Origin of the sequence: Pedobacter agri (genome assembly GCF_032678665.1) — a bacterium.
Lineage (GTDB): Bacteria > Bacteroidota > Bacteroidia > Sphingobacteriales > Sphingobacteriaceae > Pedobacter > Pedobacter agri_A.
In genome coordinates this window covers 171,851-229,521 of the sequence record NZ_JAVTSH010000007.1, presented here as the reverse complement: position 1 = coordinate 229,521, position 57,671 = coordinate 171,851, and the positions used below count along the sequence as shown (strand labels likewise).

52 protein-coding genes (1 of these 52 cut by a window edge) are annotated in these 57,671 nt (G+C 37.8%); 31 read left to right on the top strand and 21 right to left on the bottom strand.

Going from position 1 to position 57,671, the window contains the following annotated elements; translation table 11 throughout:
* Positions 1 to 29: 29 nt before the first annotated feature.
* The 9 genes from accB (at position 30) to ade (ending at position 11,626) form a co-directional block, all read left to right on the top strand.
* Positions 30 to 506, top strand: coding sequence for an acetyl-CoA carboxylase biotin carboxyl carrier protein (gene accB / locus R2Q70_RS15830; protein WP_010600127.1), 477 nt, complete (start codon positions 30 to 32; stop codon positions 504 to 506).
* Between the two features lie 42 nt (positions 507 to 548).
* Positions 549 to 1,895: an acetyl-CoA carboxylase biotin carboxylase subunit gene (gene accC / locus R2Q70_RS15825; RefSeq protein WP_116170439.1), complete on the top strand. Its 1,347-nt coding sequence runs from the start codon at positions 549 to 551 to the stop codon at positions 1,893 to 1,895.
* 150 nt (positions 1,896 to 2,045) lie between these two features.
* Complete coding sequence (locus R2Q70_RS15820; protein WP_316808523.1) at positions 2,046 to 3,248, top strand: hypothetical protein; 1,203 nt, start codon at positions 2,046 to 2,048, stop codon at positions 3,246 to 3,248.
* 120 nt (positions 3,249 to 3,368) lie between these two features.
* Complete coding sequence (tatC, locus tag R2Q70_RS15815; RefSeq protein WP_116170437.1) at positions 3,369 to 4,250, top strand: twin-arginine translocase subunit TatC; 882 nt, start codon at positions 3,369 to 3,371, stop codon at positions 4,248 to 4,250.
* 45 nt (positions 4,251 to 4,295) lie between these two features.
* Positions 4,296 to 4,733: a ribose 5-phosphate isomerase B gene (gene rpiB / locus R2Q70_RS15810; protein WP_316808522.1), complete on the top strand. Its 438-nt coding sequence runs from the start codon at positions 4,296 to 4,298 to the stop codon at positions 4,731 to 4,733.
* A gap of 30 nt (positions 4,734 to 4,763) precedes the next feature.
* Positions 4,764 to 6,422: a M28 family peptidase gene (locus R2Q70_RS15805; protein ID WP_316808521.1), complete on the top strand. Its 1,659-nt coding sequence runs from the start codon at positions 4,764 to 4,766 to the stop codon at positions 6,420 to 6,422.
* A gap of 81 nt (positions 6,423 to 6,503) precedes the next feature.
* Positions 6,504 to 7,892 carry a LutB/LldF family L-lactate oxidation iron-sulfur protein gene (locus R2Q70_RS15800; RefSeq protein ID WP_316808520.1) on the top strand — a complete coding sequence of 463 codons (1,389 nt, stop codon included), beginning with the start codon at positions 6,504 to 6,506 and terminating at the stop codon, positions 7,890 to 7,892.
* Positions 7,893 to 7,910: 18 nt separating this feature from the next.
* Complete coding sequence (locus R2Q70_RS15795) at positions 7,911 to 9,887, top strand: thiamine pyrophosphate-dependent enzyme (protein ID WP_316808519.1); 1,977 nt, start codon at positions 7,911 to 7,913, stop codon at positions 9,885 to 9,887.
* Between the two features lie 101 nt (positions 9,888 to 9,988).
* Positions 9,989 to 11,626 carry an adenine deaminase gene (gene ade / locus R2Q70_RS15790; protein ID WP_316808518.1) on the top strand — a complete coding sequence of 546 codons (1,638 nt, stop codon included), beginning with the start codon at positions 9,989 to 9,991 and terminating at the stop codon, positions 11,624 to 11,626.
* Positions 11,627 to 11,658: 32 nt separating this feature from the next.
* Here the strand turns inward: ade and uvrC are convergent, their stop codons facing one another.
* From uvrC to R2Q70_RS15775, 3 genes are all read right to left on the bottom strand, one after another.
* Positions 11,659 to 13,461 carry an excinuclease ABC subunit UvrC gene (gene uvrC, locus R2Q70_RS15785; RefSeq protein ID WP_316808517.1) on the bottom strand — a complete coding sequence of 601 codons (1,803 nt, stop codon included), beginning with the start codon at positions 13,459 to 13,461 and terminating at the stop codon, positions 11,659 to 11,661.
* Positions 13,462 to 13,658: 197 nt separating this feature from the next.
* Positions 13,659 to 15,878: a transglycosylase domain-containing protein gene (locus tag R2Q70_RS15780; RefSeq protein ID WP_316808516.1), complete on the bottom strand. Its 2,220-nt coding sequence runs from the start codon at positions 15,876 to 15,878 to the stop codon at positions 13,659 to 13,661.
* A gap of 107 nt (positions 15,879 to 15,985) precedes the next feature.
* Positions 15,986 to 18,763 carry a gliding motility protein gene (locus R2Q70_RS15775; RefSeq protein ID WP_316808515.1) on the bottom strand — a complete coding sequence of 926 codons (2,778 nt, stop codon included), beginning with the start codon at positions 18,761 to 18,763 and terminating at the stop codon, positions 15,986 to 15,988.
* A 110-nt stretch (positions 18,764 to 18,873) separates the two neighbouring features.
* Here R2Q70_RS15775 and R2Q70_RS15770 point away from each other — a divergent pair, with 110 nt between their 5' ends.
* From R2Q70_RS15770 to atpG, 8 genes are all read left to right on the top strand, one after another.
* The gene (locus tag R2Q70_RS15770; protein ID WP_316808514.1) at positions 18,874 to 19,095 is read left to right on the top strand and encodes an AtpZ/AtpI family protein; all 222 of its coding nucleotides are present in this window, start codon (positions 18,874 to 18,876) and stop codon (positions 19,093 to 19,095) included.
* A gap of 188 nt (positions 19,096 to 19,283) precedes the next feature.
* Positions 19,284 to 19,625 carry a hypothetical protein gene (locus R2Q70_RS15765; protein ID WP_316808513.1) on the top strand — a complete coding sequence of 114 codons (342 nt, stop codon included), beginning with the start codon at positions 19,284 to 19,286 and terminating at the stop codon, positions 19,623 to 19,625.
* 14 nt (positions 19,626 to 19,639) lie between these two features.
* Positions 19,640 to 20,842 carry a F0F1 ATP synthase subunit A gene (gene atpB, locus R2Q70_RS15760; RefSeq protein WP_316808512.1) on the top strand — a complete coding sequence of 401 codons (1,203 nt, stop codon included), beginning with the start codon at positions 19,640 to 19,642 and terminating at the stop codon, positions 20,840 to 20,842.
* 37 nt (positions 20,843 to 20,879) lie between these two features.
* Complete coding sequence (gene atpE, locus R2Q70_RS15755; protein WP_010601523.1) at positions 20,880 to 21,086, top strand: ATP synthase F0 subunit C; 207 nt, start codon at positions 20,880 to 20,882, stop codon at positions 21,084 to 21,086.
* A 94-nt stretch (positions 21,087 to 21,180) separates the two neighbouring features.
* Positions 21,181 to 21,675, top strand: a complete 495-nt coding sequence (locus R2Q70_RS15750) for a F0F1 ATP synthase subunit B (protein ID WP_010601524.1) — start codon at positions 21,181 to 21,183, stop codon at positions 21,673 to 21,675.
* A 135-nt stretch (positions 21,676 to 21,810) separates the two neighbouring features.
* The gene (atpH, locus tag R2Q70_RS15745) at positions 21,811 to 22,350 is read left to right on the top strand and encodes an ATP synthase F1 subunit delta (RefSeq protein ID WP_316808511.1); all 540 of its coding nucleotides are present in this window, start codon (positions 21,811 to 21,813) and stop codon (positions 22,348 to 22,350) included.
* 142 nt (positions 22,351 to 22,492) lie between these two features.
* Positions 22,493 to 24,067 (top strand): F0F1 ATP synthase subunit alpha, encoded by a 1,575-nt coding sequence (atpA, locus tag R2Q70_RS15740; protein WP_010601526.1) that lies wholly within the window; start codon positions 22,493 to 22,495, stop codon positions 24,065 to 24,067.
* A 79-nt stretch (positions 24,068 to 24,146) separates the two neighbouring features.
* Positions 24,147 to 25,040: an ATP synthase F1 subunit gamma gene (gene atpG / locus R2Q70_RS15735; RefSeq protein WP_316808510.1), complete on the top strand. Its 894-nt coding sequence runs from the start codon at positions 24,147 to 24,149 to the stop codon at positions 25,038 to 25,040.
* Positions 25,041 to 25,128: 88 nt separating this feature from the next.
* Here atpG and R2Q70_RS15730 read toward each other — a convergent pair whose 3' ends face one another.
* The gene (locus R2Q70_RS15730; protein ID WP_316808509.1) at positions 25,129 to 25,866 is read right to left on the bottom strand and encodes a hypothetical protein; all 738 of its coding nucleotides are present in this window, start codon (positions 25,864 to 25,866) and stop codon (positions 25,129 to 25,131) included.
* Between the two features lie 185 nt (positions 25,867 to 26,051).
* Between R2Q70_RS15730 and R2Q70_RS15725 the strand changes: the two genes are divergently transcribed.
* From R2Q70_RS15725 to R2Q70_RS15715, 3 genes are all read left to right on the top strand, one after another.
* Positions 26,052 to 26,816: a 5'-nucleotidase, lipoprotein e(P4) family gene (locus R2Q70_RS15725; protein WP_316808508.1), complete on the top strand. Its 765-nt coding sequence runs from the start codon at positions 26,052 to 26,054 to the stop codon at positions 26,814 to 26,816.
* A gap of 58 nt (positions 26,817 to 26,874) precedes the next feature.
* Positions 26,875 to 27,093 carry a hypothetical protein gene (locus R2Q70_RS15720; RefSeq protein ID WP_056850995.1) on the top strand — a complete coding sequence of 73 codons (219 nt, stop codon included), beginning with the start codon at positions 26,875 to 26,877 and terminating at the stop codon, positions 27,091 to 27,093.
* 570 nt (positions 27,094 to 27,663) lie between these two features.
* On the top strand, positions 27,664 to 28,548 hold the full coding sequence (locus R2Q70_RS15715; RefSeq protein WP_316808507.1) for a DUF4349 domain-containing protein: 885 nt from the start codon (positions 27,664 to 27,666) through the stop codon (positions 28,546 to 28,548).
* A gap of 342 nt (positions 28,549 to 28,890) precedes the next feature.
* Here the strand turns inward: R2Q70_RS15715 and ruvC are convergent, their stop codons facing one another.
* On the bottom strand, positions 28,891 to 29,478 hold the full coding sequence (gene ruvC / locus R2Q70_RS15710; protein ID WP_316808630.1) for a crossover junction endodeoxyribonuclease RuvC: 588 nt from the start codon (positions 29,476 to 29,478) through the stop codon (positions 28,891 to 28,893).
* A 41-nt stretch (positions 29,479 to 29,519) separates the two neighbouring features.
* Here ruvC and R2Q70_RS15705 point away from each other — a divergent pair, with 41 nt between their 5' ends.
* The 3 genes from R2Q70_RS15705 to R2Q70_RS15695 are packed head-to-tail and all read left to right on the top strand — an operon-like array spanning position 29,520 to position 32,753.
* Entirely contained in the window at positions 29,520 to 30,497 is a 978-nt protein-coding gene (locus R2Q70_RS15705) for a lysylphosphatidylglycerol synthase domain-containing protein (RefSeq protein ID WP_316808506.1), read from the top strand.
* Complete coding sequence (locus tag R2Q70_RS15700) at positions 30,475 to 31,611, top strand: glycosyltransferase family 2 protein (RefSeq protein WP_316808505.1); 1,137 nt, start codon at positions 30,475 to 30,477, stop codon at positions 31,609 to 31,611. Before R2Q70_RS15705 ends, R2Q70_RS15700 begins: the two co-directional genes overlap by 23 nt.
* Positions 31,611 to 32,753: an ABC transporter permease gene (locus R2Q70_RS15695; RefSeq protein ID WP_316808504.1), complete on the top strand. Its 1,143-nt coding sequence runs from the start codon at positions 31,611 to 31,613 to the stop codon at positions 32,751 to 32,753. Before R2Q70_RS15700 ends, R2Q70_RS15695 begins: the two co-directional genes overlap by 1 nt.
* A gap of 76 nt (positions 32,754 to 32,829) precedes the next feature.
* Here the strand turns inward: R2Q70_RS15695 and R2Q70_RS15690 are convergent, their stop codons facing one another.
* The 4 genes from R2Q70_RS15690 to R2Q70_RS15675 all read right to left on the bottom strand — a co-directional run bounded on the left by R2Q70_RS15690 (position 32,830) and on the right by R2Q70_RS15675 (position 38,800).
* Complete coding sequence (locus tag R2Q70_RS15690) at positions 32,830 to 34,575, bottom strand: hypothetical protein (RefSeq protein ID WP_316808503.1); 1,746 nt, start codon at positions 34,573 to 34,575, stop codon at positions 32,830 to 32,832.
* A 292-nt stretch (positions 34,576 to 34,867) separates the two neighbouring features.
* Positions 34,868 to 35,488: a response regulator transcription factor gene (locus tag R2Q70_RS15685; RefSeq protein WP_316808502.1), complete on the bottom strand. Its 621-nt coding sequence runs from the start codon at positions 35,486 to 35,488 to the stop codon at positions 34,868 to 34,870.
* Between the two features lie 44 nt (positions 35,489 to 35,532).
* Complete coding sequence (locus R2Q70_RS15680) at positions 35,533 to 38,373, bottom strand: two-component regulator propeller domain-containing protein (protein WP_316808501.1); 2,841 nt, start codon at positions 38,371 to 38,373, stop codon at positions 35,533 to 35,535.
* An 82-nt stretch (positions 38,374 to 38,455) separates the two neighbouring features.
* Positions 38,456 to 38,800, bottom strand: a complete 345-nt coding sequence (locus tag R2Q70_RS15675; RefSeq protein WP_316808500.1) for a TfoX/Sxy family protein — start codon at positions 38,798 to 38,800, stop codon at positions 38,456 to 38,458.
* 78 nt (positions 38,801 to 38,878) lie between these two features.
* Here R2Q70_RS15675 and R2Q70_RS15670 point away from each other — a divergent pair, with 78 nt between their 5' ends.
* Both R2Q70_RS15670 and R2Q70_RS15665 read left to right on the top strand, forming a co-directional pair.
* Positions 38,879 to 39,487 (top strand): ribonuclease HII, encoded by a 609-nt coding sequence (locus R2Q70_RS15670; RefSeq protein ID WP_316808629.1) that lies wholly within the window; start codon positions 38,879 to 38,881, stop codon positions 39,485 to 39,487.
* 21 nt (positions 39,488 to 39,508) lie between these two features.
* Positions 39,509 to 40,711 (top strand): glycosyltransferase family 4 protein, encoded by a 1,203-nt coding sequence (locus R2Q70_RS15665; protein ID WP_316808499.1) that lies wholly within the window; start codon positions 39,509 to 39,511, stop codon positions 40,709 to 40,711.
* Between the two features lie 53 nt (positions 40,712 to 40,764).
* Here the strand turns inward: R2Q70_RS15665 and R2Q70_RS15660 are convergent, their stop codons facing one another.
* Entirely contained in the window at positions 40,765 to 41,229 is a 465-nt protein-coding gene (locus R2Q70_RS15660) for an SRPBCC family protein (RefSeq protein ID WP_316808498.1), read from the bottom strand.
* 306 nt (positions 41,230 to 41,535) lie between these two features.
* Between R2Q70_RS15660 and gcvT the strand changes: the two genes are divergently transcribed.
* Both gcvT and R2Q70_RS15650 read left to right on the top strand, forming a co-directional pair.
* Entirely contained in the window at positions 41,536 to 42,615 is a 1,080-nt protein-coding gene (gcvT, locus tag R2Q70_RS15655; RefSeq protein ID WP_316808497.1) for a glycine cleavage system aminomethyltransferase GcvT, read from the top strand.
* An 80-nt stretch (positions 42,616 to 42,695) separates the two neighbouring features.
* The gene (locus R2Q70_RS15650) at positions 42,696 to 43,409 is read left to right on the top strand and encodes a 2-phosphosulfolactate phosphatase (protein ID WP_316808496.1); all 714 of its coding nucleotides are present in this window, start codon (positions 42,696 to 42,698) and stop codon (positions 43,407 to 43,409) included.
* A gap of 2 nt (positions 43,410 to 43,411) precedes the next feature.
* Here the strand turns inward: R2Q70_RS15650 and R2Q70_RS15645 are convergent, their stop codons facing one another.
* From R2Q70_RS15645 to gldB, 3 genes are all read right to left on the bottom strand, one after another.
* Positions 43,412 to 44,695 (bottom strand): hypothetical protein, encoded by a 1,284-nt coding sequence (locus tag R2Q70_RS15645; RefSeq protein ID WP_316808495.1) that lies wholly within the window; start codon positions 44,693 to 44,695, stop codon positions 43,412 to 43,414.
* Positions 44,696 to 44,725: 30 nt separating this feature from the next.
* Positions 44,726 to 45,496 (bottom strand): patatin-like phospholipase family protein, encoded by a 771-nt coding sequence (locus tag R2Q70_RS15640; protein WP_316808494.1) that lies wholly within the window; start codon positions 45,494 to 45,496, stop codon positions 44,726 to 44,728.
* Positions 45,497 to 45,589: 93 nt separating this feature from the next.
* Entirely contained in the window at positions 45,590 to 46,624 is a 1,035-nt protein-coding gene (gldB, locus tag R2Q70_RS15635; RefSeq protein WP_316808493.1) for a gliding motility lipoprotein GldB, read from the bottom strand.
* Between the two features lie 26 nt (positions 46,625 to 46,650).
* Here gldB and R2Q70_RS15630 point away from each other — a divergent pair, with 26 nt between their 5' ends.
* From R2Q70_RS15630 to R2Q70_RS15620, 3 genes are all read left to right on the top strand, one after another.
* On the top strand, positions 46,651 to 47,316 hold the full coding sequence (locus R2Q70_RS15630) for a porin family protein (RefSeq protein WP_316808492.1): 666 nt from the start codon (positions 46,651 to 46,653) through the stop codon (positions 47,314 to 47,316).
* Positions 47,317 to 47,367: 51 nt separating this feature from the next.
* Positions 47,368 to 49,008 carry an NAD+ synthase gene (locus tag R2Q70_RS15625; protein ID WP_316808491.1) on the top strand — a complete coding sequence of 547 codons (1,641 nt, stop codon included), beginning with the start codon at positions 47,368 to 47,370 and terminating at the stop codon, positions 49,006 to 49,008.
* Positions 49,009 to 49,088: 80 nt separating this feature from the next.
* Positions 49,089 to 49,778 (top strand): helix-turn-helix transcriptional regulator, encoded by a 690-nt coding sequence (locus tag R2Q70_RS15620; protein WP_316808490.1) that lies wholly within the window; start codon positions 49,089 to 49,091, stop codon positions 49,776 to 49,778.
* Positions 49,779 to 49,820: 42 nt separating this feature from the next.
* On the opposite strand, the gene R2Q70_RS15615 is transcribed toward R2Q70_RS15620, so the two are convergent.
* The 5 genes from R2Q70_RS15615 to rsmI form a co-directional block, all read right to left on the bottom strand.
* Positions 49,821 to 50,237 (bottom strand): OsmC family protein, encoded by a 417-nt coding sequence (locus R2Q70_RS15615; RefSeq protein WP_316808489.1) that lies wholly within the window; start codon positions 50,235 to 50,237, stop codon positions 49,821 to 49,823.
* Between the two features lie 87 nt (positions 50,238 to 50,324).
* On the bottom strand, positions 50,325 to 50,873 hold the full coding sequence (gene lspA, locus R2Q70_RS15610) for a signal peptidase II (protein WP_316808488.1): 549 nt from the start codon (positions 50,871 to 50,873) through the stop codon (positions 50,325 to 50,327).
* The gene (lnt, locus tag R2Q70_RS15605; protein WP_316808487.1) at positions 50,858 to 52,474 is read right to left on the bottom strand and encodes an apolipoprotein N-acyltransferase; all 1,617 of its coding nucleotides are present in this window, start codon (positions 52,472 to 52,474) and stop codon (positions 50,858 to 50,860) included. The genes lspA and lnt overlap by 16 nt, the downstream gene beginning before the upstream one ends.
* 215 nt (positions 52,475 to 52,689) lie before the next feature.
* Complete coding sequence (locus tag R2Q70_RS15600) at positions 52,690 to 53,343, bottom strand: PH domain-containing protein (protein ID WP_316808486.1); 654 nt, start codon at positions 53,341 to 53,343, stop codon at positions 52,690 to 52,692.
* Between the two features lie 38 nt (positions 53,344 to 53,381).
* On the bottom strand, positions 53,382 to 54,107 hold the full coding sequence (gene rsmI, locus R2Q70_RS15595) for a 16S rRNA (cytidine(1402)-2'-O)-methyltransferase (protein WP_316808485.1): 726 nt from the start codon (positions 54,105 to 54,107) through the stop codon (positions 53,382 to 53,384).
* A 154-nt stretch (positions 54,108 to 54,261) separates the two neighbouring features.
* Between rsmI and serS the strand changes: the two genes are divergently transcribed.
* Positions 54,262 to 55,533, top strand: a complete 1,272-nt coding sequence (gene serS, locus R2Q70_RS15590; RefSeq protein WP_316808484.1) for a serine--tRNA ligase — start codon at positions 54,262 to 54,264, stop codon at positions 55,531 to 55,533.
* Between the two features lie 182 nt (positions 55,534 to 55,715).
* Here the strand turns inward: serS and R2Q70_RS15585 are convergent, their stop codons facing one another.
* From R2Q70_RS15585 to R2Q70_RS15575, 3 genes are all read right to left on the bottom strand, one after another.
* Entirely contained in the window at positions 55,716 to 56,030 is a 315-nt protein-coding gene (locus R2Q70_RS15585; RefSeq protein ID WP_010601331.1) for a hypothetical protein, read from the bottom strand.
* A gap of 98 nt (positions 56,031 to 56,128) precedes the next feature.
* The gene (locus tag R2Q70_RS15580) at positions 56,129 to 56,818 is read right to left on the bottom strand and encodes an SIMPL domain-containing protein (RefSeq protein ID WP_316808483.1); all 690 of its coding nucleotides are present in this window, start codon (positions 56,816 to 56,818) and stop codon (positions 56,129 to 56,131) included.
* 499 nt (positions 56,819 to 57,317) lie between these two features.
* Positions 57,318 to 57,671 carry the 3' portion of a cold-shock protein gene (locus R2Q70_RS15575; RefSeq protein ID WP_010601333.1) on the bottom strand. Its footprint extends 99 nt past the window's final position, so the window shows 354 of its 453 coding nt (coding positions 100-453); its start codon lies beyond the right edge, outside the window; it ends in the stop codon at positions 57,318 to 57,320.

Genomic DNA, 57,671 nt, shown 5'->3' with positions numbered 1-57,671 from the left:
ACTATTTTTTACATAACAAGGATTAAAAAATGGATATCAAACAAATACAGGAACTGATTAAATTTGTTTCTCGTTCTGGAGTAAACGAAGTTGCTATTGAGCAGGAAAACTTCAAGATTACGATTAAAACAAACCAGGCACCAACAGTTGTGCATGCTACCGTGCCTCAGGCACCGCTTGTACAGGCTGCTGCGCCAGTTGCAACAGCTCCTACTGCTCCGGTTGCAGCAACGCCTGCAGTACCAGTTGCAGAAGACACTTCAAAATACATTACGGTTAAATCACCGATGATTGGTACTTTCTACCGCTCATCGAGCCCTGATAAACCAGTTTTCGTTAATGTAGGCGATGAAATCAGTACTGGTAAAGTAGTATGTATTATTGAGGCAATGAAACTTTTCAATGAAATTGAAAGTGAAGTTTCAGGTCGTATCGTTAAAATTTTGGTTGATAATGCGTCACCAGTTGAATACGATCAACCGTTGTTTTTAGTAGAACCTATCTAATTAGCTAATTAACTAATTAGCCAATTAGCTAATTTAAAATATATGTTTAAAAAAATACTAATTGCCAACAGGGGAGAAATCGCTTTGCGTATTATCCGTACCTGTAAGGAAATGGGCATCAAAACGGTTGCTGTGTACTCTACCGCCGATCGCGAAAGTTTGCACGTACGTTTTGCTGATGAGGCTGTTTGTATTGGTCCTCCTCCAAGTAAAGATTCTTATTTAAATATCCCAAATATTATTTCAGCAGCAGAATTAACTAATGCTGATGCCATACACCCAGGTTACGGGTTTTTATCAGAAAACGCTAAGTTTTCAAACATTTGTCGCGAGTACGGTATCAAATTTATTGGTGCAACTCCTGAACAAATCAATGGCATGGGCGATAAAGCTTCTGCTAAAGAAACGATGAAAATTGCTGGTGTGCCAACCATTCCAGGTTCTGAAGGATTGTTAACCAGCGTTAAAGAAGGTATCGCGATTGCAAACGAAATGGGTTATCCGGTTATTCTTAAAGCTACTGCCGGTGGTGGTGGCCGTGGAATGCGTGTGGTTTGGAAAGATGAAGAATTCGAGAACGCATGGGATAGTGCCCGTCAGGAATCTGGTGCTGCTTTTGGTAATGATGGTTTATATTTAGAGAAATACATCGAAGATCCTCGCCACATTGAAATCCAGATTATTGGTGATCAATTTGGTAAAGCTTGTCACTTATCTGAACGTGATTGTTCTATTCAACGTCGTCACCAGAAATTGGTGGAGGAGTCTCCATCACCATTCATGACGGAAGAACTTCGTGTAAGGATGGGAGAGGCTGCTATTAAAGGAGCACAAGCCGTAAATTATGAAGGTGCTGGTACAATCGAATTTTTGGTTGATAAACACCGCAATTTCTACTTTATGGAAATGAATACACGTATTCAGGTAGAGCATCCGGTTACCGAAGAAGTAATCAACTTCGATTTAATCAAAGAACAAATTAAAGTTGCTGCTGGAATCCCAATTTCTGGTAAAAACTATTTCCCTGATATGCATGCGATTGAATGTCGTATCAATGCAGAAGATCCAGCAAATAACTTCCGCCCTTCACCAGGAAAAATCACTAATTTTCATTCTCCGGGTGGTCATGGTGTTCGTGTAGATACACATGTGTATGCCGGATATTCTATTCCATCAAATTATGATTCGATGATTGCAAAGTTAATTTGCGTGGCGCAAACCCGCGAAGAAGCCATTTGCACCATGGAACGTGCTTTGGGTGAGTTTGTAATTGAAGGAGTAAAAACAACTATTCCTTTCCATTTACAGTTGATGAAAGATCCGAATTTCAGAGCCGGTAATTTCACCACTAAATTTATGGAAACATTTGAATTTGTAGATTCAGAGTAATTAAAATCAATATTTCAAAAAAGCCAGGTTTGCAAAATCCTGGCTTTTTTGTTTTTAGCGAATAGAGTAATCTAAAATTTTATCGAAAATAATTCATAACCTTGTAGCGTTTAGGAGATTACACCCGTTTCTAAGTTAAAACCCTCAAATATGAAAAAATATCTATTTAACGTTTTGCTGCTTCTGCTTGTTGCAGTATTTACTCAATGTAAGAAGGATGAATATGAAGTCATCAAAATTACAAAAATGATTACAGTAGAGCAGATGCGAGCCCTGCCGGTAGGTTTAACCAAAGCAATAGAAGCAAAAAAAACAGGCAAAATTTATATTTACAATGATTATCTCTTCATCAACGAACCTAATGAAGGAATTCATATTTATAACAATGTAAATCCAAGTGCGCCGGTAAATATAGCTTTTGTACAGATTCCGGGCAACGTAGATCTTGCTATTCAAAATAATATTCTTTACGCTGATAGCTTTATTGACTTGCTTGCTTTTGATATTTCAAATATGAACAGTATTAAACAAGTTAAAAGGGTAAATGATGTTTTTAAGCAGGTTTATTCTGCTGGTGTTCAAAAATATCTTTTCTATACTAAAGATACAGTGGTAAAGAAACAGGTTTATAAGGGAGGCGTCATTAATGATATTGCAGCCTATTCCAGTTCATCTTCTCAAAGCGGTTCTTCTGGTCAGGGTGGCTCGATGGCACGATTTACGTTAATGAACGATCACCTTTATACGGTTGGTATGTATGAGTTAGGCTTGTTTGATGTGAAAAATGCTTCAAATCCGTCATTTGTAAAAGCAATAAATTTAGGTTTTGGAGTGGAAACAATTTTTCCTTACGACAACAAGTTGTTTATTGGCACCAATACCGGGATGCACATTTTTAATGCAGCTGATGCTGCTAATCCAGTTAAACTTTCTACTTATAGCCATGTTTTTGCCTGCGACCCGGTAGTGGTACAGGGAAAATTCGCTTATGTTACTTTGCGAACAGGCAATAATTGCAGGCAAGCGAGTAATCAGCTTGAAGTTGTTGATATTGAAGATCCGACAAAACCCAAACAGATTGCTGTTTTTCCAATGCAGAACCCTCACGGCTTAAGCGTAAATGGAAATAACCTATTTTTATGTGAAGGTAACTTTGGTATTAAGAGCTTCAATATCACTGATAATAAAGCGATTGGCAATAATATGCTTCAGCATTTGCAAAATATAAAAAGTTTCGATGTGATTGCAGGGCCAAAATCATTAATTGTAACAGGTGATGATGGTATTTATCAGTTCAACTATAGCAATGCATCCAATTTAAAACAGTTAAGCCTGATCAAAGTACAGAAATAGATTATTACCAATTTTGAAAATGATATTTATATATGCTTTTTGCTAAATAATATAAACTATTTCTATATTTAACACGTAGATACCATTCTATTCAATTAGAATGGTATTTTTGTTTTCAACATGAGCGACACTAAAAAAACTTCCCTTACAAAAGCTATAGGACAAAAGAGTACAACTTTAGAGGCAGAAATGTCTTTTTTTGATCATCTTGATGTTCTGCGTAAACATTTGATCCGAGCCGTAATTGCCATTGCCGTATTCACTGGTATCGCTTTTTACTTCAACGAATTTATCCTGGATAGAATTATTTTCGGGCCAAAAAAGCCTGATTTCTGGACTTATCGCATGATGTGTAAATTGGTGGAGAAATTTCCTTCGCTGGGTGCAGATATGTGTATCACCAAAATTAATGGAGAAATCATTAATACTGAGATGGCTGGGCAGTTTAATCTTCAGTTAAATGTTTGCGTAATGTGTGGTATTGTGGTGGGTTTTCCTTATTTACTTTGGGAAATCTGGCGTTTCATCAAACCAGCTCTACACGAAAATGAACGTAAATCTGCAAGTGGTTTTGTATTTTTTGCTTCGGTACTTTTTGTATGCGGTATTTTATTCGGGTATTTCATTGTTTGCCCGCTTTCTGTTAACTTTTTAACGGGTTACACGGTAAGTGAGGAAATTAAAAACACTTTCACTGTCGATTCATACTTATCATCAGTTGCCACATTAACGCTAGGAACTGGTATTATTTTCGAGCTTCCGGTGATCATTTTCATCCTTTCGAAACTTGGATTAATGACGCCAAAACTGATGCGATCGAGCAGAAGGTATGCAGCCGTAATCATCTTAATCATATCGGCAATTGTAACACCAACACCAGATATTATGACGATGCTAATTGTTGCCACGCCGCTATTCTTGCTATATGAATTGAGTATTTTCGTCTCTGCTTTTATCGAGAGAAAAAAGAAAAAAGCGGAGGCAGCATTTTACGCTAACTAACAAAAACATTACGAATACATTTTATAATTCTCTATAAATTTGGACATGTCTGAAACTAGAATTAAAATAGCGATTGGTGGAGATCACGCTGGTTTTGAATATAAAGAAGTGCTTAAAGAATTCCTTAAGAATTACGAGGTTAAGGATTTTGGTACCCATTCACTGGATTCTGTAGATTACCCGGATTTTGCACACCCTTTAGCCGCTGCAGTTGAAAACGGTGAATTTACCTACGGCATCCTGCTATGTGGTTCTGCAAATGGTGTAGCCATTACTGCCAATAAACATGCAGGTATTCGTGCGGGCTTATGCTGGGAGAATGAGGTTGCATCTCTGGTAAGAAAACACAATAATGCAAATGTATTATGCATTCCGGCTCGCTTTGTTTCAGAAGAATTGGCAAAAGAAATTACCACCACATTTTTAAATACTGAATTTGAAGGTGGCCGTCACCAGACAAGAGTGGATAAAATTTCGTGCTAACCTTATTAACTAAACTAACTATTACCCATAATGAATAAAAGATTTTTAACCCTAGGCCTGGCGTCGATACTAAGTGTTGGCTGCTTTGCTCAAGTTAAACCGCTTGCACCTAATAAAGATGCAATTAGGTTTAGCAAAGCCATAAATCCTGAAAACGCTTTCAAACATCTTTCTGTTTTAGCTTCTGATGAATACGAAGGTCGTGAAACTGGTAAAAAAGGTGCATGGATGGCTGCCGATTATATTCGTGACTATTTCAAATCACTTGGATTAAAAGGCCCTGTGGATGGAGGATACTTCCAAAAAATTGATCTTGCTACTTATGCCATTAGTGAGAGCATGTTAACCATTAACGGGCAGCCAAAGCAAGCTTACAAAGATTATTTAATCACCAGTAACGCGGTAGGTTTAAACGGCTTCACTTTCAGTGCTGATGATATTGTTTTTGCTGGTTACGGCATCTCCAAAGATGGATTTAATGAGTACGATGGCATTAACGTAGAAGGAAAAGTTGTTTTAATTTTTGCTGCCGGAGATCCAACTGCAAAAGCTACAGACAAGGCTGATCGTCGTGCTGCGATGATGGCGAGGCAGAAAAAATTAGGTTACCTGGCTCAAAATAAAGCGAAAGCTGTTATTCTGATCGATCCTTCTGTTGATAATATTTCTGCAGAGCGTAAAGCCTCTTTAGAAGCTGGCCAGGTAGTGATGAGAACAGAAGAAGTGGTTGAGCGTATGAAAAAGCAAAACCCGTTCACAATTATCAGCATTTCTACCGCAACAGCGAATGAAATTTTAAAAGCTGCAAACACTTCGGTTGATGCTTTTCAGAAAAAAGTTACTGAAAGTGCAAAACCAGCATCACAAACAATCAACGTTGCCATTTCTGCAAGTGCGATGAAAAAGGGCACTGAAGTTCGTGGAGAAAATGTTTTAGGTTTCCTGGAAGGAACTGACCCGAAATTGAAAAAAGAAGTTTTGGTATTAACTGGCCATTATGACCATATTGGCATCACTCCAGAAGTGGAAGGACCAGATAAAATCAACAATGGAGCAGATGATGATGGTTCTGGTACAACAGGTGTGCTGTTAATGGCAAAAGCATTTACCGATGCTAAAAAAGCAGGTAACGGCTCAAAACGCAGCATTCTTTTCATGACTGTTGTAGGTGAAGAAAAAGGTTTGTGGGGTTCAGATTGGTACTCACAACATCCAATTTTTCCGGTAGAGAATACGATTGCCAACTTAAACACAGATATGATTGGCCGTATTGGCGAAGAATATTTAGGTAAACCTGATTCTGCTAACTACATTTATTCTGTAGGTTCAAACATGTTAAGCAGTGAGCTGGGTAATTTAAGTGAGCAGGTGAATGCTACGTATACCAAAATGAAATTAGATTATAAATATGATGATCCTCAGGATACACAACGTATTTATTATCGTTCAGATCACTATAACTTTGCCAAATTGGGCATTCCTATTATCTTTTATTATGATGGAATGTTGGAGCAAGACTATCACAGACCAGGCGATGAGGTTAGTAAAATTAATTTCCCATTGTTAACCAAAAGAGCAAAACTTACCTACTTTACAGCATGGGAACTGGCTAACAGAGCTAAGCGCCCTGCGGTAGATAAAGATGGAAAAGGGAATCCAAAAAAAGGTAGTACAATACCTCAACCATAAAAATTCAGCCCCGACTAAAGCAGTCGGGGCTTTTTTATGCACATTACTTTAGGCCGTAATAGAAATTCCTATCTTTGAATTATGATGAAAACTGCCGAGGAATTTTTAGAGAAATCTGATGAGAAAGCTTTTGATTTACCGCATCGTAAAACCATCAACTATAACATTGGAAAATACAATACGGCAGTAGAACGCGGGCTATCAAAATTCGAAAACCTTGAGGCTTCAAAAAAGAAAGCACACGTGATTAAATGGCGTGTGATGGAAAATCTTGATAAGTTTTTGCCTGAGTTTGAGTCTAACTTTCAGCGTAGAGGAGGAAAGGTGATTTGGGCCAATGATGCCGCAGAAGCGCAGCAGGAAATTTTAAACATCATTAAGCGGAATAACGGCAAAACGGTGATCAAATCTAAATCAATGACCACCGAAGAAATTCATTTAAATGATTTCCTCGAAAGCAATCAAATCGAATCTTTGGAAAGTGATTTAGGCGAATACATTGTTCAGTTACTGGGGCAGGCACCTTACCACATCGTTACGCCTGCAATGCACTTAAGTGCTTCAGATATTGCTAAATTGTTTCATGATAAATTCGGAACACCGATTGATGCCACTCCACCACAGCTCGTTCAAAAAGCACGGGAATTACTTCGTGATAAATACCTGAATGCTGATATAGGCATTAGTGGAGGAAACTTTTTAATTGCCGATACCGGAAGTATAGCCATTACAGAAAATGAAGGTAATGCCCGTTTGAGTACCACATTTCCAAAAATACATATTGCCATTGTGGGTATCGAAAAGATTATTCCTTCAATGGCCGATTTGGATCTGTTCTGGCCTTTGCTGGCTTCGCATGGAACGGGACAAAATTTAACGGTTTACAATACCATTTTAAGCGGCCCTCGCCAACCTAACGAAACCGATGGCCCCGAGGAAATGTATGTGATCCTTTTAGATAACGGGCGGACGAATTTATTGGCGCAAAAAGACCAGCGACAAGGTTTGTACTGCATTCGTTGTGGTGCATGTTTAAATGCTTGCCCGGTTTATAAAAATATTGGCGGCCACACTTACAATACCACTTACAGTGGGCCAATCGGCTCGGTGATTACGCCACATTTAAAAGGCATGGAAGAGTTTAAACACTTAAGTTATGCCTCCAGTTTATGCGGAAAATGCTCTGAAGTATGTCCTGTAAAAATCGATATCCATAAAATGTTATTGCTTAACCGCAGAGATGCGGCAGCTGCGCATGAAAACGGTAAGGTAGAAGAAATGGGTTGGGGAATGTTTAACCGGATGATGCAAAAACGGAAATGGATGGACTTCTTCGGTGGAAAATTCAAAAATTTCTTGCTCAAAAGCTTCTTCAAAAAAAGCTGGGGTAAATATCGGGAAATGCCGAAGGTGGCAGATAAATCTTTCTCCAAACAATTTGAAGAAATGAAGAAGAATAAAGAGTCTTAACAAAATACCTAACCAAATATGCAATTTAACCGCGGCAATAAAGACGACTCATTCCTGTTAAATTTATATAAAAGATTGCTTTATCCTCGAATGGTTGAGGAGAAAATGCTTAAGCTTTTGCGCCAGGGAAGGATTGGGAAATGGTTTTCAGGCATCGGTCAGGAAGCCATCGCCGTTGGTTCTACCTTGGCGATGCAAAGTGATGAATACATTTTGCCTATGCATCGCAATCTGGGCGTTTTTACTTCCAGAGATATTTCCCTGAAAAAATTGATGGCGCAATGGCAGGGAAAAGCTACAGGTTTTACCAAAGGCCGCGACCGCTCTTTTCATTTTGGTACACAAGACTATAAAATTATCGGGATGATTTCTCATCTCGGTCCGCAAATGGCATTAGCCGATGGAATAGCATTAGCCGATGTTTTAGCTGGTAAACAAAAAGCAACCTTGGTTTATACCGGCGAAGGTGCCACCAGCGAAGGCGATTTTCATGAGGCGGTTAATGTGGCAGCAGTTTGGAATTTGCCCGTAATTTTTTTGATCGAAAATAATGGTTACGGCTTATCCACCCCGAAATCAGAACAATTCAGATGCAAAAATCTGGTTGATAAAGCCATTGGTTATGGGATAGAAGGTAGGCAAATTGACGGGAATAACATTCTCGAAGTTTACGATACCATCCATCAACTGGCTAATGAAATTCGTAAAGATCCACGCCCGATTTTACTGGAATGTTTAACTTTTAGAATGCGTGGGCATGAGGAAGCATCGGGAACAAAGTATGTTCCGCAGGAGTTATTTGATGAGTGGGAAAAGAAAGACCCGCTGAGTAACTATGAGAATTACCTTATTGAACAAGGAGTTTTAACAGCCGATTCCATCATTGAGATCAGGGCAAAAATCAAAAAAGATATTGAATTAGAAGTTGAAGAGGCATTTGATGAAGCCGAACCTAAAGTGGATGCTAATCAGGAAGAATACGATATGTATTTTCCTCACGAACAGCAGGTAGTGGAACCCGCTCAGGCTTCAACAGAAAAAAGATATTTAGACGCCATTACTGATGGCTTAGATTTGGCGATGCAAAAGTATCCCAACCTTGTTTTGATGGGACAAGATATTGCCGATTACGGCGGTGCTTTTAAAATTACCGATGGTTTTACTTCCAAGTACGGAAAAAACAGGGTGCGCAATACGCCAATTTGCGAATCTGCTATTGTTGGTGCAGGTTTAGGTTTATCTATTAATGGATATAAAGCTGTTGTAGAAATGCAGTTTGCCGATTTTGTTACCGTTGGTTTTAACCAGATTGTAAACAATTTAGCCAAAACGCACTATCGTTGGGGTGAAAAAGCCGATGTGGTAGTGCGTATGCCTACAGGCGCTGGAACTGGTGCAGGGCCATTTCACTCACAAAGCAATGAGGCGTGGTTTACCAAAACGCCGGGCTTAAAAGTTGTTTATCCGGCTTTTCCTGAAGATGCCAAAGGTTTGTTGCTGGCCGCAATTGAAGATCCGAATCCGGTTATTTATTTCGAACATAAATATTTATACAGAAGTTTAACCGCTGCCGTTCCAGATGGATATTACACCACTGAAATTGGAAAGGCCGTTAAACTTGCCGACGGAAATAAATTTTCCATCATCACTTACGGATTAGGTGTTCATTGGGCGTTGGATTGCCTGAAAAATAATCCGGAAAGCAACGCAACACTAATTGATTTACGTACGTTGCAACCTTGGGATAAAGAGGCTGTTCGTGATGCGGTAAAATCAACTGGCAGAGTGTTAATCTTACATGAAGACACACTGACCAATGGTTTTGGTGCGGAAATTTCGGCATGGATTGGGGAACATTGCTTCCAATATCTGGATGCACCGGTTATGCGTTGTGCCAGTTTAGATACCGCAATTCCGATGAATAAAGCTTTAGAAGATGAGTTTTTGGCAAAAGCCAGATTAGCAACAACGATTGAAAAATTATTGAAATATTAACCGCGGTTTCCAGCCGTATTGTCATGCTGAATTTATTTCAGCATCTTATTGCTTTAAGACCCTGAATTAAATTCAGGGTGACGACAAAGTAAAAAATCACAATGAGCAATTTTAAAATCCAGGGAAACATAGTTGAAATTACCGATCGAAATATTTTCTTTGGTGAAGTAGAAGTAGAAGATGGAAAAATTAAATCCATCAATAAAATAGCTGAAGCAAGAGATGAAACGCATTTTATCCTTCCAGGTTTTATTGATAGCCATGTTCATATTGAAAGCAGCATGCTCATACCAAGTGAATTTGCGAGGCTGGCGGTCGTTCACGGAACGGTTGCTACGATTAGCGATCCGCATGAAATTGCCAATGTTTGCGGCATGGAAGGCGTGGAGTTTATGATTGAAAATGGCAATACTGTTCCCTTCAAATTTAACTTTGGTGCACCCAGCTGTGTTCCGGCCACTATTTTCGAAACCGCTGGCGCTGAATTAAATCACGATGATGTGAAGTCGCTTTTAGAACGGCCGGAAATTAAATACCTCAGCGAAATGATGAATTTTCCTGGAGTGCTTCATGAGGATGAGGAGGTTTTAAAAAAAATTGCAGCAGCGCATGATTTAGGTAAACCTGTTGATGGACACGCACCTGGTTTGCGTGGCGATGCTGTTCAACAATATATTGATGCAGGAATTTCTACAGACCACGAATGTTTTACCGCAGAAGAAGCATTAGATAAGCTACAGCGTGGAATGAAAATTCTCATTCGCGAAGGAAGTGCCGCCAAAAATTTTGAGGCGCTAATCGATTTGCTTAACGATTGGCCAGATATGATGATGTTTTGCAGTGACGATAAACACCCTGACAGCTTGGTGGAAAGCCATATCAACGAAATTTGCGCCAGAGCAGTGGCGAAAGGAATTGATATTTTTAACGTTTTACAAGCGGCTTGCATCAATCCGATTCTTCATTATAAGTTAGATGTTGGCGCATTAAAAACTGGCGATTTTGCCGATTTCATTGTTGCCGAAGATTTAGTAAACTTCAACATAAAGCAAACTTACATTAATGGTATTTTGCTTGCTGAAAATGGTGAAATGGTTGGCGATTGGGTGGAGCATTCAAGAGAAAAAGAATCAGTAAATCATTTCGACTGCAGTTTTAAAAAAGAGGAAGATTTTGCCTACGCTTTTACAGGGCAGGAAACAATACCGGTGATCGAGGCATTAGATGGCCAGTTGATCACGAATAAGCTCGCAGTGGTGCCTAAAGTTTCGAATGGAAACATCATCAGCGATTTAGAAAATGATGTACTTAAAATGGTTGTGGTAAACCGCTATCATGATGCGCCAATTGCTGTTTCATTTGTAAAAAACTTTGGTTTAAAGCAAGGTGCAATAGCATCAAGTGTTGCTCATGATAGCCATAATATCATTGCAGTTGGCGTTGATGATAGCAGCATTTGCAAGGCAGTTAACCTGGTAATTAAAGAAACAGGCGGTGTAGTGGCTTTAGGAAATGGAAAAGAAGAAGTGCTGCCTTTACCGGTTGCAGGTTTAATGAGTAATCATAACGGTTACGAAGTCGCTGCGCTTTACACTTCAATCGATCAGTTTTCAAAAGAATTGGGCGCTACGCTGGTGGCACCTTTTATGACACTTTCTTTTATGGCACTACTGGTTATTCCACATTTAAAGTTAAGCGATAAAGGATTGTTTGATGGAGATAAATTCGAATTTGTGTAGGCTTTTGTTAGAAATTTTAACAAGTGGTAGGTTTATTCCTGCTTAAAATATTCCTGCAGGGTTAACATTTGCTTCCTGTTTAAAACTTCTCCAAGTTCTTTTTCGGTTGCTTCTTTTATTTTTTTAACAGATTTAAAATGCTTTAACAGCTTATCGGCAGTAGTTTTGCCGATGCCCTCAATCTGCTCCAGTTCAGTTTTAAGTGTCCCTTGGTCGCGTTTTTTACGGTGGAAAGTAATTCCGAATCGGTGGGCTTCATCACGCAGCTGCTGAATCACCTTCAGTGTTTCCGATTTTTTATCTAAATACAATGGAAATGAATCTCCGGGATAAAACAACTCCTCCAGTCTTTTGGCAATACCAATCACCGTTACCCGATTTTCAATGCCTAACAATTTCAAACTCTTCATCGCTGAGGAAAGCTGGCCCTTACCACCATCAATGATAATGAGTTGCGGCAAAGGTTGGTCTTCTTCCAGCATACGCCTGTAACGACGGAAAACGGCTTCTTCCATCGTAGCAAAATCGTTCGGACCTTCAACGGTTTTCACATTGAAATGGCGGTAATCTTTTTTCGATGGCTTTGCATCTTTAAACACCACAATCGCCGAAACCGGATATTTTCCCTGAAAGTTGGAGTTATCAAAACATTCAATGTGTTTGGGTAGTTGCGTTAACCGCAAATCCTTTTGCATCGTTGTTAATATGCGGTCGGTTCTTAAATCCGGATTGAGTTTTTCATACTGATTGAGTTTCTCCTTTTTAAAGAACAGCACATTTTTTTGCGATAGTTCCAGCAGCTTTTTCTTCTCTCCAAGTTTAGGAACCGTAAATTTAAGTTGTTCATCTTCCAAAGAAAGTTCAAAAGGCACAATGATTTCTTTCGAAGTGCTGTTAAATTTTGTCCTGAACTCCAGCATAGCGGTAATCAAAAGCTCATCATCACTCTCATCCAGTTGCTTTTTAATTTCAATGGTTTGAGTTTGAATAATGGTACCATTCATCACCTTAAGGTAATTTACAAAAGCGTAACGCTCATCAGATGCAATGCTTACCACATCTACATTGGTAATGGCACTGTTTACCACGGTCGATTTGCTTTGATATTTCTCCAGCACCTGAAGCTTGCGGGAGTATTGATGTGCCAGTTCGAAATTTAATTCCTCAGAAGCGGTTTTAATAATCCCTTTCACATCACGAATGACGTTGCCGATTTTACCGTTTAAGATCTCTTTAATTTCAACGATATTTTGATTGTAATCACTTTCGCTTTGGTAAGCCTGACAAGGGCCTTTACAATTCCCAATCTGGTATTCTAAACAAACTTTAAACTTACCTTCGGCAATATTTTTATCATTAAGCGGCAGGCTGCAGGTTCTTAACGGATAGGTTTCTTTAATTAAATCCAGAATGGTGTGCATCATACCAATCGATCCATAAGGACCAAAATAAGTTGAGCCATCTTTAATCACTTTCCGTGTCCAGTAAATCCGTGGATATGGTTCATTCTTTACAATAATCCAGGGATAGGTTTTATCATCCTTTAAATTAATATTAAATTTAGGCTGGTGCTTTTTAATTAAGCTATTTTCAAGCAGCCAGGCATCAATTTCAGTATCAACAATGGTAAAAGTTATTTTCCTGATTTTTGAAACCAGTACCCTCGTTTTACCATTAAATTGTTGTCTGTCGCTATTAAAATAAGAGCCAACCCGGTTTCGCAGATCTTTCGCCTTACCAATATACATCAACTTTCCATCGGCATCCCAGTATTGGTACACACCGGGTTTGTGCGGAATTGCGGTTAATGCGGTTTTATGGTCAAAAGTGCTCATCAATTACAAAAATAGAATTCAAATGCGAAATCCTGATCTAAAAGCGGATAAGGATTAATGTTGTTTAAGAGAATTTTGGCGTGTCCCTAAGCTGCGCAAAGGGTCAGGCTATCTGTTACAATCTTTTGTGTTGCTTTCGGCTGCGCTCAAGGCAACACAAAAGGATTTCCACTTCTATCCTTCACGCGGCAGGCGTACTAAAAACCCAGTTTCTCGTCGAGTTCGGTGGTGCCTTCTTCCTGCTGTTGGTATTGGTTACAGTCATAAGTGATAGATACACCAGATTTAGGCGCTTCAAAATCGGCATGACTAATCTTCAACGCCGGATTGGCATAAACCTTTTTAATGAAGCCGGCAAAAATTGGAAGCGCTGTATTTGCACCCTCACCTTGGTTAGTGCTTATGAAGTGGAAAGCCCTGTCTTCGCATCCGGTCCAGATTCCAGTTACCAGTTGTGGGGTAATCGCCATAAACCAACCGTCAGAGTTATTTTGAGTAGTGCCGGTTTTTGCACCGATTGGTGCATTCACTTTATACTTATAATTTAACCTCGAGCCTGTACCGTTTGAAACCACACCCTTCAGCATCCGGGTCATCACATAAGCAACTTCCTCGCTCATAATAGGTTTAGGTATTTCTTTTTGCGAGAACAGTACCACACCATTTTTGTCTTCAATCCTTAATAAATAAATTGGTTTGGTATAGGTTCCTTTATTTGCAAAAGCCCCGTATGCACCAACCATGTTAAATATCGATGAATCGAAAGTTCCTAAACAGATGGATGGGTAAGCCGGAACATTTGGGATACCCATTTTGGTAGCCAGATTAGAAACTGCAACCGGGCCAACTTGCTTCATTAAATATGCAGTAACAAAGTTTTGTGAGTAAGCTAATGCTTTTTGTAAAGTGATGCTTCCCGGTAAAGGCTTACCAGAGTTTCTTGGTGTCCAGTTTTCGCCATAACCTTCGATGGTTACAGGTGTGTTTGATACCGTATAACATGGAGAATAACCATTTTCAATCGCTACGGCATAAGTAAATGGTTTCGCTGTTGAGCCCACTTGTCGCGTTCCCATCTTTACTTGGTCATATTTGAAATGCTCGTAGTTAATTCCACCCACCCAGGCTTTCACATGTCCGTTGGTCGGATCCATCGTCATCATGGCATTACGCAATAACATTTTGTAATAACGTACCGAATCAATAGGTTTCATCACCGTATCAATGTTTCCTTTCCAGGTGAAAATGGTCATTTCCGTTTTGGTATTAAAGTCAGTTTTGATCTCGTCATCAGATTTACCTTCCAGTTTCAACGATTTATAACGATCTGATCTTTTAATACCTTGCTCAATTTGTAAGTCTTTTCCTTTGAAAGGATTTCTACCTTTCCAGCTATTGATAAATTGAGCCTGTAAAACCTTCATATATTCTTTCTGAGCCTCCTCAGCATATACCTGCATATCGTAATTTAAGGTTGTATATATTTTCAGCCCGTCACGATCCAGATCGTATGGTGTTCCATCAGGTTTGGTAATGCCCTGTTCCTGAAAAATTGTTTTAATATCATTCTTTAAAACCGAACGGAAATAAGGAGCAATACCATCATTAACGGTTGCTGCATTAAAGTGTAAGCCCAGTGGTTTTTCCTTCTGTTCATCAAATTCCTGCTGGCTTAGTAATTCCGATTTCACCATCATCGCCATTACGGTGTTTCTTCTGGTTCTGGAACGCTCCGGATGGCGGGTAGGAGAGTACATGGTAATTCCTTTTTGCATTCCAACCAAAGTTGATGCCTGGGTTAAGGTTAATTTATCTGGCGTGGTATTAAAATATACCCTTGCTGCCGATTTTATCCCATAAGCCTGGTTACCGAAGTCAACCGTGTTTAAATACATGGTGATGATCTCTTCTTTGGTATAATTCCTTTCCAGCTTAACTGCTACAATCCACTCTTTAAACTTGGTTAGGACCAATGAAAAGAAATTCAAATTTGATTCCCTTGGGAAAAGATTTTTGGCTAACTGTTGCGTAATGGTACTTGCGCCTTGCTTTTTGCCGATCAGGTTATAGCCAATGATGGTAAATGTACGTTTGAAATCAATTCCTGAATGTTCTTTAAAGCGGGTATCTTCAGTAGCGATAAGTCCGTTGATTACATTTTCTGAGATATCTTTATACGTAACATTCGACCTGTTCTGCACAAAATAAGTTCCTAGCGGGCGGCCATCTTCGGCAATAATTTCAGAAGCCTGATTACTTTTTGGGTGTTCAATGTCTCTGAAAGAAGGTAGCGCACCGAAAAGCCCCAGTCCAATCATCGAGATGAAAATGGCAAAAACAGCTATGCCACCCACCACTATTTTCCATATGATTAAACTATATCTTCTTGTTTCTTGTGCAGAAAGGGATTTATTCATTTTGTGTTGTAATTAGTTCAAAAGCTAATCAATTGAAGCTTATTTTAGCCGCAAATTTATTAAAATTTTAACGAACCGGATTTTTGCTGCGTTCAACAGCCTTCGTGCTACTTGTAATTATCTTTTAAAAACTCTAAATATTCGTTGATGCGATCTCTGCTGTTCAGTTTTTCGAAGTTTTCTTTACTGATAATAAAGCCTCTGTAAAGATTTGCAGGCACTTTCATAATATTTTTTAGTTGCCCGATAATGCTCGACTCGTAAAGTTTTGCATCTTCCAAATCAATAAAGCTGGTTACGTAAATCAACTGGTCGTTGTCCAACTCAATCAATTTATGCGCCAAATCATTATCAGGGTAGTTTCCACGGTTAAACTGGCCAATTCCAAAACGCGATGAACTTAAAGTTAAACTCGCATCAGCCACATCAATTACATAATAATACTCATTCGAAGTTGCTGCACTAAAAATACTTGCTGGTTTTACAACATCAGCAGGCTTAACTTCTGCTGGTTTTTCAACAGGTTTTGCAATGGTTTCAGCAGGTTTTTCTTCCGCGGCAGCATTAATATCGTTATTCAGCGGTTTCGCAGGTACCGCGATTGGTTTTGCCTGACTTACAAATCGAGGTTCATTTGAATCGAAATCAATCAAAGCCACCGGGCGTTGTTTAAATTCAGCCAGATTGGCCTCAATGTATTTTAAATGATCACGCACCAAAGGCGTAACAATTAAATCGTTCGGATAAAGTGTTGTAATGGCATTAAGCTCCGTTAATAAGGGATCGAGCTTGGCTGTACGCCCAACAGCAATTGCTTTTAGATAAGCATATTGCGGTGCCAGATCGTTATCAGGAAAGGCACTGATATTATCATTTGCCTGTTTAATTACTCCAGGATAATCTTTTTTGGCATAAGCTTCGAAAGCAACATTGTAATTATTGTTTGCAATGTTTTCCATGGTACTTTGCTTGGCCGAAAAAGATGGATCTAAAATGGTTTTGGCATAGTTCGATGCTGGAAACTTCTGCAGCACCAGCTGTCTGAATTCGTTCGATCTGTTTTCATCAACTCCCTTATTGTTTAGATACAAACTGTAATATATAGCATCCAGATGGTTATTGTTCGGATATCTTCGCAACAGCTCTGTATAAATTTTATTTGCTTCGTTTTTATCATTTAACTCCTGTTGATAAAAACTGGCGATCTCGAAATAGGCATCGATAATTTTTTGATCAGACACGGCAATTAAAGCAGGCGTTAACGGCAGCGCATCAAGATATTGTTTTTCGAGTGATGTTTGATCTGTTGAAGATTGCGGATTAGTGCCATTTGCAGGTGTAATGGTGTTGGCAACATTGCCGCCAGTCATCACCTGTGTATTTTCCTGTGCTGATGATCTTTGGCTTTGGCGCCAGTTATCTTCCAGTTGCCGGTTCCCCCAGCGCTTTTTAAAATCAGCAAATCCGGTACTGATTGCAGCATTGTTATTAAAGTAGAACGTACTGCCGGCAGCAACCTGCGGCGAATTAAGCGATTGATTCGGGAAATCGGGATTATTTAAGGTTTGATTGGCAAGTACAGGCACATTTGCCACTTCTACTTTAGGCGTTAAATAACTTTTAATTCTCGCCTCCCTTTCTGTAGAAGGAAGTTTGGCAATCATTTGTGCGGTATCTTCCTTCGCGATAATGGTATAACGATCGGTTAAATACTTCAGGTTATCAGCCTTTTTAACAATGTTGTCGTAATCCGGAAAGTTTTTAGGCAAAATCATCGCCGTACTATCGTAATATAGTTTTGCCTTGATGTAATTGTTAAACTCCTTAAAATTTAAATCGGCAATTCGAAGATAGGATAGCGCTTTCTGGTTTTGGTTTTTTGTGCTTTTTTGCACAGATTTTTGATAATTTTCTTCAGCTTTGACAAACTTACCTTCCTTTGAAAAAAGTTCTCCAACCTGATAATAAATCTGATCCGTATAATCGAAATTCTTATCATCTTTCAGTAAAGCAAGCAGGGCTTTGTCTTCATCAACTTTGTAACCGCTAATCAAGGCCCTTACTTTAATACGTTGCAGGTTGGCATGAAAATACATTTCAAACGGTGCATTACTATTTTCTACCTTAGTATAATTAATAAAAGCATTTTGAAGATCGTTATCCTGTTCCTGAAGTTGTGCCAGGATATACCGCCAGCGAATGCGCAGTTGCTTGTCGTCGCCTAAACGCACTGCATTTTCTAGCAATAACATGGCCTCTTTGTTCCGCTTCTGATAAATTCTCATCTGGGCGGTTGTAGCCAATGGCTCAGCAATGTCATTTTTAAGATTATCGGCGGCACGTAACATGGTATCTAAGATTTTATCTGCCACCACCATGTTATTAAGTTCCATTTGGCTGCGTGCTTTCCAGTTCATGGCCAACACAAATGTTTTTAAATCATTGTTATAAGTTTTGGCTACATAATCAAAATACTCCGATGCAATAAAATAATTTCCTTTCAGATAATTTGCCTTGCCCATTAACATGTAAGCATCATCGATGTAATTACTAAAGCTTTTATCGTTGATGATACTCTGTCCCTTGGTGATGACCTCATCTAATTGTTTATTTGGCGTACCGGGCGTAAGCACCAGATTTACCTGAGGCTCGGGATCCAAATAAACTGGTAAAATTTTTTCGTAATTATCGGTATAGCTTTGTAGTAAGCCCTCATTATATTCAGTTAGCAAAACATTTGAGTTATAGATATAGTTATACCTTGCCGTTAAATTTTGAAACTTACGGTCGATAGCAGTATCTTTATTTGCTACGCAGCCATAAATAAAAAGTAGGCTGATAAGGAGGAGGAAGGGATTTAATGCTTTGTTAGAGTGTTTTTTCAAGTATGATAAATCGCGTTAGTGGATATTCAATAAACAAAATTTTAACAAAAATATTTTATTTGGCTGCAAATTATAATTATTCAAAGTTAACTTAATTATTGCATTTAAAAATGGAAAATCCTAAAGAAGACGATACAAATAAAAAAGTAAATGCAGCGGCAAAATATTCAGCCATAGGCTTTCAGATGATCATTACCATTGGTTTGCTCACTTTTATTGGATATAAAATTGATGAACATAGAAATAGTGAAACCAGGATTATTACCGCAGCTTTTGCTTTATTGGGAGTAGGCATTGCGCTTTATCAGGTAATTAAACAGGTAACGAAATAACTTAAAAGTTTCTTTGATTCATCCTGTAGTGTGCTGCAACAATTTAAAAATCAAACATTTTGCTGTGATACGCTTGCCAAAAATGTGATTAAAATCTCTATCTTTGCAGCAGTTTTTAACCACAAAGAATTATTTTTCAATTGACTCTGGCCAAATTTACAAGCGTATACCTAATTTTCGTTGGTTTAATGATCGGTGTAGTAGTTCTTATACCACAGATTCTCCCTGCTTCAGATATTTTGGTGCCAAGCTTTTGGCTCATCTTTGGGTTTTTAGGTGGGTTAACTTACATCGCTTATCTGTTGGCTCATATCGGTATTAATAAAAACCCGGAAGCCGGCGTGGTAGCAATATTAGGGTCGGTAATTGTGAAGCTTATTTTTTGTATGGCTTTTGTGTTGATTTACAGTATAAAAGCGAAGGAAAGCGGTCTACTTTTTATCGTAAATTTTTTTTCTCTTTATTTATTGTTTACCGTCTTTGAAATGTACTGTTTGTTGCGTAACTTGCGCCACCAAAATTTAAAGTAAAAAACTGCCAATAAATGGATTTTAACCAAGTTTTCATGTCGAAAGTTAAGAAGGTAATTGTTGTTTTTACGCTTTTAATAGCGTTTTTATCTATCAAAAATGATACTTTCGCTCAAACTGATACTGTTACCTCGCTACCTGTTGATACGGCTGTAGCGGCTACTCATGAGCCAGGTGCTGTTGTTAACCACGCTGAAGCGCATGAAGAAAAAGAAAAAGGTTTTGATATTACTTCATTCATTTTTCATCACATCAGCGATAGTCACTTCTTTACACTTTTTGGTCATGGAGAGCATGGTGTACATTTACATTTGCCAATCATTCTTTGGACAAACACTGGTTTAGTTACGTTTAGCTCTGCTGCTTTTAACTTTAATGATGATGGTACGCATGTAGTAGAAAAAGGTGGTCAGCGTTTTGTAATGGCACACAATAAAATTTACTACGCAAACGCTACTGCAAATGAGCATGGTGCTTTTGTATCTCACGAAGTGAAAGATGGTGCAGAAGTAGTTACCAATGCCCGCCCGCTTGATTTCTCCATCACTAAGAATGTTTTCAGTATGTTGTTATCGGTGGTTTTATTAGTTCTTATCTTTGGGACTATTGCATCTTCATACCGTAAAAGAAATGGTAAATCGCCAAAAGGTTTACAGTCGTTCTTAGAGCCAATTATTTTATTCGTTCGTGATGATATTGCCAGACCAAACCTGGGTCATAAATACAGTGCTTTCATGCCTTATTTATTGTCTGTATTTTTCTTTATCTGGTTAAATAACGTTTTAGGTTTGGTTCCATTTTTTCCTGGAGGCGCTAACGTAACAGGTAACATCGCTTTAACTATCGTATTAGCGGTTTGTACTTATTTGATTACCACATTTAAAGGGAACAAACATTACTGGAAGCACATTTTTTGGATGCCAGGCGTTCCTGTTCCGATGAAGATATTTTTAGCGCCATTAGAGTTAATTGGTACGTTAACCAAGCCAATCGCTTTGGCGATCAGGTTATTTGCAAACATTACTGCAGGTCACATTTTGGTGATGTCGTTACTTTGCTTAATCTTTATTTTTAACTCGCTTTGGATTGCTCCGGCTTCAATTTTCTTCGCTGTGTTTATCGGCTTAATTGAATTCCTGGTTGCATTTATTCAGGCGTTTATTTTTACTACGCTTTCTGCCTTATTTATAGGTATGGCAGTTGAAGAGCACCATTAAGAACATTATTGTTAAATAAATATAAATAAATCAGAAAATGACTGGAACATTAGCTGCAATCGGCGCAGGCTTAGCTGCAATAGGCGCTGGATTAGGTATCGGTAAAATTGGTGGATCTGCAATGGAATCTATTGCTCGTCAACCAGAAGCCGCTTCAAAAATTCAAACTGCTATGCTTATCGCTGCAGCCTTTATCGAGGCGGTTGCTTTATTCGCAGTAGTAGTTTCTTTGATCGCAAAATAATCAAAGAAAGAATTAATACAAGAACCTTTTCGGGATTGCCGTTAAGGTTCTTGTTTAAATGATTAGTTGAAAATAAGAATATTAAATATATAAGATGGATTTATTAGTTCCTGAAATTGGCTTGTTAGTTTGGAATAGCATAGCTTTTTTATTGTTATTGTTTTTGTTAGGTAAGTTTGCCTGGAAACCAATTATGAAAGCTATCCATGAGCGTGAGCAAAGTATCGATGATGCTTTGAACAAAGCAGAGTTAGCTAAACAAGAAATGGCTCGTTTAACCAGTCAGAACCAAGATTTGATGCAACAGGCACGTGCTGAACGTGACGAGATTTTAAAGGAAGCAAAAACTTTAAAAGACAGTATCTTAAATGAAGCTAAAAAACAAGCTCAGGTTGAAGGTGCTAAATTGATTGAGAAAGCTAAAATCGAAATCGAAAATCAAAAGAAAGTTGCTTTAGCTGAAGTTAAAGGTCAGGTTTCTACTTTATCATTAGAAATTGCTGAACGTGTATTGCGTACGCAGTTAGATGATAAAACAAAACAAGAAGCTTTAGTGGCTAATTTGTTAAAAGACGTTGAATTAAATTAAGTTTTAAAGTATAAAGTTTAAAGTAGAAGGTTTAGGGTTTAGAGTTTAAAGTTTAAATTGAACGATGTGATATTCAATTTTCAGCTTCGACTTTCAGCTTTCAACTTTTAACTTTCAACTTTCAACTCAAAAAATATGTCAGAAATTAAAGTTGCCGGCAGATACGCCAAATCATTAATCGACTTAGCTGTTGAAAACAACGGTTTAGCTGAATCGTACAATGATATGGTTTTGTTTGAAAAAGTAGTTGACGAAACTCCTGAGCTAGAAGCAATATTAAAAAACCCAATTGTGCCTTTAGATAAAAAAGTAGGCATTTTAAATGGAATTTTTGCAGATAAAGTAGGTAAGTTATCGCTTACTTTTTTCAAAATTGTGGTAAATAAAGGCCGTTCGGCAATTTTGTTTGCTACTGCAAAACAGTTTATCAAACAATACAACGAGATTAAAGGAATTGTAACTGCTGATGTAACTTCGGCAACAACTTTAAGTGCAGAAGCTAAAGCACAGATTATTGAAACTGTTAAAAAAGAATTAGGCGCTAAAGAAGTTATCGTTAACGAAAAGATTGACGAGAAACTAATTGGTGGCTTTATTTTAAAGGTTGGCGACAAGCAATTTGATGCAAGTATTGCCAGCGGATTAAATAAACTTAAAAAAGAATTTGCGCAGTAAGCGCTAGGCGATAAGCGTGTAGCGATAAAGTGCCAAACGCAAGGAGCCGAACACAAATAATATTGCGCTAAACGTATGGCCGAAAAACGCCAAGCGCCATGCGCCAAGCACTATACATTTACAAAAAGATATAATTAAAATTATGGTAGAGGTAAGACCAGACGAAGTATCGGCAATTATCAGACAGCAATTGGCGGGCTTCAAATCAGAAACCGAACTGGAAGAAGTTGGTACCGTGTTGCAAGTGGGCGACGGTATTGCCCGTGTTTACGGTTTAACTAAAGTTCAATCGGGTGAGTTGGTTGAATTTGCAAACGGCCTGCAAGGCATTGTATTAAACCTTGAAGAAGATAACGTTGGTGTGGTACTTTTGGGTGCTTCTGACGAAATTAAAGAAGGCGATACAATTAAACGTACCAAAAAAATTGCCTCTATTAAAGTTGGTGAAGGTATGCTTGGCCGCGTAGTAAACACTTTAGGAGAGCCTTTAGATGGTAAAGGTCCGATTTTAGGTGAAACTTACGAAATGCCTTTAGAGCGTAAAGCACCAGGTGTAATTTATCGTCAGCCGGTAAACGAGCCTTTACAAACTGGTATTAAAGCAATTGATGCGATGATTCCAATTGGTCGTGGTCAGCGTGAGTTGGTTATTGGCGATCGTCAGATCGGTAAAACAGCAGTTTGTATCGATACCATTATCAATCAAAAAGAATTTTATGAAGCAGGCCAACCTGTGTTCTGTATTTATGTAGCTATTGGTCAGAAAAACTCTACCGTTGCGAACATTGTACGTACACTAGAGGAAAACGGCGCTTTACCATATACAGTTGTTGTTGCTGCTTCGGCTGCAGACCCTGCTCCAATGCAGTTTTATGCTCCGTTTGCTGGTGCTGCAATTGGTGAGTTTTTCCGTGATACAGGTAGACCAGCTTTAATTGTTTATGATGATTTATCTAAACAAGCTGTGGCTTACCGTGAGGTATCGTTATTACTTCGTCGTCCACCGGGCCGTGAGGCTTATCCAGGTGACGTGTTCTACTTACACAGTCGTTTGTTAGAAAGAGCTGCGAAGATCAACGCAAATGATGACATCGCGAAAGACATGAATGATTTACCAGAATCGATTAAACATATCGTTAAAGGTGGTGGTTCATTAACAGCTTTACCGATTATCGAAACACAAGCTGGTGACGTTTCTGCATATATTCCAACCAACGTAATTTCAATTACTGATGGTCAGATTTTCTTAGAGTCTAACTTATTTAACTCTGGTATTCGTCCGGCTATTAACGTAGGTATTTCGGTATCACGTGTGGGTGGTAATGCTCAAATTAAATCGATGAAAAAAGTAGCGGGTACGCTAAAATTAGATCAGGCTCAATACCGCGAGTTAGAGGCTTTCTCTAAATTCGGATCTGACTTAGATGCTGCAACAAAATCGGTTTTAGATAAAGGTGCACGTAACGTAGAAATGTTGAAACAAGCGCAATTCTCTCCATTCTCTGTAGAGAAACAAGTTGCAATTGTTTACGCTGGTACTAAAAACTTAATGCGTAATGTTCCAGTTAACAAGGTTAAAGAATTTGAAACTGAATTCTTAACTCAATTGGAAATGCGTCACCCAGAAACATTAGCAGCATTAAAAGCTGGTAAGTTTGATGATGGCATTACTGGTGTTTTAGATACAGTAGCAAAAGAGATTTCAAGTAAATACTAAAATAGTTATGGGTTACGAGTTAAATGTTACAGGTCTAAAGCTCGTAACATGTAACTCATAACTCGCAACCAAATAAAGAATGGCTAATTTAAAAGAAGTAAGAAACCGGATTGCATCGGTACAATCAACCCAACAGATTACCAAGGCTATGAAAATGGTTTCGGCTGCTAAGTTGAAACGTGCTACCAATGCAATTATCGCTTTACGCCCTTATGCAACTAAACTGAAAGAGATTTTAGGAAATCTATCGGCAAGTTTAGAAGGTTCTTCATCGCCTTTTATTCAAGAGCGTGAACCTAATAAGGTTTTAATTGTAACCGTATCATCAAACCGCGGTTTGGCTGGTGCTTTTAACATGAACGTAATTAAAGCGGCCAACAATTTAATTGCCGAGAAATATAGCGAACAGTTGAAAAACGGTAACGTGAGCATTATTTCTATTGGTAAAAAAACGCAGGATTTTTACGAAAAACGCAAGTACAACGTTATTGGAAACAATAATGAAGTGTTTTCGGCCTTAACTTTCGAAAATGTAACCAAAATTACCGATGCAATTATGGCTGGCTTTCTTAAAGGCGAGTTTGATAAAGTTGAAGTAGTTTATAACCGCTTTAGAAATGCAGCCGTTCAGTACATTACTACTGAGCAGTTGTTGCCGTTGCCAAAGGTTGAAGAAGCTGTACAAACAAAAGCTGATAAAAAAGCAGCGAATGTAGATTACATCCTTGAGCCTTCACAGGAAGAAATTGTTGAGCAATTAATTCCTAAATCAATTAAAATTCAGTTATACAAAGCGGTGTTAGATTCTCACGCATCAGAGCATGGCGCACGTATGACATCAATGGATAAAGCAACTGAAAACGCCGGTGAATTATTGAAAGCTTTAAAACTTTCATACAACCAGGCTCGTCAGGCAGCAATTACAACTGAGTTGACCGAGATTGTAAGTGGTGCAGCAGCATTGAACGGATAATATAAGTCTGGAGTCTTGAGTCAGGACTCTTGAGTTTCTTGAAAAATGTTAAAGCCCATTTCTTAATTGAAATGGGCTTTTCTTTTTCTTAAAAATAAATGCTATCAGGATTAATTTTCACCCTCATATAACCATTTTCAATCTTTTTGACATTGGTGCCATCACCCCGGTAGACTGATGCATTGAATTTCGCTTCTAGCAAATATTTGCCTGATTTTAGTTTTTGCAGGTTTGTAATTTCAAATTTAGATTGGTTTTGCAGTTCGGGCTTTAATAAAGCATGGTACACCAAACTGGAATAACCATTGGTTTGCAGGCCATAGTTTTCGCCAGATAGTTCGAAAACAACACCATTTTGTGAGTTGTTTCTACTAAAATCCAGGGCAAATTTACGTTCCCCAATGCTAAATAAATCGAGCTTATTCAAGGGCATAAACATCGAAGTTTGGTTGCTTGCAGGCATTGCTTGATTTTTGTTGTACTTTTTTACGAATGATAGGGTTATCCCATTTCTGTTTCCATCGGTAAATCTAAAAAATCTGCCAAACATAACGGAGTCTTGATCGCCGGAAATATATTCCTTTTGTTTAACCAATGAATCTAACTTTACGTTCGTTTTCGCGTTGATCAAACCCCGGCCTAAGCTTTCCGTTTGCACCATTGATTTTCCATCAAGAACGTATGAAACAGAATCTCTAAGCAATTCGAAAGGATCGGGTTTTTCAACAGGAGGGGGTTCGGTTGGCTCAATGATTGGATTTTCCTTCTTGCAGGCAGCAAGGCACATTAGGGCTATAGCAAGCCCTAGTAACTTTTTGGTTTTCATATAAGAGATTTTATTTGTGTGTGCTTAAAAATAATAAAATACTACGGGTTGAATAGCGGCTGGACAGTAACAAAGCTAATTTTTTTGTGACCTAATGTTAAAAAGTTGATAACGAGCTTAATTAAATGCAAATAAATGTACTGCCGAAAAAAGGACTTAATATCTTTGTAGCATAATTCCAGAACATGAAAAAATATATCTTCATTATATTACTCGCCGCTCCATTTTTGGCCATTGCACAATCACCGGCCAGAGATTATACCAACGCAGTGCTTTGGCAACAAACATCTGGCGAATACAGAGCTTTGTGTTTTCAGGCTTATAATTTTGCCCGCTTATCATTAAAGGAAGCGTTATGGGCCGATACCAGTAAAAAACCAAATTGTATTATCGTTGATATTGATGAAACCGTTTTAGATAACTCTCCTTTTCAGGGCCATGAGATCAAAAAAGGTTTGAGTTATCACCCTGTAGATTGGACAGAATGGACAAACTTATCGAAGGCTGACACCGTTCCTGGTGCATTGGCTTTTTTGAAATTTGCTGCTTCAAAAAATATCGAAACTTTTTACCTCAGCAATCGCGATGAAAAAGATTATGCAGCTACCTTAAAAAACCTGCAGGCTTTTGGCTTTCCCTACGCTAACGATGCCCACTTATTGGTTTCGAAAGGTACTTCTAACAAAGAGCCCCGCAGACAAAAAATTGCCGAAAGCCATAATATTTTAATGCTTTGTGGCGACAATTTGAGCGATTTTAGCAACATTTTTTATCGGGAGGAAAAGAATACTTTCGATCAGGTAAATAAAAATCAAAACCTTTTCGGGGTGAAATTTATTGTACTGCCAAACCCTATGTATGGCGATTGGGAAAAACCATTATATCAGGGCGAAAAACTTACAGATAAAGATAAAGCAAAACAGCGTTTAGAACGATTAAAAAGTTACTAAACATTTATAAATATTCAGCAATAAGTATTACTTTTGCTGCATCATAAAAATAAACATTATGGAGAACAGCGAATTAAAACACAATACAGAAAGTATGAAAACGGCTAACCAGCCAGGAATTTATAAATTAATGATTTTTGGTGTATTGATTTGCATGGTGGGTACATACGCTCGTTTCGCGTTCGATTCATGGGTGTTATCATTGGTTTCATGGATCATCCTTTTTATTGGTGCCATCATCAGCATTAAAGGTGTATTCAAAATTTTAGATGCATAAAATACTTTCTCTCTAAATACAGAAGCCGATGATACGCCAATATCATCGGCTTTTTTGTATTCAATTTTTTTTAGAAAAGCAGGTTCTGTTTTTCATTGGTTGCGAAAGTCCTGCCATCCACTTTATCCCGAGAAATTCGGGATGTTCGTTTCTGTCAGGTTTAGCTGGCAGTGGTATACCTACTATTTTAAACCCGACAGCAATGGAAATACTTTTAAAATAGCACAAACATAAATATGTTGTCATGCTGAGGTACGAAGCATCTGTTTCATCGGTTGCAGATGCTTCGTACCTCAGCATGACAGGATTTTTTTAAAAGATTGAAATGTATGGTGGGACTGCTTTTACCTACCAACCACTGCAATTGCTTTTCAAAATACTGTTTTTAATCTTCGAACTGCTAATTGTAAAAGATAACTCCTGAATGCCAACTGCTAACTCACTTGGGTTACCTAAATCCGTTTTCTGTATAAAGGGAAAACAGAGCGAAATAAACTAACCAAAGCGCTCATTCAAATGGCCATTTGAAGCAAATATTTTAAATGATTAATTTATTAGAACCACTGAATCATGAAAAGGAATATCATTGCTATTGCCATTGTGGTAACCATTTTTGGCTGCAACAGCGAAAAAAAAGAATATGCCAGTTCGAGTAAAGCCGAAATGGCCGATACTGTTCCGCTAGATACGTTAGCTCCCGAAAAAATCATTAAAACTGCCGACATGCGCTTTCGCGTAAAAGATGTGCAGCAAACCAAAGAACAACTGAGCAAAACCATTAAGGCAGAAGGTGGCGCAGTGGCCGAATTTTCTATCGAAAGTTCGATACAGGAAACCGAAAAGGTTAAACAATCAACCGATTCGCTGAAAGAAATTACCTCTTACCGAACAGAAGGATTTCTGGTTGCAAAAGTGCCGTCAGAAAAACTGGATGAGTTTACCAATACCATTTCTAAAATGGCAGTGTTTGTAAACAGTGCGGCAATGAAAATGGACGATCAAAGCATTGTTTATTTGGCAAACAAGTTGAAAGCACAAAACAGGGTTGAAGCGATCGAAAAAATTAATAAAGTGGCGACGAAAAAAAGTGCGAATGTAGAATCGTCGTTATTCATTAAGGATGATTATATCGATAAAAAAATTGCGAACATGCAGATTGATGATCGGGTAAAGTTTAGTACGATTACACTCAACTTCTATCAGGATAATACCGTAAGCACCATGACTGTAGCTAATGATAATTTGTATGATTACCGCCCGGGATTTGCAAACAGGCTTTGGCTTAATATTGTAAACGGCTGGACAATTTTTAAAGAAATTATTCTTGCGCTGGCAAATCTTTGGATGGTGTTTCTAGTGGGGCTGGGCCTGTTTTTCATCATCAGGTATTTTGTGAGGAAGAACAAAATAGCTATGGAAATGGCAACAAAGCATTTGATGGATAGCAGGCAATAGTGTTTCATTTGTTCTGTTCAGGCTCGTTTTTAACCAGCGTGAGATAGATCGGTTATACGATTTAATCGAAACACTATTCATGCACTCGTTAGAAACGAGCGCAAGCACAATAATAGACCTTAACCGGATAATTTGTTTCAAAGATTGCAGTATTGCAAATCAGTTGGTCGGTGGGGGCACCGACCAATAGCAGGAAAGTTTAAGTTTTGTCTTACTTCATTGCGAGGCACAAAGCCATCTTTTTTAAGAGATTGCTTCGTACCTCGCAATGACGATTTTATTAAGTCAGACTTTAAAATTTAAATCAAATTATGCGTCGGTGTCTCACCGACCGAAACTATTCTATTTCTTCGCTTTTACAGCCAAACCTTTTACTTTGGTTTTGTTATCGCTTACAAATGATTCCCAACCCGAATAGGTTTTTGATTTTCCGCCGGAAGTTATTTTTTGAAAGGAGTGGCAAACTGCAACAGCTAAACCGTCAGTAGCATCTAGAAATTCTGGCGTTTCCTTAAAGTTTAATAAACGTTGTAACATGGCCGCCACTTGCTCTTTAGTGGCATTTCCGTTTCCTGTAATAGATTGTTTGATTTTTCTAGGCGAATATTCAGTTACCGAAATATTTCTGGAGAGTGCCGCTGCAATAGCAATGCCTTGCGCTCTGCCTAACTTTAAAAGTACCTGGATGTTTTTGCCGTAAAATGGTGCTTCGATGGCCAAAACATCAGGCTTGTATTGATCAATTAAAACTACCGTTTTTTCAAAAATACGTTGCAGTTTTAAAAACGGATCATCAAGGTGAGTCATCTTAACTACACCTAAACTAATCAGTTCTGTTTTATTTCCCTTCTCTAAAATTACGCCATAACCCATCACCGCTGTACCGGGGTCGATGCCCATAATTATCCGTTCCTTTTTTTCATTCAACATTACAGCAATATTAAGCATATTTGCAAACTAAAAAGATAATCTTGACAGGCAAGAATAAAAAAATATTATCCGTCCTTATAAAAGCCGCAATCGTTGTATTTGCCTTCTGGTTTATTTACCATAAGCTAGTCGCAAACGAAAATCTCGAAAACTTCGGTTCGCTGTTGAAAGGAATTTCTCAGCTTGAAATTTTTAGTATCATCGGATTTGTGGTTTTGCTAATGTTTGTAAACTGGTTTCTGGAAGCAGCTAAGTGGAAAAGACTGATGCGGCAGATTGAGTCCATTAGTTTTTACCGGGCTATTGAATCTGTTTTTTGTGGGTTAACGCTTGCTATTTTCACTCCAAATAGGTTAGGTGAATATGGCGGCAGGGTTTTCTTTCTTTCTCCCAAACGTAGAATTGTAGGTGTTGTGGCCATGACGGTTGGCAACATCGGTCAGTTGGTTTTAACAAATGTATTCGGTGCTGTAGCGGCATGTTTTTTCATTTATCGATTTGTGCCGATTGATAATTTGGTTTTTTTAGCCGTGGCAATGCTAGCACTTGCTTTCTGCCTGTTTTTTATTGTCTTCTTTTTTAATATTCGATGGTTAAACGGCATTCTTTTATCTTTCAAATTCACCCGTAAATACAAAAAGTTCTATAGTATTTTGGGCCGTTACCGCAAAGCTGAACTTTTTAAAATCATACTGTTTTGCTTGGCAAGATATGCGGTATTTAGTTCACAGTACTTTATTTTGTTTGTTTGGCTTATCCCTGGCTTACAATATCTTGATATTGTGATGATGACCTGTTTGCTGTTCCTCATCCAGTCTGCACTGCCATCGCTGGATCTATTTGATGTAGGCATTAGGAGTGTAACCGCGGTGGAATTATTTAAACATGTTACCGATCAGCATGTGGCCGTTATTGCATGTACGGCAAGCATTTGGCTGATAAATATTATTATTCCTGCTATCTTAGGCACTTATTTCGTTTTTAAACTCAATTTTTTTGGAACTCCTAAAACTAATTAGTCTTCTATCTGCCGCTCTAACCCTGGTTTATGGTTTACTGGTACTCACCTTTATTAAAGGATGGCACAACTTAAAGCAGGTTAATGTTAGCCGAAATGAACCTGCAACAAAGGTTTCGGTAATTGTTGCCGCCCGTGATGAGGAACTTAACATCAGGAGGACAATTGATGATTTGGTTAACCAGGATTACCCGAAACATTTAACAGAAATTATTTTTATTGATGATCATTCAACAGACCGGACCGCTGAAATTGTTGCATCTTATGCCGATAGGGGTGTAAAACTCATTAAGCTTAACGAAGATCGGGCATTGAATTCTTATAAAAAGAAAGCCATACAAACTGCCATTGGTTCTTGTTCAAGCGATTTGATTGTAACTACCGATGCTGATTGCAAAATGGGAGCGAAATGGCTATCATCTGTGGTCGGCTTTTATCAAGATAAAGGATACAAAATGATTTCTTCGCCTGTGGCTTATTTCGAGGAGAAAAGTTTATTTGAGCGGTTGCAGTCGTTGGAGTTTTTATACTTAATAGGTCTGGGCGCTTCCACTATAGGTAATAAACAACCTTCTACTTGCAACGGTGCGAACCTAGCGTATGAAAAAAGTACTTTTTACGAGGTTGGTGGTTTTCAGGGTATTGATGATCTGGCATCTGGCGATGATGAACTTCTGCTGCATAAAATCGCAGCAAAATATCCAGGTAAAATAGGTTTCTTAAAAAACAGAGATGCCATTGTTTATACTCACGCTAAAGAAAACCTGCGCTCATTTATTCAGCAACGTAAGCGTTGGGCTTCAAAAAGCACCCGGTATAAAAATAAAGCGATTATTGTTCTAGGCGTTTTTGTTTGGACATTTAATTTGAGTATCATTACCAATTTTGTGACAGGTTTGTTCATCCCCGGCTTTTTATCGGTAACATTTTATCAATTATTGGTTAAAATGATTTTAGAAACATTATTTTTATGGGATGTGACCGGCTTCGCAAAAAGGCGCAGGTTATTGGTCTTAATCCCTGCTTTAAATGTGCTACATATACTCTATATCGTTTACATCGGCATTGCCGGAAACAGTGGGAAATATAACTGGAAAGGCAGGATGGTCAGGTAATGGATACTAGTCCTTCGAAAAAAGTATGGTTAAAATTTAAGCGAAACAAACTCGCTTTTAGTGGTCTTATTTTTATTTTGCTATTGGTATTGATGGGAATTTTGGGTTATCTGATCACCCCCGATGACAGCCCAAACGCCAATACCCAGGTTTTGCCACTCAATAAGAAAAAACCGGGCAGTACTTTCAAGTTCGTTATCCTGAATAAAAATCCAAATATTAAAACAGTTGGCTTTTTTGATCGCATGTTGAGCGGACAAAAATCAAATGTCACAAGTATTCCAATTACATCCTACAGAATTGTAAATAATTATGTTTTCGTTACTCCTTATATCGGCGATGAAGAAAAAGCTCCGGAAACTAAATATAAATTAAATGAAATTTGTCCGAGGTGTACACCCTATTCTAAATTAGGAACACCGGCTACCTTGTTCGAAATGTATAATGTTTACGAAAAAACATATTGGTTGGGAACTGATATTTATGGTCGTGATTTATTAAGCCGGATGATTTTAGGAATTCGCGTTTCTCTTTCGGTAGGCTTAATGGCCGTTTTAATCTCATTATTTATCGGGGTGAGTTTGGGCGCCATTGCGGGTTACTTTGGTGGCAGAATCGATGCCGCAATCAGCTGGTTCATGAACGTAGTTTGGTCATTGCCATCATTGTTATTGGTTATTGCGATTTCCTTCGCTTTAGGTAAGGGTTTCTGGCAAATTTTTATTGCAGTGGGCTTATCTACCTGGGTTGATGTGGCCCGTTTGGTACGCGGACAAGTAATGGCGTTAAAGGAAGTTGAATTTGTGGAGGCAGCAAGGGCACTGGGGTTTAGCACTTCCAGAACCATTATTAAACACATTTTACCCAATATAGCCGGGCCAATTTTAGTAGTCGCTTCCTCTAATTTCGCATCAGCTATTTTATTAGAAACTGGCCTGAGTTTTCTTGGGTTTGGTGCGCAACCACCCATGGCAAGCTGGGGGAGTATGATTAAGGAACATTACGGCTACATCATTATGGATGCAGCTTATTTAGCCGTTTTACCAGGTTTGGCTATCATGTTAACTGTTTATGCTTTTAATGTTTTAGCCATTGGCTTACGCGATGCTTTTGATGTAAAAGGGCAAAATGTAAGCGTTTAGCAAAACAACGCCGCTAACAAAAAGTGAAGGCGGCGTTGTTGGAGCATTAATTTTAAAAACAATTTGTATGTTTAGCCTAAAGCTGTTTAATATCTTTTGTAGATTTTGGTATGTTTTGTTTTTCTAAAACTGCGCAGGTTTTTAACGATTTGATGTATTTGTAATGGTGCGTTCCCGACCATGCTTGTCCATTAACTGTTGCATTGGTCATTACATTTCCGAGTGCGTTTAAAACAACAACAGACACACTTCCTGTGAAACAATTGGTATAACCATCTCCAATTCCAGTTGCAACTACAAATGGAATAACAACAGATGGGCCAGATGCAGGGATTATTTTAATTTTAGTTCCAGGACTTGCGATTCCTGTCATTTTGTATCTTACCTGCCCAGTATATTTTGCCGTGTGTTGTGGTCCTGTATATACGACGCAACATTCTGGGGTTAAAGTAATTGTTGCGGTGCTCTGTTGTGGATTAACAACATTAATTGTCGTGGTCGTCAAATTGCAAGTCGTTGCTCCATTAGGTGAACCATTGAGAACAGCTTGTACTGTTATCGTATTTGTTCCTGGTACTAAACTCGATGTTGGAATTTGGATATGCTGATTTACCGTTGTACCGCCAGAGGTATAAGTATTTGTTACTATTCCATTAACGACAGCTTTATATTGTCCGTAGCAATTGCCTTCTCTAAATGGGCTATTAGGAAAGTAAAAGTGAATATTTTTTCCATTATTAAGGTCTGATAGTGGAATACTAAAATTATAAGACACGTTACCTGTTTGATTATTTCCAGTACTTGGGTACTCAACAGCATAGTTGTTTACCGCTGGACAATTACAATTTTGTGATGAGGTTTTTTGTACTTCTGCGTTTGTTTTACCTGCATCAGCTTTGGTAAGTTTGCCATCTTGCGATTGCGTTACTGATGCATTCGGGTCTCCAGTTTTGTTACTTTTTAAAACTTCTACCCTGCGTCTGATAGTTTTGCTTTCGCTATTTTTACCTAAGGCAATACCTATGCCAGCATTAACCCCAAAAGTATTAAATTTAGTACTTTTAGTTTGGCTAGTTTGCGTACCAAAATTCATTTGGTTTAGGTTGTAACTGCCTTGTGCATTTACTGCACCTTCTGGTGTAAAATAAGTAGATGCTGTAGTAGCTGAAGGTCCAAACAGATAATTTGCTTCTGCAAAGATGCTAAATCTCCAGTCTTTACCAAACCTATACCGATGCGTTAACTTTGCTACAACTGCAACGCCAGAGTTTTTACTTTCTGCCTGGTTATATAACGTATGCTCATAGTTTTGGCCATTTACCGGAGTGCTTTGCCTCACCGTAAATGTTTTCTGTTTTAGGTTAATGTAAGCAACGTTTAAAATAGGTGAGATGGTATAAGAACCAAAACTAAAATTAGCTTGTGCACCACCTTCGGTTTTAAAACCAGCCTGTTTAGGGCTGCCAGCTCCTTTTGCTATAATAGGAGGGGTGCCCGTTTGCCCGGTAATGTTAAAAGGTTTGTAATTGCTAAGGTCATAATCTCTATTTCCTGTGAAATATTCGCCACCGGCATTAAAGCCTAAGCTGATGACACCGCCAGTTGCGCCGCCATAGTTTAATATTGGTACATAAACGCCAAGGTTTAAATTTTTAAGGTTGCCAATGTTGGTGTTGTTTTTCATGGCCGAGCTTGGTAACGTCATACCAGCGCCCAGAGATAACTCCGTTTTTCCATAGCCACCTCTAATTACCGGTTTTTGTTGCTGTGCTTGTATAGTGATGTAAAACAAGCAAATCAATAATGTAAATAATTGTTTCATAACTTTTGGTTTAAGGTTAATTTCGAAATTTGAGCTAATTGATTGTGTATAGCTAATTTCTGTAAATAGAAAGCTTGCAAAAATCCCTAGATATAGGGAGCAGGATTATGATGCTATGCAGCTTTTAAAATGAAAAACAGGTTTTGATTTTTATCCCCTCCTGCCTGCCGCAGGCAGGGGTGCAGCGGTGCCCTACAACGATGAGGTATTACAAGAGAAGCGTATAAGTAAAAAACGGAAATGGCTTCGTTTGTTGAAGCTATTTGCGCTACAGGAAATATTAAGCGTGATTTTAGCGAAGGTTTTTATAGTAATAAGCAATGGCTTCGCCCAGAGAAGAAATATGCAGCTTTTCGTAGATGCGTTTGGTATGCGTGTTTACAGTCGTATAACTAACACCCAGTTTATCTGCCACCATTTTATAACTTAAGCCCTCTGCCAGTAGCGATAGAACTTCGGTTTCTTTAGGACTTAGCGGCGATTTTTTAGCAGTGGGTTTGAAATAATCCAATACTTTTTGCGCAATGGCTGGATTCATGGCTGCACCGCCTTCAATTACTTCATCAATGGCTTGTAAAATGCGCTGCGGTTTATCGTTTTTTAAAATATATCCGCTTGCGCCATTTTTTATACTTGTAAAAATTTTTTCACTGTCATCGTACGCCGTTTGCATGAGCACCTTAACGTTGGGATATTTGTTTTTAATCATTTTTAAACCCGCCAATCCATCTACTTCGGGCATATTAATATCCATTAACACTAAATCAGGATATGTGCTATCGATATCCTCAATGGCACTTTTGCAATTTGCAGCCTCGCCTACAACTTTTAATGCGTCGTTTAAACTGAATAAGGCCTTCAAGCTATCTCGGCGTTCAGCGCTATCATCATAAATAAAAATGCGGATGCTCATAGTCATAAATTTAAGCACAATTATAATATTGCCTTGTAATTAAATTAAGGGACAAGTGGAATCATTACTGAAATGATGGAGCCATTTTCTTTAGAAGATTCGAGATGGAAAATCCCATTTAGTTCCGTTGTTCTCTTTTTCATATTCGAGAGCCCATTACCCAAGGTGCTGAAAGGATCGAAACCAATTCCGTTATCACTAATTTTTAGGTAAATGCGATTATTGATGATTTCAATGTTAACAACCGCATGGCTTGATTGACTATATTTGGCAATGTTGTTTATGGCTTCTTTAGTGATGAAAACAATATTTTTTCGGGTATTTATATCTGTTAATTTGGTGTTTAGGGTTGGGTCGATTTGTATGTGGTAATGAATGTTAGTGGCGCCTAAAATATCATTGGCGAAATTTTTTATACGGCTCCCAATGGTCATAAATTCATCCTTTCCCGGCTTCATGCTCCAAATAATATCGCCAATTTTATCCGATAAACTTTTGGATTGATTTTCGATTTTATCAAGAATTTTTTGAGTCTGTTTGATGTCTTTATGGATTAAACGGTTGGCAACGGCGCTATTTAACTGTAAGCTACTTAATGTTGCACCAATATCATCATGTAAATCGGCAGTTATGGTGCTTCTTTGCTGTTCTAAAGCAAGCTGTTGATTAAACTTAATTTGTTGTTTGGCAAGCTTCCGTCTGCTAAAAACCCAGAATATTAGGGATGATATACAAATTGTGATAAATGCCCAAAACCAAATGGCTTTATAAAACGGGGTTTTGATGAAGAAATTAATTTGAATGCTATTTTTACTGACTCTATTGTTCACATCTCTTGCTCTAATGTAAATATCGTTACTTCCATTATTCAGCTGGATATTTAATGTGTTGCCGTCTAAATCATTCCAATGTGATTGATCATTGATTGCGTATTGGATGTTTTTAAAATGTCCGCTCAATTCCACACCGGCAAATTGCATTGCAATATTATTTTCATCACTATTTAATTGATAAGTTTTCGCTACCTCCACTACCTTATTATTAATTTTTATGCCCGTAATTTCTGGCTTGATATCAAAAGCTGAGTTTTTATAATTTAAAGGGATTTTTGCGATACCGTTTTCTGTAGCTGCGTACATGGTATCTTTGTATATCGAAAAATCGTTGACCGTATTTGAAGGCAATCCATCATTTTTGGAAACATTACAAATCGTGTATGTTAATTTTCCATTTTTGAATTTATAATCAATAATCGAAATTCCTGATTTGGACCCTAGCCAGATGCTGTTGTTTTGGGTTGCTATGCAACTAATATTTTCAGGAATTCCGGTATTTTCATTGATGCAGCTCACGATTTTATCCTCGTGTAACAGCAACAATTTACCACTCGCCGTACTTGCCCAAAGCATATTGTTCTGAGCATAGGCTAAATTTTTCAACTTCTCCGAACTCCAGGTTTTTCCGAGTGAAATAAGTTTAGCAGAATCAGATACTAAGCTGTATTTATATAAGCCCTTTTGGCCTATGTAGTATATAAATTGATTTGCTTTTACCAGACTTAATGTTATTTCGGGGGCACTGTTTCGAACCATTTTTGTTTCAAAACTTTTTGTGTTCAGTTTAATTAGTCCTGAATTGCTGCCGATAACCATCAGGGTGTCATTCATCAGAGCAGCAGATTTTGCGTAAGCAAATGATCCATTTCCTGCTAGGATATTTCGGGTTGGCCCAAAATTGATCGTATAGCCAATGTCGTGCAGGGCGATGATATTATTTTGTGTGTAAATAATTTTTCTTATCCATGTAGTTCTATTTGGGTTTTTAACTGTTTTTTTTGTAATCAGCTTATTTTTCAACTGTAAAATTTCTCCATCATAGTTTCCAGCAGCGAGTTCCCCAGTATTATTTACTGCAATACTTAAAAAATTGTTGTTGATGAAATTTTCATTGGTTTGAATGGTTTTTATTTTGTTTTTGCTGTAAAACACCAGCCCTTTATCTAGTGTGCCAATCCATAAGTTATCAAAACGATCTATGTACGCACAATTGGTTGCCCTGCCCACATTTACCTGGTACAATTGCCTTAAATTATCCTTGTTGAATATCGAAACCATCCCATCTTGACTGATGATGGTTAGTTTGCCATTAGAAAATTTTTGCAAGGTGTGATCAGTACGAAAGTGAATGCTATCAATCTGATAGCTGAGCGGCTTGATGCCCCAAAAGGCAATTTTATATCCTAAATTTTTATTTGAAAAGAGATATAATTGATTATCCAGCATGATTTGCTTGTCTATGCTGGTAGCAGAATTTAAAATTAGGCTATCGATATTCTGTTTATTATGATAAAGCAGGAACTTATGCCGAATGGTTTTTTTTTGATTTATGTTCAGACTGCTTTTTAATGATAGTTTTTTATTTTCAATAGCCAGGTCTTCACTTAGATTCGCGATCGGCACAATCGTTTTGTTGTTTTGATAAATAAGCGCCTTATTTCTGCCTGAAAACCTTACATTGCCATTGGTTGTTAGCGTTAATCGCAGAAGCGACTTTGAAATTTCATTTAATTCTGCGTTGTTTTTTACAGCAATAAACCGGTTAGTTAAATCATCAAAATAAGCTGGGTTTTGTTTAAAACAGTTAATCCAAATGGTGCCATTTTTATCTTTTAAAACCTGCAATACTTCATTTGATGGCAGACCCTGGCGAACAGAAAAATTTTGGAAATATTTGCCGTCAAATCTCGAAATGCCGTTATCTGTACTTACCCAAAGGAAGCCTTTATTATCCTCTACAATATCGTAAATGTGGTTACTGGCTAAACCATGATCTGTATTGAACGTATTACGTTTAGCAAAGGTTTGGCCTTGCACAGTACTGCACATCAGTAGAAAAACCAGTAATATAAAGAGAGGCGTTTTGATGTTTTAACTATTTAAATGAATTTAACTAAAAACCTGTATGCAGCTATTTTTTCTTTTTCTTCGAAGCCTTAGCGAGTGGATTAAATGCTAAAGCCAAATTGATCCAAAAATCTAAATCTTCCTTCCTGTTTAGTACATCTTGCGAAACTAAGATATAACCTTTCATTACAGTGTTACTCATCACCATCGGCTCCCAGCCATCAATATTTTCTAAAGTTACCAGGCTTTCCGGAGCGAGCCTAAGCATCATTTTATCCCTCATCACCCCAATGCACATTTTTTGGTCAACCATAAATACCAATCCACCAAACATTTCTTTTTCTTCTACATCTGGCAAGTGCATTAATTTATCTGCAACGCGATTTGCGAGCATTTCATTGTATGGCATCACATCATTGTTTAAAACTAATTTAATGCATTAATATCCGATTCACAAAATTTGGCCGTTATTCTTTAAATTTGCATGATGTTGTTGAATTGTTATCAAGAAGAATTTTTAGAGGCGGGTTGTGATGAAGCCGGAAGGGGTTGTTTGGCTGGGCCTGTATTTGCGGCTGCAGTAATTTTACCTAAAGATTTTGTGTTGGAGGGCTTAAATGATTCAAAGCAACTTAGCCACGACCAGCGCAGTTTACTCCGCCCTATAATTGAAAAAGAAGCCTTGGCCTGGGCAGTTGCATCCTGCGACCATGAAGAAATAGATCGCATTAATATTTTAAATGCATCTTTTTTGGCGATGCACCGGGCGATAGAAAAATTACAATGTCAGCCTCAATACCTGGTTATTGATGGCAACCGATTTAAAGCCTATCCTGAAATTCCACACAGCTGCATCATTAAAGGTGATGGTAAATACCTGAACATAGCTGCGGCTTCCATTCTGGCAAAAACCCATCGCGATGAATATATGAGCAATCTGCATGCTGATTTCCCGCATTATAACTGGCTTTCGAACAAAGGTTATCCTACCATTGCACATCGCCGGGCCGTAATGGAAATCGGGCTGTCTCCTTTTCACAGAAAAACTTTTAATGTTAGCGATCCGCAACTCGAGTTGTTTTCAAAAGCAGTCTAATTTTCGTATTTTCACAACATTGTGAAAATTTTGCTCATAACTAAGCGGATTCCCTTTCCACCAAATAGTGGTTATCCAATTGTGGTTTATAATACCATGAAAGGTTTGCTACAGCTTGGTGCAGACATCACTTTGTTTAGTCTCAACCCAATGAAGGGGAATATCGATATTGAAGACCTTAACGATCCAATTTTTGAGCAGATTAAGTTTCATACATTCGATTTAGATACCGAAGTAAATGTGTGGTCGGCTTTCTTCAATATCTTCACTAACCAATCTTATAACGTTTCGAGGTATTACAGTGATGAAGCCGCTCAGCAATTGGAGAGTGTATTACGCGAAAATTCATTTGATGTGATCCAGTTTGAGGGATTGTTTGTGGTGCCCTACCTGGATGTAGTGAAGGCAAATAGTAACGCAAAGCTGATATACAGGGCGCATAACATTGAATTTACCATGTGGGAACGCCTCTCTCACTCTGAGAGTTTTTTGATCAGGAGGAAATATCTTGCATTCCTGGCCCAACGATTAAAAGCTTACGAAACTGATCAAATTAATCGTTTCCATCAGATATTTGCCATTAGCGAACCTGATAGGCAGAGTATTTTACGTTTTGGATGCGAAGTGCCTATGAGCGTTTTTCCGGTGGCCATCGACTTAGAAAAGTATAAAATCGATAAAACAAAAACGAGTTTTCCAACACTTTTTCATTTAGGGGCAATGGACTGGCGGCCCAATCAGGAAGGATTAGAGTGGTTTCTTGATGATATCTGGCCGGATATCGAAAAATTAAATAAGGATCTGCGATTTTATATTGCAGGCAAAAACATGCAAAAGCATTTTTTTGAGTATGATTCTGATAACTTAATTGTAGAGGGCGAAGTTTTTGATGCGATCGAATTTATGAATTCAAAAGCCATAATGATTGTGCCTTTGATTTCCGGAACAGGCATGCGGGTTAAAATTATTGAGGGCATGGCCATGAAAAAGTGCATTATTGCTACTACTACCGCTGCAGAAGGGATTAATTGCCGTCATGGTCATGATATTTTGATTGCCGATTCTGCCGACGAGTTTTACCGGTATATCTTACAGTGTATCATCAACCCTAAACGCTGGATGGAAATAGGGGAGAATGCCAGGAAAACGGTAGAGAACGACCACGGGATAAAGCTGATTGCTGGCAAAATGCTTAAGATTTATGAGGGGTTGGTAAGTGCTTAGTGCCAATACGCTCAGTTTTATGGCCTAAAAAATCTTTTGCTGGTCATTCTGGCTTATATCAATTTCATTTTAGCGAGCTCCATCTCAAGCCGATCAAAGTTTTCTTCATTTTTATCTACCACAAAGGGCTTGAGCTTGCTACACTCTTCCGGAGAATTAAAAAGCATTTTAAAAATAACTTTCGTTTCGTTAGCTGATATTTCATGAAAGGTAGCAAGTACCTGAAAATGGGGTTTCGAGTGCCTTTTCCATGCTACAAGAGATGGCTTTTCTATTTTGATAAATTCGCATTCGTTAGGATAATTGCCTTTCTCCGGGCCATGCATGATAAAACTCCATTTGCCACCTACTTTAAAATCGAACTCATTAAAAGTGTTTGTAAATCCGTTTGGCCCCCACCACTTTTGTAAATGAACAGGGTCTGTCCAGGCTTTATAAACTAGTTCTTGTGACGCATTGAAAATTCTGGTTGTTACAATCTCGGCATCTGGAGTGGTTTTTAAAATTGCAGTTGTCATTTTGTTTGAGGTTATTTGGTTAGTTTAGGTATTGGTCTTCGTTATGTTATCCAATCCGTTAAACGAATATAATAACTTGTTAGGTTTTTTAGCAATTTAGGTGCTAAGCAGTGTTTTTTGTTTAATAAACCTGATTGAAACGAACACGAAACCCAATAGTTTTTATTGGGTGAAGTAAAGTGCAAAGCAGGGCTGAAAATCCGATCATATTCTTGCTTTCGTTTCCAAATCCTACAAAAAATGGACTAAATTTTACGCTAAAACATTGATGTTTTCTTACTACTTTTGCGCAACTAAATATTAAGCATGAAAAATACCGCTTTAACAGAAAAACACATCGCTTTAGGCGCTAAAATGGTTCCATTTGCAGGATACAATATGCCTGTAACTTATGAAGGTATTAACGCAGAACACGCAAATGTTCGCACTGGCGTAGGTGTTTTTGATGTGAGCCACATGGGTGAGTTTATTTTAAAAGGCGAAAATGCTTTAGATTTAATTCAACGTGTAACCAGTAACGATGCTGCTAAACTGTACGATGGTAAAGTGCAATATTCATGTTTGCCAAACAAGGATGGCGGTATTGTAGATGATCTTTTGGTTTATCGCATTGATGAAAAAAGCTACATGCTGGTTGTGAATGCCTCAAACATTGAGAAAGACTGGAACTGGATTCAACAGTTTAATGATAAAGATGTGGAAATGCATAACATTTCCGATAAAACATCTCTTCTGGCTATCCAGGGGCCTAAAGCTGCAGATGCTTTACAAAGTTTAACAGATGTAAATCTGGCTTCAATGGAATATTACACCTTTGTTAAAGGTACTTTTGCAGGAGTTGATAATGTAGTCATTTCGGCAACAGGTTACACCGGAGCCGGAGGTTTTGAAATTTATTTTGAAAATGAACACGCCGATAAAATTTGGAATGCTATTTTCGAAGCGGGTGCTGCTTACAACATTAAACCAATTGGTTTAGGCGCCCGTGATACTTTACGTTTGGAAATGGGTTTCTGTTTGTATGGAAACGATATCGATGATAGCACTTCGCCAATTGAAGCTGGCTTAGGCTGGATTACAAAATTCTCTAAAACATTTACCAATTCTGAGGCATTACAGGCTCAAAAGGAAGCTGGGATTCAAAAGAAATTGGTTGGTTTTGAGATGATTGATCGTGGTATCCCACGTCATGATTATGAAATTGCTGATGCAGAGGGAAACATTATTGGTAAAGTAACTTCCGGAACACAGGCGCCGTCATTACAGAAAGCAATTGGTATGGGTTATGTTGCAAAAGATTTCGCGAAAGAAGGAACTGAAATTTATATTTTAATTCGCAATACACCAATTAAGGCCAAAGTAGTTAAGTTTCCATTTTATAAATAAGGTTAAGGATTTAAAGTATAGGGTTTAGGGATATTGCTTAAGCCTTTAACCTTTAACCTTTAACCTTTAACCTTTTTTTTGTGTCGAAAAAAATAGAAGTTTGTTTAACGCCTGCATTGATCGATTTATATGATATCGAACAAAGTATTGTGGTGGTTATTGATATTTTAAGGGCAACCTCATCCATTACATATGGCATAGAAAATGGTGCTGAAGCCATTATTCCTGTTGCTAACGTTGAAGATTGCTTAAACTATAGCGATAAGGGTTTCCTTCTGGCCGCCGAGCGTAATGGCGAAGTGGTTGAGGGTTATGATTTTGGAAATTCTCCATTTTCTTATACGGCTGAGAAGGTTGCAGGCAAAACAGTTGTACTAACTACAACAAATGGAACCAAAGCTTTGCACCTGGCTAATAAGCGTGCTTATCAGGTTGTAATTGGTTCGTTTTTGAATTTAGATTCACTATGCGATTATTTGGCTTCTCAAGATAAAAATGTGCTGTTACTTTGTGCTGGCTGGAAAGATCAGTTTAATCTTGAAGATACTTTGTTTGCTGGGGCGGTAGTTAACAAACTCCGTAAAAACTTCGAACATTTTGATGATTCAAGCGTAGCTGCCGAAGATTTATTTGCTTTAGCAAAAGATGATTTAAGAAAATATCTTCATAAATCTTCTCATAGCCATCGCCTTGCGCAATTAAATATTGAGGAAGATGTAGTATTTTGCCTGCAATTAAATACTTGTAAAGCTATACCTGTTTTGGATGGAGAACGGTTGGTAAAACTAAGCTAGTTTTACCTGTTAATTGCGATAAAAACACAACCCAGAAAATTTAGCGATAAGATGGCCATAAGTAAATAAAGAACTTCTTTCTGTAGTTCATTTTTGTAAGTTTCGATTTTTTCCCAATGTGGGATCAAAATATAGTTATTTACAGTAGCATTTGCATTACCTGCCAGGAGCTGGTGAGCCGTCATGTTATAAAAATCCCCAACATAAAACTCAGGGCGATTGTTTAAAAGGCTGTCAAACTTGCTCCGATAGCGTATGTGGAAATCCTGAATTAGATTAGATTTTAATTGTTGGTCTAAGTCCTTTCTGATTTTCTGGTCGAATGTTTTCACTAACCATAGGTTATATCTTGCGTTGATACGGATAGAATCTACACTAGCCACTGGCGTAGCAAAATAATGCGTTACTTTAAAAAATCTATCTCTGCTTGAGCTGTTTTTAGAAACGGAATACGTAGAAGCCTGAATCTCATTTGGATTAATTACTGTTTTATCAAACTGATAAAAAAGATGAGCGGGTTTAAAAATCAATTCATGAGGTTTTGACAGTTTAAGTGGTTCAGTTTTGATTTCTAAAACTTTTCGATAAATAAGAATGGCTAGAAGAGGGGAGAGATAGATGAAAACATTTGAAAAAAAGTAAAATGCTCCATACCTAAAAAACATTTTTTTAACAGGCTTGCGTACAGTCAGCATCCATATCACAACATTCGAAATTAAACAAGTGATGACTAGAGTGTAACCCTGAAAAGGTAAATAGTGAGTGATAAAAACGGTGAGACTAATCGCTAAAACTAAAAAAATCATAACTTTTTTAACTGCGAATAAATAAGCCTGAAAGAATGATTTGAAATTGGGATTCGTATCTATTGATAAAGGATTAATAAACGTTGCGAGATATGTTTTGATTTCTTCCGATTCTTTTACCTTTCTAAAGGAAAATTTGAAGTATTCTGTATTATCTAAATAGATAAATAAGGCCTTATTGCCTCTTGTTACATCATCTATGCTAAATCCCCGAATATTTGATAGATTAATGCTGTAATTTCGTGTAATATTAAGGCTTCTAGCATACTGCATAATTTGAAATTCACCACCTTCTACGCTGAAAGTTGTTTCTGCTGAAGCAATCCAAACTGAAAAATAGTATGCTCCGAAACCAAAACAAACTGATATAAAAGCAATTAATTCCTTATTGTCTTTTAGAAAATAGATACAGAATGGCGCCAGTATAGCAATTGTTAGCAGAAAGAAAACAAGGTGAAAATCATTTAAGAATGTTTTCATTGTTTTTTGTTGGATGAATTGAGCAGCCATTTACTTTGTTATAAGCTCTCTGATTTCCGGGGTATTTTTTATCGTAATCAATGCCTCTTCATGCGCCAGCCAATAAATGTCTTCGGCTCGTTTCATATCGAAAGTGCTAATGGCTCCTAAACCTTTAGGTTCAATCATCACATTACAAAATTTAGCTTTACGTTCCATATCATGATTAATCGACATAATACCTGCTCTTCCCATCAAATTTGTAATTCCTGTAATTTTATCAACAGGTTTTAAGTGGTTGCATGATGAGCCAATAATAAAATCGCATTCGTCCATTAATGGTTCAACCGGAAAATTGTTTAAAATTCCACCGTCAACATACATTTGTCCATCAATCATAATGGGTTTAAAAATTCCAGGAATACAGCTCGAAGCATGGATTGCTCGAATTAAAGGTCCTTTTGTAAAGTAAACCAATCGGCCTTCACTAAAGTTTACAGCAGCAATGGTTAAAGGAATTTTCAGTTTTTCGATGCTATCTTCAGGAAAGTATTCTTTTAATATTTGTGAGGTATTTTCGATATTGATTAAACCTAAAGAACCAACCGCCGGGCGAATAAAACGCCACAGTTTCGTTTTTAAAAAAATGTTTAGTCCTTCTTCGGGATCAATACCAGCGGCAAAAAACGCCCCGGCAATTGCGCCTGCACTGGTTCCACTAATTTGGCTAAAAGTGATGCCCAGGTTGCTAAAGGCTTTTAAAACACCCAGGTGCGCTATTCCTCTTATTCCGCCGCCTGATAATACGATTCCAACTTTCATATGAATGTTAAACGGTTTAAACCGGTTTATTGTTTAATTGCTGATGGTTGGTGATCATATTTTGACTGGTAACTGAAAACTGCCCATTAAAAACTACTTCTGTTTCGGTTTGTATTTAGATTGATTGAGGATTTTTTGCGCATCGTTTTCAGCCATGAGTTGTTGTATAGTAACTTTTGGGTTTTCTGCCATATATTTCTTTACAATTTGCCAGCCTGTCCAAACGCCCAATTTCGGTGCCGAATCCCTGTTTTCGCCAAGACCAGGGGTAAAAGGTCCTTCAGAAAGGAAAACCTGGATTTTATGGTAATCAGTTTCGTATAAAAAATTGTTCTCTAAAAAATAGGCCCAAATATCACCTTCGAAATTTTGCGCCCACTGCAATTGCTCAGAAGAATATCCAATTTTGGTCGAATCGGCAATGTTTTCTGGTAATACCTGATCAAGGAAATACAATATTTTCCCCTGGAAAATCATTTTCGATAACAGCGTTCTATTTTCATCCGGTTCTGCAAATAACTCCTCATGTGCATAGGTTTCAGCCACGCGGGGAACGATGTATTCCGGGCTAAACCTTCTGGATAAATACAGTGGAACGCTTTGTACAATGGCACCATAAAATTTGCTGTTCTTGCCTAAAAACATATCCAAACCTATACCTAAATAATTATCGCCAATGGGCATTTGATAGGCAAAGCCTGATACAAAAGAAACAATTTTAGGTATTTTCGCTTTCGGGTAATAGTATTTGATGTATTTAAAAGTTTCAGTTAAACCTTCTTCCTGTGCTTTTAAATTGGGGTAAACACTATCCACCTCTTTTGTTAAATCGGTATAAGCCTGGTCTTTAAACATGGTGCCTAATATTTCTTCGTTGCTATATTCGGGCGATCCAATCATTTTATGAAGGTAATCATCATAAAAAAAACCGTACTTATTTAATAATGCTGCATTGGTTACACTCGTATTTTTGTCTTTTGCTGCAAACAACTCTTTATCAAAGCGTTCTATTTTGATATTTAGTTTAATATTGCTTACATCAGGCCGATTACTTTGCTTGCAGGAAATAAATGCAAAAGCCAAAAGAAAAAATAGATAAATTTGCTTGTGTTTTACGTTATACATCATGTACAACAAATATAATCACATAAAGCATGAAAAAAATCTCGACGATTATAATTTTATCTTTTTTAAGTTTCGGTGTTTGGGCTCAAAATTTTCCTCCAATTAATTATGGTTTCAGGTTAGGATTAACCGCAACGCCAACCATTGGTTGGGTAAAACCAGAGCAAGGGAAAACCGATGGTGTAGGATTAGGGTTTTCTTACGGTTTAATCGGTGATTTTAATTTTGCACCAAACTATAGTTTTTCTACTGCATTAACAGTTACCTCAATAAATGGGAAAAGTACGGAGGCTAATGCTGCTCCGTATCATAGCGGAACAGTTCCGGTTGCTTATGATTTGAAGTATAAATTGCAATATATAGAAGTTCCTTTAACGATAAAACTCAAAACAATAAAGGCCGAAGGTAAACGATGGTATGGTCAGTTCGGGCTTTCGAATTCATTTAACATCAGCGCCAAACAAGATGCAAAAAATGGAAATGCTACAGTGGCAGACAATCTGAAGATCTCCGACTATACAAAATTTTATCGTGCTGGATTGATTATCGGTGGCGGTGGAGAATTTGATATATCTGGTAATGCCAGTATTTTGGCCGGACTAACCTATAACAATGGTTTTACCAATATTACAACAGATAAAAGCCGTGATGTGAGAAACCACTACCTGGCACTAAATTTTGGTATATTTTTCTAACATCATACATTGCGATACGTACCTCTTTCTTACTAATACCGACCACCAACAATGAAAATAGCGCTTGCACAACTTAACTATCATATTGGCAATTTCGAAGCCAACACAAAAAAGATAATCGATCATATCCAATTGGCCAAAGAAAAAGGTGCCGATTTGGTGGTTTTTGCGGAGTTGGCCATTTGCGGTTACCCACCTAGAGACTATTTGGAGTTTGATGAGTTTATTTCGCTTTGCGAAAATGCCGCACAGGAAATTGCAAAACACTGTGTTGATATTGCTTGTATTGTTGGTTTGCCCATTAAGAACGATGTGCTTCAAGGTAAAGATTTGTTTAATGCAGCTTATTTTATTGAGCAGGGTGTTGTGAAAAACATCGCCAGGAAAGCGTTGCTGCCAACTTACGATGTGTTTGATGAATATCGTTATTTTGAGCCGGCCACACGCTTTAACTGTATCGATTTTAAGGGAAAAAGAATTGCGCTAACCATTTGTGAAGATCTTTGGAACATTAATGACAACCCGCTGTATGTTTCAAATCCGATGGATGAGTTGATTAAGGAACAGCCAGATGTAATGATTAACATTGCGGCTTCGCCATTTTCGTATACACATGATGATGAACGGATAAAGGTTTTAGCAGATAACGCGAAAAAATATCACTTGCCTGTGTTTTATGTGAATCAGGTTGGTGCACAAACAGAGATTATTTTCGACGGTGGATCGTTGGTTTTTGATGCCGATGGGGAAATGAAAGCTGAAATGAAATATTTTGAAGAAGATCTTCAGGTGTTTGATTTGGCTGAAGTAGAAAATGTGCGCAACAAATATCCAAAAGCACAGCGTTTAACAGATATTGAACAAATCCACGACGCATTAATTTTAGGAATTCGAGATTATTTTAATAAATCTGGTTTCAAGAGAGCTGTTTTAGGTCTATCTGGTGGGATTGATTCGGCTGTAGTTTGTGCGTTAGCCTGCCGGGCATTAGGCGCAGAAAATGTAATGTCGGTTTTAATGCCATCAAAATTTTCTTCTGATCACTCTGTTCAGGATGCAATGGATCTGGTGAATAATATCGGTTGTATGCATGAAATCATCCCGATTAAAGAGGTTGCTGAATCATTTGACCATATTTTGGCACCAGCCTTTAAAGGTTTACCATTTAACCTTGCAGAGGAAAATATTCAAGCCCGCATTCGTGGAATTATCAACATGGCCATGAGCAATAAATTCGGTTACATTTTGCTGAATACATCAAACAAGAGTGAGTGTGCAGTTGGTTATGGTACGCTATATGGCGATATGTGTGGGGCCATTGGCGTAATTGGTGATGTGTACAAAACGCAAGTTTTTGAGTTGGCTAAATATATCAATAAGGATAAAGAAATTATTCCGATCAATACCATTGTTAAGCCACCTTCAGCCGAATTAAGGCCAGATCAAAAGGATTCTGATTCACTTCCTGAATACGATATACTGGATCAGATTTTATATCAACACATTGAGCAAAAGAAAGGTGCAAAAGCAATTGTTGCACAGGGTTTTGATGAATCGCTAGTAAACAAAATTTTGAAGATGGTTAATGTTGCCGAGTTTAAACGTTATCAAACTCCACCAATACTTCGGGTTTCACCAAAAGCATTTGGTATGGGCAGAAGGATGCCAATTGTAGGGAAACATTTGATATAAGTCAATATTTCTAATATTAGTTGTATAATTGTTTGGTAGTGAGTAGATTAAATGCTGTTTAGCATCCCAATCTCTCAATTATGGTTAAGTTTTACAATCAAAATCTTACCTCCGCAATGTGTAGCAAAATCAGCAGGCACATTTCTGCTTTCAATAATGTTCCTGGCGTAGTTATCCTTCATGATATCCGAAATTGGAGCATTGCTTACATGTCGGAAAATGGTTTGCAGTTATTAGGCACTACCTTAGATGAAATTTGTTCATTGCCCACCGAAGTTTATCATGCAAAATACTTCAATGCAAATGACGCACTGGATTATGTGCCTAAAATTGCCGCATTGATGCAGCGAAATTCATCTGACGAAACAGTAAGTTTTTATCAACAAATTAAGTTTCCGAATACACAGGAGTGGCTCTGGTATTTATCAAGCATTAAAATCTTTATGCGGGATGAAGAAGATAATCCTTTAATGACAATAACGGTTTCCATCCCAATTGATGCCATGCATCATATGGCTAATAAGGCACAAAGAAATCTTGAAGAAAATGATTTTTCCAGAAATCATCATGATGATTTTTTGCGTTTGAGTAAGCGGGAAAAAACAATTTTAAGAGAAATGGCACTAGGTAAAAGCTCAATAGAAATTGCCAATGTATTATGTATTTCATCCACTACGGTTGATACACATCGCCGAAATATCCGCGAGAAATTAAACACAAAATCTTCTTTCGAAATATCCAAATACGCAAGGGCTTTCGATTTGATTTAATATCCAGCTTGTCAATTTTGTTGGCAAGCTGGATAATATTCATTAAGCTAATGTAGCATCAACAGTAATTGATGTGTTTAAAAGCTTTGAAATAGGGCAGTTTTTTTCTGCATCAGCAACCAGTTCATCGAATTTCTCTTGCGTTAATTCAGGCACTTCGGCAGTTAAAGTTAAATGCGACTCAACAATCTCTCCCTTTGATGGATCGAGATTGATTTCGCATTTAGTTTCCAATTTCGTAGCTGTAAACCCAGCTTCGGCTAAATTTGCTGAAAGTTTCATGGTAAAACAGCCCGCGTGTGCAGCAGCAATTAATTCTTCAGGGTTTGTTCCAACACCTTCGGCAAAACGCGAATTGAATGAATATTGAGTATCATTTAATGTAGTGCTCTGCGTAGTTAATTTACCAGCACCCTCTTTAATAGAACCTTGCCATACGGCTGTTGCATTTCTTTTCATGTTAAATTTATTTTTTGTTGAGATTAGATTTCTAACAATAAATATAATCTAATGTTTGTATACAAAATGCAATTATTTCGTTAACATTTAATGAACTTTTTCTGATTCATTTTCTTCCTGCGCCGATTCAGGCGTGGTTATTTTACTTCGCAAAGATTGAATTAGTAGAATTCCCACACCAATCATAATCGAAATATCAGCAATGTTAAAAACACCGGTTTGAAAAATTTGAAAATCCATGTGCATGAAATCGGTTACAGAGCCATGAACAATGCGGTCGTATAAATTTCCGATGCCGCCACCAATTAAGAAACATAATGCAATTTGCATGCTGCCTGGCAAGTTCGGTTTCGAAAAGAGGTAATAAACACCGTAGGCTAAAAATAACAAGGGTAAACCTGTTAAAATAATTAAGCGGAAAATGTACGGCATGTTATCGCCCAAACTTAAAAAAGCGCCACTATTTTCTACTTTGGTAAGCGTAAAGAAATTTTTAATTAATGTAATGTGTTCATAATCGGAAATCTCTATCCGTACAATATATTTCGAAATTTGATCAATTGCGATGTTTAATATTAAAATAATGAGGAGGAAAAACCAGGTGTAGTTTTTATGGTAGGTTATTTTTTGATCCATTTTTTATAAGGGATAATTAAAGCTAAAATAACGGCCAAAAAGCAAAGAATTTTTGCAATGATATCGCCATTTTTAACATAAAAAGTTATTTCGTCGTTTAGATTGATGTCGCTTTTTAACGCCGTTCTGGTCCACCATTTTGTACTTTGTGTTATATCGCCGCGTTGGTTGATGAAACACGAAATGCCAGTATTTGCCGAACGGGCAACATCGCGGTGAGTTTCAATGGCCCTGAGTTTTGCATACATTTCGTGCTGGTCTTTTCCTGATGTATTACCCCACCAGCCATCGTTGGTAATAATGGCGATAAACTGTGCGCCATCCTTAACTTGCTGGCCAATCCAATCGCCCCACAAACTTTCATAACAAACCACCGGGGCGGCCCCAATTCCACTCTGGGCATAAAGCACACTTGGTTTCTCTTGCCAACCCCAACCGCTCACGCTACCACCAAGTTCAGAAAATACACCATCCATAAAAGAAAACACTTTAGGGAAAGGCATTTTTTCGGCGCCCGGAACCAATTTTGACTTATGATAAAACTGAATGTTTGCTGAGTTTTCCAATTGCATGGCGGAATTAAAATTATCCCAATACTGCCCGCTTCGTTCATCGTATTTTGCAGAAACTGTTCTTTTATCAGCGTAGATTTTTATGGTTTCAATTCCTGTAATCAGGGTGCCATTGCTGTATTTGCTCAGAAAACTTTGCAAATCTGTTATTTCAGGATAGGTTCTTACTTTATCTTCGTCAGCATAAATGGGCAAAGCGGTTTCCGGCCAGATGATGTATTCGGTGTTTGGCTGAGCCAATGAATCAGACAGATGCGTTAAGATCTTAATTTGCTCCGAAGGCGGGATGTCAGCAAGTTTTTTATAAGGATCGATATTGGGCTGCACCACTACCACATTGCTTGGAGTACCTTTTTGCTCGGCGCTGAAATATTTTGCTAACGATATTCCGATTGGGATAAGTACAACCGCGACCCAAGTTCCTAGTGCTCTAAATTTAAGATAACCGGTTTGAGATTTAAACTTTTTATAAGCCTCGAATGCCAGGATATTGCTTACTAAAATCCAAAGGGAACCGCCGTAAATTCCGGTGTAATCATACCACTGTGCCAGTTGATGCATTCCTGCTAAACCGTTGCCTAAAGTCATCCAGGGGAAAGCCAAATCCCAGGTTTGCTGTAAATATTCAAGTGAAATGTAAAAAGCGATTAGTCCGATGTAGGCGATGTTTTTGCTGGTGTATCGGCTTAACCTATAATATAACCAAAATGCTGAGGTCATTAAAAAAGCACCCAATCCATAAGGAATTAAGGAAACAGGAATGGCTACAAAGGTGCCGTTGTAGGCCTTTATCGCATTGTAAACCCAATAAGTTGATGCCGTATTCCAGATAAGAAAGGTTAACCCTGCAGTTAGGAATACGCCTTTTCCTTTTTTTGAAGCATCGCTGTTAAAAATTGAATCGAGGGCAATAAATAAGGGCACTAATGCAATTAATAACAAAGGCGTTGTAAACGGCATAGGTGGCCAGGCTAACCAAAGAAGAAATGCGCTTAAAAGGGCAAGCAGGTAAGATTGTTTTTTGTTCATTGTATGTTAATGAAAGCAAGAAATAAGGGCGATTGAAAGTGGAAATAAGAAATTGAGAATTGGAAATAGAAATAGTAAAATGAGACTTGTTCTAAAGCTGTTTACTATTTCTGCTCTTTAAAAAGGTAAAGTTTTTTGACACCTTCAAATGTCAATTCCTTAGGCGGTATAAAAATATAGCCTATTAACTACTTTCCATTCACTATTCCGTAATCTTACAAGCTATCTAAAATAGCACCTTTTTTCGCTTCGTATTCTTCCTGTGTAATCAGGTGTTTATCGTACAAGGTTTTTAATTTGCGAAGCTTCAAAGTGGTTTCATCTTCTGGTTCTTCAACTACCTCAGCAATTTGAATCGGCTCCGGTTCAGCCACAGGAGCAGGGGCTTCAATGGAAGTGAAATCTGCAAAGGATTGTGGCGCAGGTTGAGCCGGTGCATTGGCTTTATCTTCCTCCAGTTTTTGCTGGCGTAACGTTTCTTTGTATACTTCTAATTGCTCATTCGCTGCCTGATATAATTTTCTTGCCTGAGTTTTAGGAATAAATTCGGTAACAATATTTTCACCCGTTTGTGGTACGCAAATAAATTTCGACCCAAATAGTTCTTCCTTGAAAGAAACCTCCTTAATGTTTTTTAGGGAAATATCTTTAAAATTCATCGTTAAGCCGAGGTTGCCAGGTTCGCAATAAAAAATGCGTTTATTGGTAACGGCAATACTATCTGGTAACAAGTTTACAGCAGGTTTTTTCTGAACAGCGAGGTATAAAATTTCCTCATTTGTAGTTAAAAGGTCGTTTAATTTTCCAATAACTTTTTCAACCGCTTTAGGGTCTTGTTCGTCACTTAAAAATCTATCTATGCTAATCATAATGTTTTTTGAAATTGATTGATGTTAATTTATAGAGGCTATTCTTCCTCAGCACTGTATTTATCTTTGTTCTTTGCTCTTTTATCCTTGCTCATATCCCTTCCTGCAATGCAAATTACAAATTCTCCTTTTAAAGTATTGTTTTCAAAATGTGTTTTTATTTCGAGCAAAGTACCCCGAACGGTTTCCTCGAACATTTTAGTTAATTCTCTGCTTACTGAAGCTTGTCGGTCAGCGCCTAAATATTGTGCAAACTCTTCCAGGGTTTTTAGTAAACGGTGCGGACTTTCATAAAGTATAATGGTACGTTCTTCGTCGGCTAATTTTTTAAATTTTGTTTGCCTGCCTTTTTTTACCGGAAGAAAACCCTCGAAACAAAAGGCATCGGCAGGTAAACCCGAATTAACCAAAGCAGGTACGAAAGCTGTAGCACCAGGTAAACACTCCACAGCAATATCATTTTTTATCGCTTCGCGAACGAGGAAAAACCCAGGATCGGAGATAGCAGGCGTTCCGGCATCTGAAATCAACGCTATTTTCTGTCCTTCCTGTAAAAACTTGATAATTTCAGCAGTTGCTTTATGTTCATTGTGCTGATGATGAGCAAACACACGTTTATCGATACCAAAATGTTTCAGCATGGGCGCACTTGTTCGGGTATCTTCTGCCAAAATTAAGTCGCATTCTTTTAAAATCCGGATTGCCCTAAAAGTCATGTCTTCCAAATTGCCTATAGGCGTAGGTACGAGAAATAGTTTGCCCATTTGTTTTTAGATTTTAGATTTACGAATTACGATTGCCATATCCCAAATTAAATAGAATTTTGATTTGCGAAGAGGATTGTACATGCGACATAAAAATCTAAAATCGTAATTCGTAATTCGTAATTCAATCTTATCTTTGTAAAAAAATTAAATAATGCTGCAAGTTAATTATATCCGTGAAAATAGAGAGAAAGTTTTAGAACGTTTAAGTGTACGTAACTTTAAACAACCAGAGTTGGTAGATGAGGTCATTAAAATTGATGAAGACCGCCGTTCCACTCAAACCACTCTTGATCGTATCTCCGCAGAAGCAAATGCAGCTGCCAAACAAATTGGCGATTTAATGCGTGCCGGGAAAAAGGATGAGGCTGAAGCCATTAAAGCACAAACAGGTTCTCATAAAGAGAATATTAAAAACCTTACTGAAAAGTTAAATGAGTTGGAAACTGCTCAGTTTAATGCCATCGTTCAGTTGCCAAACTTACCTTATGATTTGGTTCCAAAAGGTTCAACTGCAGAAGAAAATGAAGTTGTTTATTTACACGGTGCACCTGCAGCATTACCAACCAAAGCATTGCCGCATTGGGAACTGGCTGCAAAATACGATATCATTGATTTCGAATTAGGCGTAAAAATTACGGGTGCAGGTTTTCCGGTATATAAAGGAAAGGGAGCCAGGTTGCAGCGTGCACTAATTAATTTCTTTTTAGATCATGCCATTGAAGCTGGTTACAAAGAAATGCAGGTACCTCATTTGGTAAATGCAGCATCAGGTTTTGGAACCGGTCAGCTGCCAGATAAAGAAGGGCAGATGTACCATTCAACTATTGATGATTTATACTTAATTCCAACGGCTGAAGTTCCGGTGACAAATTTGTACCGCGATGTTATTGTTAAAGAAGAAGATTTGCCGATTAAAAATACAGCTTATACACCATGTTTCCGCAGAGAAGCAGGTTCTTATGGCGCTCATGTTCGTGGCTTAAATCGCTTACACCAGTTTGATAAAGTTGAGGTTGTCCAAATTACGCACCCTGAAAAATCTTACGAGACATTGGAAGAAATGAGCCAATACGTTCAGTCGTTATTAAAGGAGCTTGGTTTGCACTATCGTGTTTTACGTTTGTGTGGTGGCGATATGGGCTTTACTTCTGCCATGACCTACGACATGGAAGTTTGGAGCGCCGCACAAGAACGCTGGTTAGAAGTATCATCTGTTTCTAACTTTGAAACTTACCAGGCCAACCGCTTAAAGCTTCGTTTCAAAGGTAAAGAAGGTAAGGCACAGTTGGCGCATTCATTAAATGGAAGTGCTTTAGCTTTACCACGTATTGTGGCTTCTATTCTGGAAAACTATCAAACTGAAAATGGAATCAAAATTCCTGAAGCTTTAGTGAAATATACAGGTTTTGATCTGATTGATTAAAAAACCTTTCCCTGCGAGCGGTAGGAGTAGGGCTTCAGACTTCCAATCCCTCTCCTCGGAGGAAACACAGACAATATAAAACCCGCTTCGTTAATAGGGAGTGGTAATTTCTTAACCCATAAAAAAAGCTTTGCATTGCTGCAAAGCTTTTTTGTTTTTATAGATAGATGTATGTTTTTTGATTATAAGATCAAAATCAATAATAAAATGATGATGATAATGGCACCTACAGAAAGATAAACACCGCCAGAAACAGCACGTGCCTGACCTTTTAATTCTCTTAATTCGCTACGTAATGCCTTACGTTCTGCTTTTGTAAGGTTTGATTTGTCCATGTCTCTGATTTCTTCCACACGGGTTTTAATTCTTTCTAATTGTGCAGATTGCTCAGCTGTTAGTTCGGTTGGGTTTTTAGCCGGCTTGTTAGCTGCCTGTACCGAATTGAAACTAATGCCTAAAGTGAAAATCAATGCTAAAGTGTAAACGAATTTTTTCATAATATTTAAATTTTTAGTGTTACGATGTCTACGTAACAAAAAACCTACCAAAATGTTCTGGTAGGTTTTAATATCGACTATTTTAAAGGTTAAAACTATTATCTGATTTCGAAAACAACATTTACGGTGAAATTCAGCTTAATCTTTTTAAAATCAATCTCAGGTGCTGCATCTGCAGATTCAGCCATTGCTGATTTCATCATGTAGTTTCTGTAAACTGGCTGTATAATATTGTCGCCACCATCTTGTATTTCAATTACGCCGTTCAATTTGTTTCCCAGGGCCTCAGCCATGTAAGTTGCTTTTTCTTTCGCAGCCAATAATGCCTTAATTTTTAAATCTTTTTTCAGGCTTTCAATTTTCGAGTAATCGTAGCTTTCGATGTTGGTGTTGGCAATGCCTTTTGGATCGATTGATTCTAAAATTGCATCGAATTTATTAAGGTCGCTAACTTTTAAGCGGTATTGTTTGCTGGCTAAAAAATCTGGGTTTTTCTTTTTCTCTGTAGCATAGTTCCAGCTGCTTAAATTGCTGATGGTTAAATTTTCTTTCGCAATACCTGCTTTTTGAACAGCAGCATACAGTTGCTTCTCTAACTCCGTGATCTCTACTTTTTTCTTTCCGTTTAAATATTCTTTTAAGGAAATGCCAATGTAAATAATATCTGGTGTAACCTCTGTTTCAGCAGATCCGCTTACGCTTATTTTTCTGCGTAAATCTACTTGTTGAGCCATTGCCGATGAAAGACCAAAAAATGCAACGAGTGCAATTGCTATTAACTTTTTCATAATGTTTTTTCTTTGTGTGTGCTGTTATGATGTGCGTGAAGCACAAATTCCACACCGAAAATTTAAAATTTTTTATTTTTTGATAAATTAATGTTGTCGATTCATCATCTTTCTACCAGCCATCTAACATTCCGAGGGGGCTGAAGACAAGCGTAAATGTGCTCTTTTTCGGCGAAAATTCAATGATCAGGACGTTCCCTAGGAATGTTTGGTGAATGAACGCTTGTTTTAAAACTTTAATAAAAGCATGTTATTTGCCATTTAAACCCGACAGAGCGGTTAGCCCGGAATGGAGCATAGCGAAATGAGGACTAGTAGCGATGGCGGGGCAAGGTTACCCCAACGAACCGAAACTTGATTTTCTAAAAATATGGTGTAAGAAAAGGAAAAATTTGCGCTAGGTTTTATCTTTAATAGCCGGAATTTTATTGTTATAAAACCTTGCGCAGCAGAAATTTCTGCAGAATTTTTACGGTGCCCGTTTAGGGATTGTGGAGGACTAAACTTTTGAAACTTTAACGGCAGTTGGTCCTTTTTGGCCCATTTCTACTTCGAAAGTCACTTTATCGCCTTCTTTAATTTGAGTTACGCAACCATTAGCGTGAACGAAAATACTATCTTGAGTTTCAGTGTTTTTAATGAAACCATAACCTTTACTGTCGTTGAAAAAAGTTACTGTACCTTTTTTAACAGGGTTCTCATCAATGATATCTTCTTGTCTGGAAATACCAATCTGAATGTCTTCAGTATTGATCACTTTCTTCTTTTTCGGATCTGGTGGAGTAGAGGAGATGTTTCCGTTTTCGTCAACGTAGGCCATCATATCTTCTAACGCTAAACCTTTTTTTGCATT

Excerpts from the sequence above, each read along its gene's own strand:
- accB (WP_010600127.1), top strand. The coding sequence starts at position 30 with ATGGATATCAAACAAATACAGGAACTGATTAAATTTGTTTCTCGTTCT.
- accC (WP_116170439.1), top strand. The coding sequence starts at position 549 with ATGTTTAAAAAAATACTAATTGCCAACAGGGGAGAAATCGCTTTGCGT.
- R2Q70_RS15820 (WP_316808523.1), top strand. The coding sequence starts at position 2,046 with ATGAAAAAATATCTATTTAACGTTTTGCTGCTTCTGCTTGTTGCAGTA.
- tatC (WP_116170437.1), top strand. The coding sequence starts at position 3,369 with ATGAGCGACACTAAAAAAACTTCCCTTACAAAAGCTATAGGACAAAAG.
- rpiB (WP_316808522.1), top strand. The coding sequence starts at position 4,296 with ATGTCTGAAACTAGAATTAAAATAGCGATTGGTGGAGATCACGCTGGT.
- R2Q70_RS15805 (WP_316808521.1), top strand. The coding sequence starts at position 4,764 with ATGAATAAAAGATTTTTAACCCTAGGCCTGGCGTCGATACTAAGTGTT.
- R2Q70_RS15800 (WP_316808520.1), top strand. The coding sequence starts at position 6,504 with ATGATGAAAACTGCCGAGGAATTTTTAGAGAAATCTGATGAGAAAGCT.
- R2Q70_RS15795 (WP_316808519.1), top strand. The coding sequence starts at position 7,911 with ATGCAATTTAACCGCGGCAATAAAGACGACTCATTCCTGTTAAATTTA.
- ade (WP_316808518.1), top strand. The coding sequence starts at position 9,989 with ATGAGCAATTTTAAAATCCAGGGAAACATAGTTGAAATTACCGATCGA.
- uvrC (WP_316808517.1), bottom strand. The coding sequence starts at position 13,461 with ATGAGCACTTTTGACCATAAAACCGCATTAACCGCAATTCCGCACAAA.
- R2Q70_RS15780 (WP_316808516.1), bottom strand. The coding sequence starts at position 15,878 with ATGAATAAATCCCTTTCTGCACAAGAAACAAGAAGATATAGTTTAATC.
- R2Q70_RS15770 (WP_316808514.1), top strand. The coding sequence starts at position 18,874 with ATGGAAAATCCTAAAGAAGACGATACAAATAAAAAAGTAAATGCAGCG.
- R2Q70_RS15765 (WP_316808513.1), top strand. The coding sequence starts at position 19,284 with ATGATCGGTGTAGTAGTTCTTATACCACAGATTCTCCCTGCTTCAGAT.
- atpB (WP_316808512.1), top strand. The coding sequence starts at position 19,640 with ATGGATTTTAACCAAGTTTTCATGTCGAAAGTTAAGAAGGTAATTGTT.
- atpE (WP_010601523.1), top strand. The coding sequence starts at position 20,880 with ATGACTGGAACATTAGCTGCAATCGGCGCAGGCTTAGCTGCAATAGGC.
- R2Q70_RS15750 (WP_010601524.1), top strand. The coding sequence starts at position 21,181 with ATGGATTTATTAGTTCCTGAAATTGGCTTGTTAGTTTGGAATAGCATA.
- atpH (WP_316808511.1), top strand. The coding sequence starts at position 21,811 with ATGTCAGAAATTAAAGTTGCCGGCAGATACGCCAAATCATTAATCGAC.
- atpA (WP_010601526.1), top strand. The coding sequence starts at position 22,493 with ATGGTAGAGGTAAGACCAGACGAAGTATCGGCAATTATCAGACAGCAA.
- atpG (WP_316808510.1), top strand. The coding sequence starts at position 24,147 with ATGGCTAATTTAAAAGAAGTAAGAAACCGGATTGCATCGGTACAATCA.
- R2Q70_RS15730 (WP_316808509.1), bottom strand. The coding sequence starts at position 25,866 with ATGAAAACCAAAAAGTTACTAGGGCTTGCTATAGCCCTAATGTGCCTT.
- R2Q70_RS15725 (WP_316808508.1), top strand. The coding sequence starts at position 26,052 with ATGAAAAAATATATCTTCATTATATTACTCGCCGCTCCATTTTTGGCC.
- R2Q70_RS15720 (WP_056850995.1), top strand. The coding sequence starts at position 26,875 with ATGGAGAACAGCGAATTAAAACACAATACAGAAAGTATGAAAACGGCT.
- R2Q70_RS15715 (WP_316808507.1), top strand. The coding sequence starts at position 27,664 with ATGAAAAGGAATATCATTGCTATTGCCATTGTGGTAACCATTTTTGGC.
- ruvC (WP_316808630.1), bottom strand. The coding sequence starts at position 29,478 with ATGTTGAATGAAAAAAAGGAACGGATAATTATGGGCATCGACCCCGGT.
- R2Q70_RS15695 (WP_316808504.1), top strand. The coding sequence starts at position 31,611 with ATGGATACTAGTCCTTCGAAAAAAGTATGGTTAAAATTTAAGCGAAAC.
- R2Q70_RS15690 (WP_316808503.1), bottom strand. The coding sequence starts at position 34,575 with ATGAAACAATTATTTACATTATTGATTTGCTTGTTTTACATCACTATA.
- R2Q70_RS15685 (WP_316808502.1), bottom strand. The coding sequence starts at position 35,488 with ATGAGCATCCGCATTTTTATTTATGATGATAGCGCTGAACGCCGAGAT.
- R2Q70_RS15680 (WP_316808501.1), bottom strand. The coding sequence starts at position 38,373 with ATGTGCAGTACTGTGCAAGGCCAAACCTTTGCTAAACGTAATACGTTC.
- R2Q70_RS15675 (WP_316808500.1), bottom strand. The coding sequence starts at position 38,800 with ATGCCATACAATGAAATGCTCGCAAATCGCGTTGCAGATAAATTAATG.
- R2Q70_RS15670 (WP_316808629.1), top strand. The coding sequence starts at position 38,879 with ATGTTGTTGAATTGTTATCAAGAAGAATTTTTAGAGGCGGGTTGTGAT.
- R2Q70_RS15660 (WP_316808498.1), bottom strand. The coding sequence starts at position 41,229 with ATGACAACTGCAATTTTAAAAACCACTCCAGATGCCGAGATTGTAACA.
- gcvT (WP_316808497.1), top strand. The coding sequence starts at position 41,536 with ATGAAAAATACCGCTTTAACAGAAAAACACATCGCTTTAGGCGCTAAA.
- R2Q70_RS15645 (WP_316808495.1), bottom strand. The coding sequence starts at position 44,695 with ATGAAAACATTCTTAAATGATTTTCACCTTGTTTTCTTTCTGCTAACA.
- R2Q70_RS15640 (WP_316808494.1), bottom strand. The coding sequence starts at position 45,496 with ATGAAAGTTGGAATCGTATTATCAGGCGGCGGAATAAGAGGAATAGCG.
- gldB (WP_316808493.1), bottom strand. The coding sequence starts at position 46,624 with ATGATGTATAACGTAAAACACAAGCAAATTTATCTATTTTTTCTTTTG.
- R2Q70_RS15630 (WP_316808492.1), top strand. The coding sequence starts at position 46,651 with ATGAAAAAAATCTCGACGATTATAATTTTATCTTTTTTAAGTTTCGGT.
- R2Q70_RS15625 (WP_316808491.1), top strand. The coding sequence starts at position 47,368 with ATGAAAATAGCGCTTGCACAACTTAACTATCATATTGGCAATTTCGAA.
- R2Q70_RS15620 (WP_316808490.1), top strand. The coding sequence starts at position 49,089 with ATGGTTAAGTTTTACAATCAAAATCTTACCTCCGCAATGTGTAGCAAA.
- R2Q70_RS15615 (WP_316808489.1), bottom strand. The coding sequence starts at position 50,237 with ATGAAAAGAAATGCAACAGCCGTATGGCAAGGTTCTATTAAAGAGGGT.
- lspA (WP_316808488.1), bottom strand. The coding sequence starts at position 50,873 with ATGGATCAAAAAATAACCTACCATAAAAACTACACCTGGTTTTTCCTC.
- lnt (WP_316808487.1), bottom strand. The coding sequence starts at position 52,474 with ATGAACAAAAAACAATCTTACCTGCTTGCCCTTTTAAGCGCATTTCTT.
- R2Q70_RS15600 (WP_316808486.1), bottom strand. The coding sequence starts at position 53,343 with ATGATTAGCATAGATAGATTTTTAAGTGACGAACAAGACCCTAAAGCG.
- rsmI (WP_316808485.1), bottom strand. The coding sequence starts at position 54,107 with ATGGGCAAACTATTTCTCGTACCTACGCCTATAGGCAATTTGGAAGAC.
- serS (WP_316808484.1), top strand. The coding sequence starts at position 54,262 with ATGCTGCAAGTTAATTATATCCGTGAAAATAGAGAGAAAGTTTTAGAA.
- R2Q70_RS15585 (WP_010601331.1), bottom strand. The coding sequence starts at position 56,030 with ATGAAAAAATTCGTTTACACTTTAGCATTGATTTTCACTTTAGGCATT.
- R2Q70_RS15580 (WP_316808483.1), bottom strand. The coding sequence starts at position 56,818 with ATGAAAAAGTTAATAGCAATTGCACTCGTTGCATTTTTTGGTCTTTCA.